Annotated in this window: 54 protein-coding genes, 3 tRNA genes and 1 pseudogene (1 of these 58 running past the window's edge); 26 read left to right on the top strand and 32 right to left on the bottom strand. The window is 65.5% G+C overall.

Annotated elements, in window-relative coordinates; translation table 11 throughout:
- Window positions 1–216 (bottom strand): annotated as a pseudogene (locus ACZYZF_RS06305) (hypothetical protein); the annotation flags it as partial.
- Window positions 217–686: 470 nt separating this feature from the next.
- Entirely contained in the window at window positions 687–1529 is an 843-nt protein-coding gene (locus ACZYZF_RS06300; RefSeq protein ID WP_463834903.1) for a PhzF family phenazine biosynthesis protein, read from the bottom strand.
- A 92-nt stretch (window positions 1530–1621) separates the two neighbouring features.
- On the opposite strand from ACZYZF_RS06300, the gene thiD reads away from it, so the two are divergent.
- Window positions 1622–2428, top strand: coding sequence for a bifunctional hydroxymethylpyrimidine kinase/phosphomethylpyrimidine kinase (thiD, locus tag ACZYZF_RS06295; RefSeq protein WP_463834902.1), 807 nt, complete (start codon window positions 1622–1624; stop codon window positions 2426–2428).
- 6 nt (window positions 2429–2434) lie between these two features.
- On the opposite strand, the gene ACZYZF_RS06290 is transcribed toward thiD, so the two are convergent.
- Window positions 2435–3316 carry a TIGR03620 family F420-dependent LLM class oxidoreductase gene (locus ACZYZF_RS06290; RefSeq protein ID WP_463834901.1) on the bottom strand — a complete coding sequence of 294 codons (882 nt, stop codon included), beginning with the start codon at window positions 3314–3316 and terminating at the stop codon, window positions 2435–2437.
- Window positions 3317–3439: 123 nt separating this feature from the next.
- Between ACZYZF_RS06290 and ACZYZF_RS06285 the strand changes: the two genes are divergently transcribed.
- Together ACZYZF_RS06285 and ACZYZF_RS06280 are read left to right on the top strand one after the other, a co-directional pair.
- On the top strand, window positions 3440–4039 hold the full coding sequence (locus tag ACZYZF_RS06285; RefSeq protein WP_463743041.1) for a helix-turn-helix domain-containing protein: 600 nt from the start codon (window positions 3440–3442) through the stop codon (window positions 4037–4039).
- A gap of 1 nt (window position 4040) precedes the next feature.
- Entirely contained in the window at window positions 4041–4712 is a 672-nt protein-coding gene (locus tag ACZYZF_RS06280) for an FMN-binding negative transcriptional regulator (RefSeq protein WP_463834900.1), read from the top strand.
- Here the strand turns inward: ACZYZF_RS06280 and ACZYZF_RS06275 are convergent.
- Together ACZYZF_RS06275 and ACZYZF_RS06270 are read right to left on the bottom strand one after the other, a co-directional pair.
- Complete coding sequence (locus ACZYZF_RS06275; protein ID WP_463834899.1) at window positions 4687–4971, bottom strand: hypothetical protein; 285 nt, start codon at window positions 4969–4971, stop codon at window positions 4687–4689. The two genes, ACZYZF_RS06280 and ACZYZF_RS06275, sit on opposite strands and share 26 nt — an antisense overlap.
- A 168-nt stretch (window positions 4972–5139) precedes the next feature.
- Window positions 5140–5619 (bottom strand): VOC family protein, encoded by a 480-nt coding sequence (locus ACZYZF_RS06270; protein WP_463834898.1) that lies wholly within the window; start codon window positions 5617–5619, stop codon window positions 5140–5142.
- A gap of 83 nt (window positions 5620–5702) precedes the next feature.
- Between ACZYZF_RS06270 and ACZYZF_RS06265 the strand changes: the two genes are divergently transcribed.
- Entirely contained in the window at window positions 5703–6482 is a 780-nt protein-coding gene (locus ACZYZF_RS06265) for an SDR family NAD(P)-dependent oxidoreductase (protein WP_463834897.1), read from the top strand.
- A gap of 87 nt (window positions 6483–6569) precedes the next feature.
- Window positions 6570–7199, top strand: a complete 630-nt coding sequence (locus ACZYZF_RS06260; protein ID WP_463743046.1) for a hypothetical protein — start codon at window positions 6570–6572, stop codon at window positions 7197–7199.
- 6 nt (window positions 7200–7205) lie between these two features.
- On the opposite strand, the gene ACZYZF_RS06255 is transcribed toward ACZYZF_RS06260, so the two are convergent.
- The 5 genes from ACZYZF_RS06255 to ACZYZF_RS06235 form a co-directional block, all read right to left on the bottom strand.
- Window positions 7206–8183, bottom strand: a complete 978-nt coding sequence (locus ACZYZF_RS06255) for a glycoside hydrolase family 6 protein (RefSeq protein WP_463834896.1) — start codon at window positions 8181–8183, stop codon at window positions 7206–7208.
- A gap of 63 nt (window positions 8184–8246) precedes the next feature.
- Complete coding sequence (locus tag ACZYZF_RS06250) at window positions 8247–9509, bottom strand: sulfotransferase family protein (RefSeq protein ID WP_463834894.1); 1263 nt, start codon at window positions 9507–9509, stop codon at window positions 8247–8249.
- The gene (locus ACZYZF_RS06245; protein WP_463834893.1) at window positions 9506–10615 is read right to left on the bottom strand and encodes a DUF1214 domain-containing protein; all 1110 of its coding nucleotides are present in this window, start codon (window positions 10613–10615) and stop codon (window positions 9506–9508) included. The genes ACZYZF_RS06250 and ACZYZF_RS06245 overlap by 4 nt, the downstream gene beginning before the upstream one ends.
- A 48-nt stretch (window positions 10616–10663) precedes the next feature.
- Window positions 10664–11227, bottom strand: a complete 564-nt coding sequence (locus ACZYZF_RS06240) for a TetR/AcrR family transcriptional regulator (RefSeq protein ID WP_463835153.1) — start codon at window positions 11225–11227, stop codon at window positions 10664–10666.
- 117 nt (window positions 11228–11344) lie between these two features.
- Window positions 11345–12637: a lipase family protein gene (locus ACZYZF_RS06235; protein WP_463743050.1), complete on the bottom strand. Its 1293-nt coding sequence runs from the start codon at window positions 12635–12637 to the stop codon at window positions 11345–11347.
- A 227-nt stretch (window positions 12638–12864) separates the two neighbouring features.
- Here ACZYZF_RS06235 and ACZYZF_RS06230 point away from each other — a divergent pair, with 227 nt between their 5' ends.
- From ACZYZF_RS06230 to ACZYZF_RS06220, 3 genes are read left to right on the top strand one after another with little or no spacing between them, the layout of a single operon-like run.
- Window positions 12865–13470, top strand: coding sequence for a DsbA family protein (locus ACZYZF_RS06230; protein WP_463834892.1), 606 nt, complete (start codon window positions 12865–12867; stop codon window positions 13468–13470).
- 45 nt (window positions 13471–13515) lie between these two features.
- Window positions 13516–13746, top strand: coding sequence for a type II toxin-antitoxin system Phd/YefM family antitoxin (locus tag ACZYZF_RS06225; RefSeq protein WP_463834891.1), 231 nt, complete (start codon window positions 13516–13518; stop codon window positions 13744–13746).
- Window positions 13743–14126, top strand: coding sequence for a type II toxin-antitoxin system VapC family toxin (locus ACZYZF_RS06220; protein WP_463834890.1), 384 nt, complete (start codon window positions 13743–13745; stop codon window positions 14124–14126). Before ACZYZF_RS06225 ends, ACZYZF_RS06220 begins: the two co-directional genes overlap by 4 nt.
- A gap of 33 nt (window positions 14127–14159) precedes the next feature.
- Here ACZYZF_RS06220 and ACZYZF_RS06215 read toward each other — a convergent pair whose 3' ends face one another.
- On the bottom strand, window positions 14160–14537 hold the full coding sequence (locus ACZYZF_RS06215; protein WP_463743053.1) for an ArsR/SmtB family transcription factor: 378 nt from the start codon (window positions 14535–14537) through the stop codon (window positions 14160–14162).
- 67 nt (window positions 14538–14604) lie between these two features.
- On the opposite strand from ACZYZF_RS06215, the gene ACZYZF_RS06210 reads away from it, so the two are divergent.
- Window positions 14605–15024, top strand: a complete 420-nt coding sequence (locus ACZYZF_RS06210; protein WP_463743054.1) for a DUF5313 domain-containing protein — start codon at window positions 14605–14607, stop codon at window positions 15022–15024.
- A 10-nt stretch (window positions 15025–15034) separates the two neighbouring features.
- Here the strand turns inward: ACZYZF_RS06210 and ACZYZF_RS06205 are convergent, their stop codons facing one another.
- The 4 genes from ACZYZF_RS06205 to ACZYZF_RS06190 all read right to left on the bottom strand — a co-directional run bounded on the left by ACZYZF_RS06205 (window position 15035) and on the right by ACZYZF_RS06190 (window position 18006).
- Window positions 15035–15973 carry a M56 family metallopeptidase gene (locus tag ACZYZF_RS06205; RefSeq protein ID WP_463743055.1) on the bottom strand — a complete coding sequence of 313 codons (939 nt, stop codon included), beginning with the start codon at window positions 15971–15973 and terminating at the stop codon, window positions 15035–15037.
- A complete protein-coding gene (locus ACZYZF_RS06200; protein ID WP_463744117.1) occupies window positions 15970–16344 on the bottom strand; it encodes a BlaI/MecI/CopY family transcriptional regulator in 375 nt (124 codons plus the stop codon). The genes ACZYZF_RS06205 and ACZYZF_RS06200 overlap by 4 nt, the downstream gene beginning before the upstream one ends.
- A gap of 85 nt (window positions 16345–16429) precedes the next feature.
- Window positions 16430–17269, bottom strand: a complete 840-nt coding sequence (locus ACZYZF_RS06195) for a cytochrome c biogenesis CcdA family protein (protein WP_463834888.1) — start codon at window positions 17267–17269, stop codon at window positions 16430–16432.
- Complete coding sequence (locus tag ACZYZF_RS06190; RefSeq protein ID WP_463834887.1) at window positions 17266–18006, bottom strand: DsbA family protein; 741 nt, start codon at window positions 18004–18006, stop codon at window positions 17266–17268. The genes ACZYZF_RS06195 and ACZYZF_RS06190 overlap by 4 nt, the downstream gene beginning before the upstream one ends.
- Before the next feature lie 137 nt (window positions 18007–18143).
- Here ACZYZF_RS06190 and ACZYZF_RS06185 point away from each other — a divergent pair, with 137 nt between their 5' ends.
- Window positions 18144–19028, top strand: coding sequence for a L,D-transpeptidase (locus ACZYZF_RS06185; protein WP_463834885.1), 885 nt, complete (start codon window positions 18144–18146; stop codon window positions 19026–19028).
- On the opposite strand, the gene ACZYZF_RS06180 is transcribed toward ACZYZF_RS06185, so the two are convergent.
- Window positions 19020–20624, bottom strand: coding sequence for an FAD-binding protein (locus ACZYZF_RS06180; protein WP_463834884.1), 1605 nt, complete (start codon window positions 20622–20624; stop codon window positions 19020–19022). The two genes, ACZYZF_RS06185 and ACZYZF_RS06180, sit on opposite strands and share 9 nt — an antisense overlap.
- Window positions 20625–20717: 93 nt before the next feature.
- Here ACZYZF_RS06180 and ACZYZF_RS06175 point away from each other — a divergent pair, with 93 nt between their 5' ends.
- From ACZYZF_RS06175 to ACZYZF_RS06145, 7 genes are all read left to right on the top strand, one after another.
- Window positions 20718–21317, top strand: coding sequence for a TetR/AcrR family transcriptional regulator (locus ACZYZF_RS06175; protein ID WP_463834883.1), 600 nt, complete (start codon window positions 20718–20720; stop codon window positions 21315–21317).
- A 41-nt stretch (window positions 21318–21358) separates the two neighbouring features.
- The gene (locus ACZYZF_RS06170; protein ID WP_463834882.1) at window positions 21359–21868 is read left to right on the top strand and encodes an RNA polymerase sigma factor; all 510 of its coding nucleotides are present in this window, start codon (window positions 21359–21361) and stop codon (window positions 21866–21868) included.
- Between the two features lie 56 nt (window positions 21869–21924).
- Window positions 21925–22476 (top strand): methylated-DNA--[protein]-cysteine S-methyltransferase, encoded by a 552-nt coding sequence (locus ACZYZF_RS06165; protein WP_463835152.1) that lies wholly within the window; start codon window positions 21925–21927, stop codon window positions 22474–22476.
- Complete coding sequence (locus ACZYZF_RS06160; RefSeq protein WP_463834881.1) at window positions 22473–23201, top strand: 2OG-Fe(II) oxygenase; 729 nt, start codon at window positions 22473–22475, stop codon at window positions 23199–23201. Before ACZYZF_RS06165 ends, ACZYZF_RS06160 begins: the two co-directional genes overlap by 4 nt.
- A complete protein-coding gene (locus ACZYZF_RS06155; protein WP_463834880.1) occupies window positions 23198–23479 on the top strand; it encodes an Ada metal-binding domain-containing protein in 282 nt (93 codons plus the stop codon). Before ACZYZF_RS06160 ends, ACZYZF_RS06155 begins: the two co-directional genes overlap by 4 nt.
- Window positions 23480–23632: 153 nt before the next feature.
- Complete coding sequence (locus ACZYZF_RS06150; protein WP_463834879.1) at window positions 23633–25066, top strand: glyceraldehyde-3-phosphate dehydrogenase; 1434 nt, start codon at window positions 23633–23635, stop codon at window positions 25064–25066.
- A 96-nt stretch (window positions 25067–25162) separates the two neighbouring features.
- Window positions 25163–25972, top strand: coding sequence for a DUF1906 domain-containing protein (locus ACZYZF_RS06145; RefSeq protein ID WP_463743065.1), 810 nt, complete (start codon window positions 25163–25165; stop codon window positions 25970–25972).
- A 70-nt stretch (window positions 25973–26042) separates the two neighbouring features.
- On the opposite strand, the gene ACZYZF_RS06140 is transcribed toward ACZYZF_RS06145, so the two are convergent.
- The 3 genes from ACZYZF_RS06140 to ACZYZF_RS06130 form a co-directional block, all read right to left on the bottom strand.
- Window positions 26043–26276, bottom strand: coding sequence for a sigma factor-like helix-turn-helix DNA-binding protein (locus ACZYZF_RS06140; RefSeq protein ID WP_463834878.1), 234 nt, complete (start codon window positions 26274–26276; stop codon window positions 26043–26045).
- A gap of 43 nt (window positions 26277–26319) precedes the next feature.
- Window positions 26320–27090: a GntR family transcriptional regulator gene (locus ACZYZF_RS06135; protein ID WP_463834876.1), complete on the bottom strand. Its 771-nt coding sequence runs from the start codon at window positions 27088–27090 to the stop codon at window positions 26320–26322.
- Window positions 27091–27225: 135 nt separating this feature from the next.
- Window positions 27226–27753: a hypothetical protein gene (locus ACZYZF_RS06130; RefSeq protein ID WP_463743068.1), complete on the bottom strand. Its 528-nt coding sequence runs from the start codon at window positions 27751–27753 to the stop codon at window positions 27226–27228.
- An 87-nt stretch (window positions 27754–27840) separates the two neighbouring features.
- On the opposite strand from ACZYZF_RS06130, the gene ACZYZF_RS06125 reads away from it, so the two are divergent.
- A complete protein-coding gene (locus ACZYZF_RS06125) occupies window positions 27841–28536 on the top strand; it encodes a response regulator transcription factor (protein ID WP_463743069.1) in 696 nt (231 codons plus the stop codon).
- Window positions 28529–29701, top strand: a complete 1173-nt coding sequence (locus ACZYZF_RS06120; RefSeq protein WP_463835150.1) for a sensor histidine kinase — start codon at window positions 28529–28531, stop codon at window positions 29699–29701. The genes ACZYZF_RS06125 and ACZYZF_RS06120 overlap by 8 nt, the downstream gene beginning before the upstream one ends.
- On the opposite strand, the gene ACZYZF_RS06115 is transcribed toward ACZYZF_RS06120, so the two are convergent.
- The 6 genes from ACZYZF_RS06115 to ACZYZF_RS06090 form a co-directional block, all read right to left on the bottom strand.
- Window positions 29660–29733: transfer RNA gene (locus ACZYZF_RS06115), tRNA-Arg, on the bottom strand. The two genes, ACZYZF_RS06120 and ACZYZF_RS06115, sit on opposite strands and share 42 nt — an antisense overlap.
- A gap of 11 nt (window positions 29734–29744) precedes the next feature.
- Window positions 29745–29818 (bottom strand) — tRNA-Arg (locus ACZYZF_RS06110).
- 46 nt (window positions 29819–29864) lie between these two features.
- Complete coding sequence (locus tag ACZYZF_RS06105; protein WP_463743070.1) at window positions 29865–30359, bottom strand: HNH endonuclease; 495 nt, start codon at window positions 30357–30359, stop codon at window positions 29865–29867.
- Between the two features lie 38 nt (window positions 30360–30397).
- Window positions 30398–30485, bottom strand: a tRNA-Leu gene (locus ACZYZF_RS06100).
- A 192-nt stretch (window positions 30486–30677) separates the two neighbouring features.
- Window positions 30678–30869 (bottom strand): hypothetical protein, encoded by a 192-nt coding sequence (locus ACZYZF_RS06095; protein ID WP_463834875.1) that lies wholly within the window; start codon window positions 30867–30869, stop codon window positions 30678–30680.
- Between the two features lie 74 nt (window positions 30870–30943).
- Complete coding sequence (locus ACZYZF_RS06090) at window positions 30944–31111, bottom strand: hypothetical protein (RefSeq protein WP_463834874.1); 168 nt, start codon at window positions 31109–31111, stop codon at window positions 30944–30946.
- A gap of 157 nt (window positions 31112–31268) precedes the next feature.
- Here ACZYZF_RS06090 and ACZYZF_RS06085 point away from each other — a divergent pair, with 157 nt between their 5' ends.
- The gene (locus ACZYZF_RS06085; protein ID WP_463834873.1) at window positions 31269–33320 is read left to right on the top strand and encodes an MFS transporter; all 2052 of its coding nucleotides are present in this window, start codon (window positions 31269–31271) and stop codon (window positions 33318–33320) included.
- A 23-nt stretch (window positions 33321–33343) separates the two neighbouring features.
- Here ACZYZF_RS06085 and ACZYZF_RS06080 read toward each other — a convergent pair whose 3' ends face one another.
- The 5 genes from ACZYZF_RS06080 to ACZYZF_RS06060 are packed head-to-tail and all read right to left on the bottom strand — an operon-like array spanning window position 33344 to window position 37539.
- On the bottom strand, window positions 33344–34132 hold the full coding sequence (locus ACZYZF_RS06080; protein WP_463834871.1) for an ABC transporter permease: 789 nt from the start codon (window positions 34130–34132) through the stop codon (window positions 33344–33346).
- 5 nt (window positions 34133–34137) lie between these two features.
- Entirely contained in the window at window positions 34138–35304 is a 1167-nt protein-coding gene (locus ACZYZF_RS06075) for an ABC transporter substrate-binding protein (protein ID WP_463834870.1), read from the bottom strand.
- Window positions 35301–36017 (bottom strand): ABC transporter ATP-binding protein, encoded by a 717-nt coding sequence (locus ACZYZF_RS06070; protein ID WP_463834869.1) that lies wholly within the window; start codon window positions 36015–36017, stop codon window positions 35301–35303. Before ACZYZF_RS06070 ends, ACZYZF_RS06075 begins: the two co-directional genes overlap by 4 nt.
- Window positions 35993–37015 carry an acyl-CoA dehydrogenase family protein gene (locus tag ACZYZF_RS06065; protein WP_463834868.1) on the bottom strand — a complete coding sequence of 341 codons (1023 nt, stop codon included), beginning with the start codon at window positions 37013–37015 and terminating at the stop codon, window positions 35993–35995. The genes ACZYZF_RS06070 and ACZYZF_RS06065 overlap by 25 nt, the downstream gene beginning before the upstream one ends.
- Window positions 37012–37539, bottom strand: a complete 528-nt coding sequence (locus ACZYZF_RS06060) for a DUF4242 domain-containing protein (protein WP_463834866.1) — start codon at window positions 37537–37539, stop codon at window positions 37012–37014. The genes ACZYZF_RS06065 and ACZYZF_RS06060 overlap by 4 nt, the downstream gene beginning before the upstream one ends.
- Before the next feature lie 96 nt (window positions 37540–37635).
- On the opposite strand from ACZYZF_RS06060, the gene ACZYZF_RS06055 reads away from it, so the two are divergent.
- The 5 genes from ACZYZF_RS06055 to ACZYZF_RS06035 all read left to right on the top strand — a co-directional run bounded on the left by ACZYZF_RS06055 (window position 37636) and on the right by ACZYZF_RS06035 (window position 44276).
- Complete coding sequence (locus ACZYZF_RS06055) at window positions 37636–38235, top strand: TetR/AcrR family transcriptional regulator (RefSeq protein ID WP_463834865.1); 600 nt, start codon at window positions 37636–37638, stop codon at window positions 38233–38235.
- Window positions 38236–38279: 44 nt separating this feature from the next.
- Window positions 38280–39797 (top strand): FAD-dependent oxidoreductase, encoded by a 1518-nt coding sequence (locus ACZYZF_RS06050; RefSeq protein ID WP_463834864.1) that lies wholly within the window; start codon window positions 38280–38282, stop codon window positions 39795–39797.
- An 8-nt stretch (window positions 39798–39805) separates the two neighbouring features.
- On the top strand, window positions 39806–40852 hold the full coding sequence (locus ACZYZF_RS06045; protein ID WP_463834862.1) for a M42 family metallopeptidase: 1047 nt from the start codon (window positions 39806–39808) through the stop codon (window positions 40850–40852).
- Between the two features lie 43 nt (window positions 40853–40895).
- On the top strand, window positions 40896–42137 hold the full coding sequence (locus tag ACZYZF_RS06040; protein ID WP_463834861.1) for a PucR family transcriptional regulator: 1242 nt from the start codon (window positions 40896–40898) through the stop codon (window positions 42135–42137).
- Window positions 42138–42269: 132 nt separating this feature from the next.
- Window positions 42270–44276, top strand: a complete 2007-nt coding sequence (locus ACZYZF_RS06035; protein WP_463834859.1) for a fatty acid desaturase — start codon at window positions 42270–42272, stop codon at window positions 44274–44276.
- A 57-nt stretch (window positions 44277–44333) separates the two neighbouring features.
- Here ACZYZF_RS06035 and ACZYZF_RS06030 read toward each other — a convergent pair whose 3' ends face one another.
- Together ACZYZF_RS06030 and ACZYZF_RS06025 are read right to left on the bottom strand one after the other, a co-directional pair.
- Window positions 44334–45896: a DUF1254 domain-containing protein gene (locus ACZYZF_RS06030; RefSeq protein ID WP_463834858.1), complete on the bottom strand. Its 1563-nt coding sequence runs from the start codon at window positions 45894–45896 to the stop codon at window positions 44334–44336.
- 67 nt (window positions 45897–45963) lie between these two features.
- On the bottom strand, window positions 45964–47301 hold the full coding sequence (locus ACZYZF_RS06025; RefSeq protein WP_463834857.1) for a DUF1254 domain-containing protein: 1338 nt from the start codon (window positions 47299–47301) through the stop codon (window positions 45964–45966).
- Window positions 47302–47662: 361 nt separating this feature from the next.
- Between ACZYZF_RS06025 and ACZYZF_RS06020 the strand changes: the two genes are divergently transcribed.
- Window positions 47663–47998, top strand: the 5' portion of a protein-coding gene (locus ACZYZF_RS06020; RefSeq protein WP_463834855.1) for a MarR family winged helix-turn-helix transcriptional regulator. It continues 156 nt past the right edge of the window; the window shows 336 of its 492 coding nt (coding positions 1–336); it begins with the start codon at window positions 47663–47665; the stop codon falls past the right edge of the window.

Genomic DNA, 47998 nt, shown 5'->3' with positions numbered 1-47998 from the left:
CACCGCCCCGCCATTCTCATCCGGGTTGTCACCCGCCCCATGGTTCGGGTTCGTGCAGATCGTGCCCTCACACGGCACGTCCGAGCCATCACCATTCGGGTTGGGCATCACCGCCCCGCCATTCTCATCCGGGTTGTCACCCGCCCCATGGTTCGGGTTCGTGCAGATCGTGCCCTCACACGGCACCATCGAGCCGTCCCCATTCGGATTGGGCATCATCGGCTGCGTGGACGGGCCAGGCCGAGCCGGTGCCGGCGCTGTACCCGGAGATTTGACCGGACCATGGTGGCTGGAAGTGGATTCGGCCGGGACAGGGCTGGTAGTCGGGGCCTGGTCCGTGGACCCGCTGCTGCACGCGGCGGCGCCAAAGACCGCCAGTGCAGCCGCGGCGGCGGCCATACATTGCACGAGCTTCATGAGTGCGACGGTATCAGCTAACTACCCATAATGCTTCCGGTTGTCGGAACACTTCAGAGCCGCGAATTGAAACAACTGCGGCACAACATAATTCATGTCTCGACCAGACGAAGCTACATTGCGACGTGCCATATGCAGCAATCGGCGAGATCCCGACAGGGATCCGGCCTCTGCACCGCAACGCAACAAGCGGTCACCTGCCACGCTGTCGAAAACCTGTTGAATTGTCAATCACTTTCGTGCCCGAATGACCAGCGATCACGAACCGGTCAGAGGATGGCGACACCTTCGATGCAGGTGGTGGTGACACCACCGACCCAGACCGACCCATCGGATTCAGCCACCACGCTGATCTCGCCGGCCCGGCCGAGCCGCGCCCCCTGAGAGACCCGGTATTCCGCGGGAGCTGCGCCGGTACTCGTCAGCCATTGCCCCACCGAGGCATTCATGCTGCCGCACACCGGATCCTCGGGAACTCCCACACCCGGTGCAAACGTCCGCATCTCGTAGTCATGGGCCGACCCGGGTGGATACGCACCGACGACACCGACCATGGCCGTGGGAATCCGAGCCAAGTCGGGTTCCAGTTCGAGCACCTGCTGGGCGCTGCCCAACACGAGCACCGCCCACCCGGGACCGTTGTCCACCCACTGGTGTGCGACGACGTCGGTGCGCTCCAGCCCGAAAGCGTCGACGATCTGACCCAGATAGTCGTCCTCGAGCAGCCCGGATCGCAGTGTCGGTGGCGCCTGGAAGTACAGTTCCGCATCGTGCTGCCGGATATCCACGAGTCCAGCGCCGCATTCCTGCACGACATATCCCTCACTCCGAGGGAGCCCGCCGTGTCCCAGCCAGGCGTGTGCGGAACCCAGCGTGGGGTGCCCGGCAAACGGTAGCTCGCCACCCGGGGTGAAAATGCGCAGACGGTAGTCGGCCTCCGGCCGCGTCGGAGGCAGCACGAACGTTGTCTCCGACAGGTTGGTCCAGCGTGCAAGTCGTTGCATCGCAACGTCATCCAGGCCTTCGCTATCGAGGACGACGGCGACGGGGTTGCCCAGGTACGGGGTTCGCGAGAACACGTCGACCTGAGCGAACGCACGATGACGGGGCATAGTCCTCCCACCTCTGAAGAGCGCAGCAACGTACGCCAGTATCCGCCGAGGACACGTCGGACGCTCGTAGCCCCAGGCGTACGCTCACCCACGTGGTCGCCCTCTCGTATGTCATCGCCGGATCCGAAGCCACCGGCGGCGCCGGCCTGCAAGCTGACCTGCGCACTTTTCAGGAGTTCGGCACCTACGGCCTGGGCACGGTGACCTGCATTGTGTCGTTCGACCCCAAGTCGAACTGGGGCCACCGATTCGTGCCCGTCGACCCACAGGTCATCGCCGATCAGATCGAGGCGGCGACGTCGGCTTACGACCTCGATGTCGTCAAGATCGGCATGCTCGGCACCCCCGCGACCATCGACGTCGTCGCAGAGGCTCTCGCCCGGCAATCATGGCGGCACATCGTTGTCGACCCCGTCCTGATCTGCAAAGGGCAGGAGCCCGGCGCTGCGCTCGACACCGACACCGCTCTGCGCCGGCAGATCCTGCCGCTCGCGACCGTCGTCACCCCGAACCTGTTCGAGGCGCGCACTCTCGCCGGGATGGACGCGATCTCCTCGATCGACGATCTCGTCGAGGCGGCGCGGCGCATTGCCGATCTCGGACCGGCCCACGTCCTCGTGAAGGGCGGAGTCGAGTTTCCCGGTGACGACGCAGTCGACGTCCTCTTCGACGGCAAGGACGCCGAGATCCTGCGCGCGCCGAAGGTCGGACAGGCCCGAGTCGCCGGCGCCGGATGCACGCTGGCCGCGGCAATCACCGCCGCTCTGGCCAAGGGGTCCAGCGTCCCCGAGGCGGTACGCGTGGCCAAGGAGTTCACCACCGCCGGAATCGTCGATCGGATCAGCGGCAACGCACCGTTTGACACCGTCTGGCAGGGTGCGGGCAGCACGACCCGCTGACGTGAGTCACCTGGGTGCAATTCCCAAAGCCCCGGCGAGGGACTCGTAGATCCCGAACGCTCTCTCGTCATAGACCTGCAGCAGAACCTCAGGCATCTGCGGGTGCGGCGCCGAATGCTCACCCACCACTTGGATCTGCACGTGATTCGCCCCAGCCGCCAAATGCGCGCGCAGTCCGTTCGCGACCGCCGCTGCGTCACCGTGGACAGCGAGCTGGTCGATCAACCGGTCGCTGCCGTCTCCGGCCAGATCTTCCTCCGTGAACCCGAGCCGTCGTAAGTTGTTGGTGTAGTTCACCAATCCGAGGTACGGATGCTTGATCCGCGGACGGGCGAGAGCACGGGCCTGCTCAGGGTCGGACTCGAGAACCACCTTCTGTTCAGGCGCCAGGATCCCCTGAGGCCCCAGCGCCGCCCGCGCGCGACGGGTGTGCTCGGGCGTTGCGAGGTACGGCACCGAGCCCGCCGCCCGCCCGGTCGCCAGCGCCAGCATCTTGGGCCCCAGTGCAGCCAGCAACCTCTTCTCGCGAGGGATGTCGTGCTCGTCAAGGCCGTCGAGGAACCCGTTCAGCGCAGCCATCGGTGTGCTGTACTCGGGAACCTGCTCAGGGTGCCCCACCCCGAGGCCCAGCAGCAGACGGTCCGGATATGACCGCTGGATACGCCGGTACGCTGCCGCCAACGTGGTCGCCTCACCGCGGTAGATGTTGTAGATGCTGCTGGCCACCACGAGATGGTCAGTGGCGGCAAGCAGGTCGTCGACCCCCGACAGATCTGGCTCCGGGCCGCCCAGCCACAACGCCGTGTAGCCCAGGTCCTCGATCCGCTTTGCCATTTCGGGTGTAGTGGCATACGCCGGTTGCCACACGCCAAATTCACCGAGATTCACCGCATACCTCCAGTAAGAGCTGATACGTCAGAGCGTGCCCCGAGAAAAATGGACCAGCAAGTCCAAATTGATGCCTGCGACACAGTGCAGATACGATCACTGATAGTGCGCTATATTGCACCGATGGACGGGGCTGCGGCCAAGCTGGCCACCGCGATCGGCGCCAGGGTGAAACAGGAACGCGCGGCCCGGGGCTGGACGCTGGATCAGCTCGCAGCTGCCGCATCGGTCAGCCGGCGCATGGTCATCAGCGTCGAGCACGGTGAGGTCAATCCCAGCGTCGGGACACTCCTGCGACTCAGCGACGCGCTCGGCGTCGGGCTGCCCGCCCTCGTCGAACCGCCGGAGAACCGGCCCGTGAAAGTCACCCGCGCCGGTGACGGTGCGCAACTGTGGACCGGCGCGGCCGGTGGCCGCGGGGTTCTGGTGGCGGGTACCACCCCACCGGATGTCGTCGAGCTGTGGGACTGGTCGCTCGGACCCGGTGATCGCCACGCCAGTGAGGCTCACGCAGCCGGCACCGAAGAACTGATTCACGTCCTCGAGGGGGCGATCGACGTCGAGGTCGACGACCAGGTCATGGCGTTGGAGCGCGGGGACGCCGTGTCCTTCCCCGGCGACGTCGTGCATGCGTATGCCAACCCGCACGACGCCCCCGCGCGGTTCGCTCTGACGGTGTTCGAACCCGGCGTCGGCACCGCCCAACGACGGCAAGGAGATTGACATGCTGATCCACCCATGGGACGCCGCGCTCGACGAGACCGAATGGCAGAACTGGCTCGCCGGCACGGACCGATTCGGGATTCTTGCGGTCAACAACCTCAGCCCGGCTGCCGCGCCGCTGATGGTGCCGAGCCATTTCACCCATGCCGGCGCCGAACTGCTCATGCACCTCGCCCGGCCCAACCCGGTGTGGCCACATCTGGAGGCGGCCGCCGAGGTGCGCCTAACGGTGATCGGCGACTACGCCTACATCCCCACCTACTGGCGCGCGAAGGCCGGCGGCGCCGACGAGGACGGGGTGCCCACCAGCTATTACTCGTCGGTGCAGTTCGTCTGCCGCCCAACGATTGTCGATGACCCCGAAGGCAAGGCACGCATCCTGGCGGATCAACTCAGAGATTTCCAGCCTGAAGGGCGCCATGCCGACGTCGCCGCCGGCGAGGATCCGTACGGGCGGATGCTGCCCGGCATTCGCGGCATACGTCTGAAGGTGCTGCGTGTGGAAGCCAAGTTCAAATACGACGACGCCAATCCCGTCGAGCATCGCGAGCGCGTCATCGCCAACCTTGAAGAGCGCGGCCACGGCCTGGACACCGCTGCCGCGGCCCAGCAGCGCCGACGCCTGGCCGCCATCGGCGACTGGAAGCTCAGGCGGAAGGAAACCGGAAGATGAGGGCGTCGAGCAGGCGTCTGACCTCGTTGAGTCGCGTTCGCAGCACTGCCTGATGGTGGTGCGCTCCCGGCCGGCCGGCCGCGACGCGCACGTCGATCCGTTCCAATTGCGACTGGAGGTCAGCCATTTCAGCCTCGAGAAGTGGGATGAACGCCTGTGCCTGACGCACATCGGCGCCTGCCCTAGGAGCCAGGTTCACCACCGGCGCAGGCGCGGCCACCGGCCGAAGCCAGAGTGGGTCAACAGGGTCTGCGGTCATCGCCCCACAGTTGCAACACCTGTCGGCGATCCAGTTTCCCGGCAGTATCCGTCCGGTAAGGAGCCGTTCACACCGGCGTCGGGCGGTGTGTGAGTTCTACCGGAGCAGCGCACTCGCGATATCCGCGAAGTGCTGTCGTACCGCGGCCTCGCTGTCGATCCGAGACGGTTACGCTTCTGCAGTGATCTCTGTGCCGCGATGCATTTCATAGCTGCTGCGGGCGCCACCGGGAAACTCGACGAACTCCACTGCCGTGCCGTCGGGATCGTTGACGAAGAACATCCGGACCCGGTCGATGGGGAACGGCTCTTGAACGGGCTGGAAGCCCGCGTCGATCACGGCCCGATACGTCGCGTCGAGATCAGTGACCGACAACGCGATGTTCTGATTGCCGACGATGCCCCGTTTCCCCGATCCAGCCGGCGTCGACGTGCCCAGGCTCAGCAGCTCGAGCATGACGCCGCCCACCACTCCCCCGACGACACGGCCCTCCTGCCGGCGGGACGAGTGCAAGACGGCGTCGAACGGTTCACCGGAAATCAACTGGTCGAACACCACATCCATACCCAGCAGACCGCGGTAGAAGTCCAGGGCCCGGTCCATGTCAGTCACGCCGACAACCAGATGGCAGAAACGCAGATCACTCAACAATGGTGTTCCTCGACTTCCTCGTCAGCGCTTGATCATATGAGCTAGCGTGCCAAATCTGGTCGACTCCAGAAAGGCAACGCATGTCCTCCTACAGCCATCCGCACTCATTGGACGGCCACGTCGCGATCGTCACCGGTGCCGCGCGCGGTGTCGGCAAAGGCATCGCCACTGCCCTGCTCTCCCGCGGGGCCCGTGTCCTGGTCACCGATATTCTCGACGAGGTATTGGCAAACACCACAGCAGAATTCGTCGAGGCTGGGTTCGAGGCGGCATCGACGGTGGCCGATCTACGGGATCCCGGCAGCGCGCAGCACATCGTCGACGCGGCGCTCGACGCATTCGGCACGGTGGACGCGTTGGTCAACAACGCCGTGGCCAGCGCCGGCCCCATCCCGTTCGTCGACATCCCCGCCGAGGAGTACGAGCGGGTCCACGACACCGGGCCACGGGCGACGTTCCGGCTCATGCAGGCGGTCCACCCGGTCCTGCTCAAAGGCGGCGGCGGATCCATCGTCAATCTCGGCTCAGCCGCGGGCACTGTCGGCACCCACTCTTTCGGCGCGTACGCCGGCGCCAAGGAAGCAATACGCGGCATGTCCAAAGTTGCCGCCCTGGAATGGGGCGCCGACGGAATCCGCGTCAACGTGGTCTGTCCGCTCGCCGAGACGGACGGCCTGAAGGTGTTGCGCGACATGGCGCCCAAACAGTATGAGGCGGTCGTCCGGAGCACCTCGCTCAAACGAATCGGCCACCCCACCAATGACATCGGTGCCGTCGTCGCTTTCCTGATCGGCGACGATTCCACCTATCTCACCGGGCAGACCCTGCTCGTCGACGGCGGAGCCGGTTCCTTTCGCTAGTTGCCAATCCCGGCCAAATCACGGTGTGACCCTTGTAGCTTCGGAATTGGAGAGACAGACAGCACGAGCGAACAAGGAGGAAGACCAATGACCAATCGTTCAGGAAGTGCGTTCTCCCGACGCACGTTCATCCGCGGGGCGGCCGTCACGGTACCCATCATCGGAGCCGCGGTCGTCGCACCGGTTGCCCTGGCGGCACCTCAGGAATGCGGTGATCCATCGGGCAAAGTCGGCAATTGCGCGGCCCAGCTCCCCCAGGAATTCACCTCGACGAGTTTCAGCACGACAGCGATCGCCGGCGGCACGAACTACTCAATCCTGTTCAGCACGAACATCCGACGCGGTCCGCTGATCCCGTCCGGCACCACCGGCTATCGCATCAGAAGTGTCAGCGTGTCCGGCACCAAGCTCGACGGTGCCCCGTTCTACCTGACGCCGGGCATCGGTGAGGTCGGCCCACGGTTGCTCAACGCCCGGTCCGGGTCGTCCCTGGGCTTCGCCCTCGATGTGCCATGGGACGCGAACCAGCTCGTCCGTTCGTTCCTCTACACCTACGACGTCGAGTTCCTCACCGGGCTGACGGTCAATCAGACCTGTCGCTACACGACGACGATGACGCTGCGCGACAACGGCATGACCCTCGGCGGTGTCGGATCGGTCGACTTCACCACACCGATGCTCGCTGAGTGCGAGGCGGAGGCGCCCCCGCCCCAGTAAGCCGGTCTACCCGTGGGCCTTACGGACGAGGTCGATGGCGTACTGATTGACGAAGGTGCCCGCGGATGCCTCGCCCGTACCGCACGAACCGTCGGACTCACCGGGACGCTTGACCCACAGGAAGGCGTCGACGTTTCCGTTTCCGGTCGCCGTGGTCGGCGCCACGCCGAGGGCCCGGCCACTCGGATTGCACCAGTACATCTCGCCTTCGGCCGGCCCGGCGCCGTTGCGTGACGTGTCGATCACGTAAGGCTTGCCGCCGGTTTGCCCCGAAATGGCGTCGCCGTAACCGATTTCCTCTTCGGTCGTGAAGAAGTTGGCGGTGTTGAGGCTGAAACCCCGCGCCTTGGCCACGCCGACCCGGTTGAGCCGGTTGGCCATCTCGTCAGCAGCCGTCCACCGCGAGTGCCCCGCATCGACGTAGACCGCGGTGCCCGGATTGCGGGTCAGCGTGTCGACGGCGTAGCTCATCAAGTTGTAGCGTTCCTCGCGCTGATCACCCGACAGGCAGTCGGCCATGGCGAGTGCGTCGGGTTCGAGGATGACCGCGGCCGGCCCACCCCCGATGGCGGCCGCGATGCCGTCGATCCAGCCCTTGTAGGCACCGGCCGACCCGAACCCACCCGCGGCGTAGCTCCCGCAGTCGCGGTGCGGGATGCCGTAGAGCGCCAGGATCGGCATGGTGCCGGCCGCCTGGGCCGCGGCGATGTACTTCGCGTCCACCGCGGGGGTGGAGACGTTGTCCATCCAGTACGCCGTGGGGGTGTTGGCGATCGCCTGCAGTTCGGGGCTCGGGTTGCCCTGTGCGGCGCGCATGGCCTTCGACGAGGGATTGACGTAGAACGAATGCCCCTCGAGCGGGTTGCCGTCGCTGGCCAGGCGCACCGTCGGCGCCGGAGCAGTGGCAAGGCCCGCGGCGACCACCGAGGCGACTGTCAGAAAGGGAGCGATAGACCGCGCGACTGCGCCAACGGCTGAGGACATCACCTCAGGGAAAGTAATGGCGCGACGCGATAAGCGCCAGTCGCTCCCCGTCGGGATGGCCCGTCAAGCCTCGATCCGATGCGTGCCGGACGGGTCGAACAGCTGGGTGTAGAAGTGCATCCGCTCGCGCAACTCGGCGGCGTTGATGCCGAAATCCTCCGGCAGATAGCGGTGTGTGCCCTTGCCGTGACGCGGCTGGGCGCGATGATGTTCGGCGAGCATTCCGGCGATGTCCGGCGGTTCCACCTGCATCGCGGCGTAGATGCGACGCACCGTCTCCTCCGGGTTGGCCACCAGGTCCGCGTACTGGACGTCGAGCCAGGTGACGGTGGACGCCGTGGCCCTCGCGTCGATGGCGCGTCGCAGCCACAGCTCGGTCTGCTCGGATTGGAACCGGCCCACGTCCACCCCGTCGACGTGGTCGCTGTAGGTGGACCGGTAGGTCGCGAACAGGCTGGCGCCCGACGCCACGGTCTCCACGATGTCGCGGTGAAGCTGCACGATGCAGGCGCCCGGGTACGTCGCGATGACGTGGCTGAGCTCGGCGGTATGTGCCGGCGCTTTCAGCACCCAGCGTCGGCCATCTTCGGCGTCGAGGATCTGCAGCATCCGCCGATGCTGCGCATACTCGCCCGCGAAGCTTTCACCGGCGAGCCAGGACACGTAGCTGTCGAGGCGGGTGGTGGCGGCAAAGCCCCAATTGCGCAGGCTGGTGCCCATCCCGAGCACACATTCCTCCGGCAAGTTCGGGCCGGAGTCATGCACGGCCGCCATCGTCGGGTTGAGGACGTGCAGCATGTACTGACCCGCGGCGGCGGCTTCGAGGCGGCGGTCACGTTCCTCGCTGTCGAGGTCGCCGGGTAGCCGCCACGGCGCGCCCAGTTCGGCGGGCAACGGGGCGCGCAATCGGGGATCGCGGTCGAGCAGCCGAAACAGGAATGTGGTGCCGGTACGCCAGCCGCCCGTGATGATGACCGGAGGCAACAGCGGACGGTTCTCGGTCGCGGGGTGCTCCCCCAGATACCGCGTCATCGCGATCCTGGCCGACAGCCGCCCGGACGCCGTCCGCTGGGCGGTCAATGCGCCGAGTGCGTTGAGCCGACCGTCCACCTCGGCCGATGCCAGATACTTCTCCAAACCCGGACGCCACTCGTCGGGGTCGCCCAGAACCCCGGCACCGGCACCGCGGGTCGCCCGGTCGATCACCGTGTCGACCGCACCCACCCCGAGCTGATAGCGGTCCGGGCGGGCAGCCTGATCCTGCTCAGCCGCCGCGTAGACCTTCAGTGCATCCGGTGTGCGGATCGGCGCGGTCCAACCGGTCATGCGCGCTCCGTCAGGTCGGCCACGCGCACGACTCGTGTCGTGGGCAGTGCGGGCTGCTGTTCAGGCTGCAGGAACCGCATGACGATGATGCCGAAGGCGCGGCCCTCGCTGTCGATCCAGTCTCCGGCGGCCGGACCCGGATCGGTGGCCGAGACGACGAATCGGTAGCGTCCGCCGTCGAGGTTCGCGGTGGCACCGGTGTAGGAGACCCGCCGGTGCCGGTAGTCCAGTGAGTTGAGAAATCTGCTGTACGCCAAGATGTTCCAGTACCGGCACGACACCAGATCGCCTTCAATGAGGAGCGCTTCGTCGGGATCCAGCTGCCAGCCGCCGCGCAGATAGTGGATGGCCGGTTCGGTGAACACCGCTCCCCCGGCCATCTCCGTCCAGTGGCGTAACTGGTTCGGTGACTCGCGATCGGCGGCCACCGCGCCGTTCCAGATCCGCGGCAACACCGCGATGGTCGCAGACGATTTCAGCAGGTGCTTGCCGAAGCGCTGCGGATCGATCGGCGCCGGGACCGGTGGCGATTCGACCGCCTCGATGGCACACCACCCGATGCGATCTCTCTGCGCGTCATCGTGAAAGTGACGTACCCAGATCACGATCGCGCGATCGGGCAGGTCCAGCCAATCGTTCGCCTGCCGGTCACCGCCGACCGCCACCTGGTAATCGCCGTTGGCGTCGAACGTGATTGCATCACTGTCGATCCGGGAGTTCGCGTGAGCAACAGCCCCGCCGGGACCGGAATAAGCGGTGATCGACACATACGCGGCGTCGCCACGATTGCCACGGATCCGGTAGCGGCTGCCGGGGCGGACGTCGGCGACCCAATACTGGAAGTCGGGGTTGTCCATCAGGAATTTCTGACGCCAACCGTTGAATGCGACGAACTCGGGTTTGTCCCGATCGACTTCCACACGCCCCAGTTGATTTGACACTGCCCGCAGCAACGCGCGGAACCCGTCGGCGCGTTCGGATTCCGGCAGGCCGGCGGTATCGGCCGCCAGTTGCTCACCGGCCGTACGTAATCCGTCGACGAATGCAGTCCACGCAGCAACTTCGGGGCGCGTCCGGTCTGCCTCGCCTTCATTGGGCGCGGTCACGATGCATCCCCTTCCCAATCGTGCTCACTGTGCTCACAGACCCCGACATCAGGTAACCCCATCGACCGGCCAGCCCGCCAGGACTCCGCGAATCAAACGGTCGAGCTGATCGGCGGTGTCCACCAGCGGTTGTCCGATGACGAAGGTCATCATCACTCCGTTGACGAACGAGAAGAGGGTCTTGGCCTGCTCGTCGACGACGTTGGGCGCCATCGGATTCTCGTCCGCGGCATGCCATTCCGTCACGACGGCGCGTGCGAGTCCGTAGAATCCCTCGACGGACTCGCTGAGCGTTGCGGCCAGTTCCTCGTCGCGGCCGGCCTGTAGCGCCAACTCGTAGCGGGCTTTGGCGCGGGTGAGCCAGGGCTCGGTGGCCGAATACATGACGAGGGTGGCAAATCCGAGCGTGCCGGCGAACTCTGTCGGGTCGGCATCCGTCAGCTCGGTGAGCAGGGATAGGTCGGCGAGGTCGAGTTCGTTGAGGCGCCCGGCAATCGCGTACATCAGAGCATTTCGGGTCCGGAAATAGAACGACGTCGTGCCGTCGGGAACCTCGGCCTTCCTGTCGACCTTGGGGTGACTGACGCCACGCGAACCGTCCTGGCCGAGCAGTTCGATGGCAGCGTCGGCCAATTCGCGGCGACGCTGGGCGGCGTTGTACTTCCTGCGTTCAGCGATACCCGCAGTCTATCGAGCGAGTGTTCGAAGGCTGCCGATATCGCCCGACGGTCAGAACTGCCCGCAGTTGGGTGTGGTCGGTTCACCGTTGAAACGCGCGGCGATCCACTGCATGGCCGGTTCCCCGTCCACGAGCATGGGAAGCGCATGGTTGATCACCAGCTTGTTCAGGAACGGCGGTTCCTCATTGGTGCGGAATTCGACGTCGGCACCCTGCGCGCACCAGTCCCGGCCCAGCTGGTTGGCTGCCGTCCACGGCACCAGCGGGTCATAACGGTTGCTGTTGATCAGCGCTGGCGCATTCGGCTTGTACCGGCCGAGCTTCTGCAGATCGAACAGGCTGCTGAACGGTTCTTCGTGGACGAGCTTGTTGATGTCCTCGTTGAAGTAGGGCTGCAGATGCCGGAACGCGAAGTCGACGATCGTCTGCCCCACGCACTGGCGGGACACCGACTCGAGCATGTCCTTGCCGCGCTGGGTGAGCTTCGACCGGATGGCATCGGCGGCTTCGGGGTAGGCGGCGATGACGCCGTTGAGTGCATACCCGACAACGCCCACGAGTGCGCTTCCGTCGGCGTAGGGCAGCAGTTCCTTGAGGTCGGCCGGCGGCGCACCGGCATAGGTGCCGACGATGTTCAGTTCGGGTGCATAGCCGGATGCCAGTTCCGCCGCCGAAGCGGTTGCGCCACCGCCCTGCGAATAGCCCCAGAATGCCACGGGGCCATGGGGATCCAGCGAGGTGTCGGGCAGTTTCATGGCTGCCCGGCCGGCGTCGAGGACGGCCTGACCTTCCGCCAGGCGGTTGACGTAGGTGTGCATCGAGTCTGTGCCGAGGCCTTGATAATCGGTCATCACGATGGCAAAGCCACGGGCCACCAAGGTCGCGATGAACGCTTCCTCGTAGTTGACCATGATGTCCCAGCCACCCGAGTAGTGGATGCCCTGGTTGAACTGCCGCGACGGCGCGCACTGGTTGCCCTGCCCTTGGGTACCCGGCGCATAGACGATCAGCGGACGCGGCCCCTTTCCGGGCCAGTCGTTGTACGGCTCGAAATAGGTGCCGGTGACGGCAATCGGGTTCCCACGAGAATCGGTGCTGCGGTACATGATCCGCGTTCCGGTCGCCATGATGGCGCCCAGCTGACCCGACGGCTCGAGTACCAGCCGGCTCGGTTCGGTGCGGATCACATCGCCGGGTACACCGGCCGGCAGCGGGTTCGGCGGGAGATAGAAATCTGCATACTGCGGCTCGTCGCCGGTGTCGGCGAAGGCCAACGTCGTGGATGCGATGAGCGACCCGATGATCAGCATGAGGACGACCACAATCCCCCCGGCATTGCGCATTACCGGACAGTAACAAGAAACTGTCTCGTTCTGCCACTTTTCCTCTAAGTAACTAGAGGAAAAAGATTAACCTGCAGCGTGAGGCCGGTGCCCACCCCTGTCCGGAGGCGCTCGCGTCTCCGTCAGACAAGATGGAACTCATGAACGTGAACCCGAATGGAGCCGGTGCTGCGAATCGGTCGGCACACAGAACGATTCACTTCGCACTGCTGGTCGGCCTACTCACGATGGCACTGATGTGGGGGCCCGGCGCCGGCCGCGCGCAGGCAGCTCCGGCATCGTCGGCCGGGGATGCTCTCTCCATCGGCGACCCCGCGGCGCCCGGTCAGATCGACCTCTATCTGGATCCGCTGTGCCCCTACAGCGGGAAGATGGTGCAAGACCAAGGCGCCGAGATCGGCCGACGCATCGAGGACGGCAAGCTCCACATCACTCTGCGATTCGTGAATTTTCTCGAAAAGTACTCGGCCAGTGGCACTTACGACAGTCGCGCGATCTATGCGGCATTCATCGTCGCCGACCATTCGCAATCGAGCGCCATCACGTGGCAGTTCATCGAGCAGATCTACGCCGCCGATCAGCAGCCGAAGGAAAAGGGCCCGACGGACCTCAGCAACGACCAACTCGCCGGCCTGGCCGACCGCGCCGGCGCACCGCCGTCGGCCCAGGACATGATCAAGCTCGGACTTCCCGTCCCGTTCGACGGACATGCCATCGCCGCCAACAACCTGCCGCTGCTGCGGCAGCTCCCCGACTCCGGAGTGCCGATGGTGGTCATCGACGGCGAATCGGTCGACGGAAACTCCGATTGGCTGGATCGGCTTCCCCGCTGAGTTCGCACCTAGTCCAACTAGACTAAGTCCAGTAGGCTGGACTTCATGTCGACGGTCAACATCCACGATGCGAAGACACACCTGTCGCAACTGCTCACGCGCGTCGAGAACGGCGAGAGGATCACGATCGCGAGGGCCGGCAAACCGGTGGCAGACCTGGTCCCACATACGCGCATCGACATCGCATTCGGTGGATTGGCCGGCCAATTCGGTTACGACACAGAGCACTTCGATGACGTCGACACCGACCTCAACACCTTGTTCGGCATCGAATGAGGGGCGTGTTGCTGGACACCCACGTCCTGCTCTGGCTACTCGAAGACAACCCGCGACTGGGGGCCGCGGCGCGCGATCGCATCGCGCAAAGCCCTGCGGTGTTCGTCTCCGCGGCCAGCACCTGGGAGCTGAGCATCAAGGCGGCGATCGGCAAGCTCACCCTGCCAGACGTACTCGACGATGCAATCGTCCGATCCGGCCTGCAGGACCTTCCCATCACGCGGCGCCACACTCTCGCCTCGGACATCACCGCGCTGCCGCACAAGGATCCCTTCGACGCGATCCTGCTCGCCCAGGCAACCGTGGAAGGGCTCACGCTGCTCACCGCCGACGCGAAACTACTCGCGGCCGTACCCGACGCGGTCGACGCCAGGAAGTGAGAGTTCGGGTCGTCTTCCGCGCCGACTTTCGCCCTATCGCGACGTCCCGATCGGCGGCAGCGAGCCGATGGCGTCGATCTGATCGCGCTGGGCAGCGAGGGTGTCAGCGAGGAACGTCCGAGCGATGAGTAGCAGTTCAGCGATCTTCGGATGAGCCAGCGTGTAATACACGGCGTTGCCGACCCGATGCCCGCTGACCACGTGGTGGCGTTTGAGGACTGCGAGGTGCTGGGACAGCAGAGTCGGCTCGATATCGCTCGCGGCCAGGATCTCGCTGACCGGAGTCGGACCTTCGCGCATCGACAGGATCTCCAGCACGCGGATCCGCGCCGGATGCGCGAGCGCCTTGAAGAGGTTCGCCTTGATCTCGTACAACGGCCGCTCGGGACCCTCTAGGACGCTGTCCGTCACCGCTGCCCCAATGATTGATGGATTGACGAAATTCGCAATCCATAATAGCGGGCGTTACCCTTCTGCAATGCCCACCGGCCAAGCCCCCCGCACAAAACCGGGCCCGCTGCAGTACATCGGGTATTGCTACGGCAAGCGGTTGCCCGATTCGATGCGCGACTGGGTGGCCAACGATCTGGCGGGTCCAGGGGCCACGGTCCGGATGATGGTGCGCGTCGCGATCCCGGCGGTCCTGGTGCTGGCGCCGATCTGGTTCATCCCGATGTCGCTCTACCTGCACGCCAGCATGACGGTGCCGATCTTCATTCCGTTCGTGTATTTCTCCCATGCCCTGAACAAGGTGTGGCGGCGTCACATGCTGGTCAAGCACGGCCTGAACCCGGCCCTCATCGACGAGCTGTCGCGTAAGAAGAACGCGCACATCCACCAGGCCTACGCCGAACGCTACGGACCCCGATCCGGCCCGAGCAGCAGCGGCCACATCTGACCGACCACGGTTACGGCTGGAGCGTGCACAACGTGAACGCGAAGGCCGGTGTGGCGGCTGTCGCGAGGACGAGAAACACCATCGCCAGGGACTGTGGGCGCCACCAGATCGCTCGCTGAGGTTGCAGCAGCCGGGTGACGCGGTCGGCCACCGCAGTCCCTGCCGCCGCCAGCACGCCATCGGGGACGCGGTGCCGGGTACTCAACGCGACGAGGCTGGCCAGCAGCGGCTCACGGCCGTGTCTGCGCGCGGCCGCGTCGTCGGCGCACATCTCCAGTAACGCCGGCACGGACCGGGCCGCCGCCCGCATCAGGGGCAGCCGCGGCAGCGCCGCGGCGAGGGTGTTGAGCGTCGCGATGACGTGGTGATGCCGGCCCCGCAGGTGTGCCCGCTCATGGGCCAGAACGGCTGCGAGCGCCGGTGGCTTCAGCAGCTGCAAAGCCGCCGTCGTGACGACGATGGCACTCTGCGGACCGCCGGATACGCAGTAGGCCGTCGGTTGGTCAGCCGTGATGGCCACGACGCCGTCGTGGCCGGTGGGCCTGCCGATGATCCGAACCGCTTCGACGTGTCGGCGGTTGGCACGCCGCGTTCTGTACATCGTGACGATCACACGGCGCGTGGTATTGGTCGCCACCGCGGCAGTGACCGCAAGCAGGGCGACGACCAATACCGTAGCCACAGTGGGCGGTAACGTCACCGCGCTGGCGATCCCCAGTGTTTCGACGCAGAACGTCGGTGCGCTACGAGTGATCAGGCTGTGGGCGGCACCCGCGATCAGGATCACCAACGCCGCCACCCAGGCGAATGATGCGGTTGCGACGACCACCAGCCAGCCCGCAACCGAGAGCCTGGGATGAATGCGGGCCGAGATCGGGCCGGCGAACAGCACCGGCGCCAGCCAGCTCAAAGCCATCGCGTAGCCGAGGAGAAACGTGACCGCGTTCATCGTGGCTGCTCCTCGGTGAACTTCTTGAGCGCCTGCCGGAGCTTCGTCGAGTCGTCGTCGACGATCTGCTCGAGGAAGAAGTTGAGAATCAGCTCGCTGTCGCCCCCGGATTCGAACACCGTGCGCATCAGCTGCGCGGAGTGCTCCTCACGGGTCATCACCGGCCGATAGCTGTACGCCAGACCGATCTTCTCCCGCTCCAGCCAGCCTTTTCGGAACAGGTTGTCCATGGTCGACATGACCGTGGTGTAGGCGATCTGGCGCTTGGCGACGAGCTCGTGATGCACGTTGCGCACCGTCGAGGGCTCGGCACGTGACCAGAGCACTTCCATCACCACAGCTTCGAGATCGCCAAAACCGTTTATTCCCATATCCATTACCGCCCGCGTGGGTGCGCCGTCACCATTTCGTGGTCTCGCGCGTCAAACCTATGTAGCGCGATAGTAGCTTCTCTGCTCATCGTGCCGTGCTCCCGCTCGCGGCACGCCGACGCCACAGCCGGACCGACCTCCACAGGATGAGTACCACCACGGCGCCTAGGATCAACCTGAGATCGCTGACCCCCGACGACAGCCGGCCCAGCCAGACCTGCAGGTCGAACTGTGCGTCGACGGAAAGCAGGCCGCCGAGATTCGCGGTGCCGTCGGTGAACAGGAACACCCCGCCGAGAACGATGAAGATCACCCCGGTGAGCAGCGAGGTGGTGTGGGTCTCCAGCGGACCCAGACGCACCGGCCGCCCACGCAGCCAGGTCCGCTCGGAGAGGTTGAAGCGCTCCCACAACCAGGCGAGCAGGAACAACGGCGCCGCCATCCCGAGGGCGTAGACCGCCATCAACAGTGCCCCGTAGGCCGGGTCCGCCCCCATCGCCGACATGGTCAGGACCGCGCCCAGCAGCGGGCCCGCGCAAAAGCCGGCCAGTCCGTACACAGCCCCCAACGCCAGCACCGAGACGGTGCCGGAGATGTTGATCCGGGCCGTCATCCGTTGCACGCCCGTCAAGCCGAACCCCTTGCCCGACAACGTCATCAGACCGAATCCGATCAGTACCACGCCGCCGACCATGGTGACTTCGCCGCGATAGCGGGTGACGACGCTGCCCAGCGCCCCGATGCCGGCGCCCAACGGCACCAGCACCGCACAGAGACCCACCCAGAAGGCGAGAGTGCGCCGGATCAGCAGGCCTGACCGGTCGAAGGCGTAGGCGAAGAACGACGGCAGGAGCAGGGCCGAGCAGGGGCTGAGCAACGAGGCCAACCCACCGAGAAAGGCGCCGAGCAGACCGATGCCACTCACGGTTCGGCCAACGCTCCGTCGATGGCACGCACGAAGTCTTCCGTGGGCTGCGCGCCGAGCATGGGCACGTCGTTGATCAGGAAGGCCGGAGTACTGGGGACGCCGATGCCGTTGCCCTGTGCCAGATCGGCATTGATGGCCGCGTCGAAGCTGTTTCCGCGCATCCCTTCGGTGAATCTGTCGATATCGGGGACACCGGCCTGTCTGGCGAAGGCGATCAGATCATCGTCCGTCAAGTCCGCCTTGGACCGCTCGGGTGCGGCCGCATAGACGGCGCGGTTGAATTCCCAGAACTTGCCTTGCTCGGCCGCCGCCCGCCCGGCGCGTGCAGCCGACATCGACTGCGGGCCGAAGATCGGGTAGTCGCGCCACTCGATGCGGAGTTGGCCACCATCGACGTAGCGCTCGATGAGTTCCGGCTCGGTGTCGCGACTGAATTTGGCGCAGAACGGGCATCGATAGTCGGAGAACACCACCAACGCCACGGGCGCGTCGGGATCCCCCAAGGCCAGCGGATCACCCGCCTGGCGACGCTCCACCGGAGTGTGACTCCCAGCAGTGCCACCGGCCGCTGCGTCGGTTGCCTGCGACGTCACCGACGGCCCCGCGGCAGGCGCCGCGGAGACGGCGTCCGTGTCGGGACGTATCAGCAGGTAGGCGATCAGAATGGCGCCGATGACAACCAGGCCTCCGATGAAGATGAGGTCTTTCTTGACGCTTTCTCGCCGTCCACTCACTGCGCACCTCCATGCTAGCCTTCCCTACGTAGCTACGCCGTAGCTACGTATTCTGTTCTAGCACACCGTGCCGCCGGGAAGCGGCCGACGAGATTGGAGGCGCCGGGATGTCGGTAGGTTCACCGCGGAGGCGGCCGATGCCAATCCTGTCGATGGTCTTCTTCCTCGCCATCAGCGCGGCCGTCTGGCTGGCCCAGCCGACGTCGATGTTCACCAAACTCACCGCCGGCGAGCAGACGCAGGTCAGCTTCACCGCGACGTCGGGCGCAGGACTGGTCGACGGGGGGACCTACGGCGTCGGCACGGTCATCGTGGCCAACTTCGCCGGACCGGTCGCCGACCGTGCGGCCGCGGAACGGCGCCTGGCGGTCAAAACCGCTCCGTCCGTTGACGGTTCCTGGTACTGGATGGACAACCGGCACGCACACTGGCGGCCACAGAGCTACTACCGCCCCGGCACCGAGGTCGTCGTGGCTGCGGACGACCAGGGAGCCGGCCGGGTTTCCTTCGTCATCGGAGAGTCGCACGTATCCGTCGCCGACGACACCACCAAGCAGATCCGCGTTTACCGCAATGACGAGCTGGTCCGCACGATCCCGACGTCCATGGGTATGGGTGGATCGGAAACCGTTGCCGGAAAGAATATTTCGTTCTGGACCCAGCCCGGCGTCTATACGGTGATGGACAAGGCCAACACCGTGGTCATGGATTCCTCCACCTACGGGCTTCCCGTCGATTCACGGCTGGGCTACAAGGTGACCGTCAACAATGCGGTACGGCTCACCAACAGCGGGATCTACGTCCATCAACTCGACAGCACGATCTGGGCGCAAGGCAAGACCAACACGTCGCACGGATGCCTGAATGTCAACGCCGACAACGGGCGGTGGTTCTACGAATTCTCCCAGCCCGGCGATGTGTTCGAGGTCCGCAACACCGGCGGTGAGCCACTACCCATCTGGCAGAACGGTGATTGGGGTGTGCCGTGGGACAAGTGGCTCGGCGGCAGCGCGCTACGGTGACGGCGTGGGTTCCAGCGCGACGGCGTGCTCCGCGGCACGACGACCCGAGAACACACAGTCGGCGATCGACAAGCCACTGACGTAGGAATTGACACACAGCCCGATGGCGGTGCGTCCCGCCGCATAGAGACCTGGAATCGATTGACCGGCAGGCGTTGTCACCGCACCGGTGAGTCCATCGACGATCAGGCCGCCGAGCGTGAACATCGGGCACGGGTTGAGCAGGCTGCGTCTGATCGAAATCGAGATCAGTGAGAACGGTCCCTGCTCAACAGGTTTGACGAACTCGTCGGGCTTCCCCATCGGATCCGGCAGTCCGGCCGAGGCTGCGGCGTTGTGGGACGCGACGGTGGCCAGCAACCCCGCCGGATCGACACCGGCCTTGGCGGCCACCTCTTCCAGCGTGTCCGCCACCACCCGGTCCGTGCGCAACATGGCTTCCATCTGCAGGCGTTGGAACCAGATGGCCTGCTCGGGAAGCTGAGCCCGGGCCTGCTTGAGCAGCCGGTGGTCGGCCAGGATCCAGCCGCGGCCGCCGTGGTCCTGGACCATGGCGTGGCCGACCGCGGCGCCGTAGCGGGTCTCGTCGATGAATCGTTGTCCGTGTTCATCGACGACCAATGCGCCCAGGAATGCGCTGGGCGGGGTGATGAAGCGCCACGCCGATACGTTGTCGAGGCGTTCGACCGCAGCACCGACGTCGGCCGCGAGGGCGATACCGCTGCCGTCATCTCCGGTGGTGCCCAACTGAAGCCCGTCGCGGTATGCGGGTGCATGCTCGGCGATCAGCTCCCGGTTGGCGATGTATCCGCCCGCACTGAGAATGACCGCCTTGCGCGCATGGATATCGACGGTGCGGGCATACCGACTCTCCAAGCGGTTCAACCGCTTTTCCATCGCGGCGCGCAGCGGCGGGTAGTAGATGCCCGGCTTGACCGCCAGCTCGGCGTACGCGCGATAGCGGCGCCGAACCCACGCCGGCGCATCAGCGAGCGTGCTCGTCCGCACGCCGACCACCCGGCCACCGGGGTCGGTCAACAGCGCGACGGCGCGGGTGTGGAACTGTGTGCGCACGCCGAGGCGCGCCGCGGATTCGGCGAGGGGCTCATAGATCTTCTTGCCCGACGCGCCGGGCCCTTTCGCCCGGTGACCGCGCTGCGCCGGCGGAGTGATCGCGCGGAAGCGCCCGGAGTTCTCGCTGCCCGAGTAGTAGAGGTAGTACTTGTTGTTCGGGTAGGACGTCTTGTACGGGCACACCGAGGCCTCGAACGGCACGCCGTGTTCGGTGAGCCAGTCGATCATCGCGGGGCTGGTGTCGACGAAGCGTCGCAGCGTCTCGGGATGCACCGCTTCGCCGATCTCGGCCTGCAGGTAGGCGTACATCGCGTCGGCGTCGTCGACGACTCCGGCCTGCCGCTGCACCCAGGTGCCACCACCCGCGTAGATGATTCCGCCCGACACCTGCGTCGCGCCGCCGCCGTTGAATCGGTCGATGGCCAGGACATCGGCGCCCCTGGCGCGCGCCTCCAGAGCTGCGCAGACGCCCGCGGCTCCGTATCCGACCACGACGACATCGGCTGTGTGCGCCTCTGGCATAGCTCTCCCCGAAAATCGTCGACCGCCGAACTAGACTTCTAGTTTGTACTCAAAGTACAAACTCGGCGCAACCGGTCCTCGTAGACTGCGCTCGTGGCTGCACAGAACGGACGGACCGTGCCCCCCGCGGTTGCCGAAAAGCTGTACACCGCGACCGACCTCATCGCCGCCCGCGGGCTGCAGAACACCAAGATCGAGGACATCGCGACGGCTTCGGGCGTCCCGAAAGCAACGCTGTACTACTACTTCAAGGGCAAAGACGACATCCTGGCCTTCCTCTTGCGGGACTCTTTGGATGCGCTCGCCCGCGATGTCGCCGCGGCTGCAGACGCCCCCGGATCGGGTCGGGACCGGCTCGCCGCCGTGGTCGGGGTCCAGGTCGCCCACACCATGAAGAGCCCCGGCACCAGCCGGGCCCTGGTCGGCGACCTCGGGCGCGCCATCCGACTACCCGAACTGACGTCGTCCGTCCAAGACGCGTTCTATCAGCCCATCACCCGAGTCCTGCGCGCCGGCGCCGCCGATGGCTCACTGAGAGACCTCGCCGACCCCGAAGGCACCGCGATCAGCATCTTCGGGGCCATCATGATGACGGCCATGCTGCACAACGTCATCCACTCGGCGAAGACCCAACATGACGTCGCCGACGAGGTCATGGACTTCATCCTCAACGGACTCGCGCCGCCGGTTTGAACGGGACCTCACGAAAACGGCCGTCGGAGCGTCTACCTGTCGTGAAAGCCAAACAGCCCTTCGAGGCAGTGGTCGAGGGCCACGGCCCCACGGTACTGCGGGTGTGTAGGGCCATCGTCGGACCAGTCGACGCCGACGACGCGTGGTCGGAAACCTTTCTGGCCGCGATGAAGGCCTATCCGGACCTTCCGGCTGACGCGAACATCGAAGCCTGGCTGGTGACGGTCGCCCACCGCAAGGCGATCGACATCACCCGGGCCCGGTCGCGGCACGCGATCCCCACCGATTCCGTGCCCGAGACACCCACCGCACCGCCGCACGACCGTGACGACGACCTGGCCGACGCGCTCGAACGCCTGCCCGCCAAGCAGAAGCAAGCAGTGGCCTACCACTACCTGGCCGGCCTGCCCTATGCCGATGTCGCCGCGATCCTCGGCGGTAGCACCGATGCCGCCAGGCGCGCTGCCGCCGACGGCATCGCGACCCTGCGACGTACCTATCGCGGCGAGCCCGCCGCCATCAGTACCTCCCGGAGAGGAGAAACCCGATGAACACCGACCACGACCTCATCCACGAGCTGGCGCAGATGGCCGACGGCACCGACCAGATGGCGACCCTGCGGACCCGGCTGGCCATCGCCGCCGATCACGACGGCATTCTCGACGTCGCCTACCGAACCGTCGACAGCCCGGTGGGCCCGCTGCTGGTGGCCGCCACCGAGCAGGGCCTGGTGCGCGTGGCCTATGCCCGCGAAGACCACGATGTGGTCCTGCAACAGCTCGCCGACAAGATCAGCCCACGCATCCTGCGCACGCCAACACGCCTGGACACCGTGGTCCGGGAACTCGACGAGTACTTCGCCGGCAATCGCCGCACCTTCGACATCGCGCTGGACTGGCGGCTGTCCGCGGGATTCCGCAGCACCGTGCTGCATCACCTCCCCGACATCGACTACGGCCACACCGCCAGCTACGCCGCCGTCGCCCAACTCGCCGGCAACCCCAAGGCCGTACGCGCCGTGGGGACTGCCTGCGCCACCAACCCGATGCCGGTCGTGGTCCCCTGCCACCGCGTGGTGCGCAGTGACGGCGCCATGGGCGGCTACCTCGGCGGCGTCGAGGCCAAACGGTTCCTGCTGGACCTGGAGGCCGCGGCATGAGCACCGCCGGATCGGATGGTCCGTGGCCGGGCCGGGTCGCCGCAGCCGACTGGGCCGCGATCCGTTCGGACCTCGACGCGGTCGGCTGTGCCCTCACCGGTCCGCTGCTCACCGCGGCCGAGGCCGACCGGATCGCCGCGCTCAACCCCGACGAGCACCTGTTCCGCTCCACGATCGACATGAGCAGATACCGCTTCGGGGAAGGTGAGTACCGCTACTTCGCGAACCCCAATCCCGACCCCATCGGGGCGCTCAAGCACGCGCTCTACCCTCGGCTGCTGCCGATCGCACGGGACTGGTGGGCCAAACTTCGCCGGGACGCGCCCTGGCCTGACAGCCTCGACGACTGGCTGGGCATGTGCCATGCGGCCGGGCAGACCAAGTCCACCGCGATCCTGCTCAGGTACGAGGCCGGTGACTGGAACGCCCTACATCGAGACCTCTACGGGGAACTCGTCTTTCCGCTGCAGGTGGTCATCAATCTGACCAGCCCCGGTGTCGACCACACCGGCGGTGAGTTCCTGCTCTACGAACAGCGTCCGCGCGCCCAATCACGCGGCACCGCCACCGTCATTCCTCAGGGTCACGGACTGGTGTTCACCACCAGGGACCGACCCGTGCCGTCGGCCCGCGGATGGTCGGCCGCACCGGTACGGCACGGGGTTTCGGTGGTCCGCAGTGGCACCAGATACACCCTGGGACTCGTTTTCCACGACGCCGCATGATGTCAAAAGCCAAGTGGTACACATTGATCGACGCGGATGGCCGTCCCTACCGCAGCGCAGCACCCGGAGCCCTGGGCGGGCACCGCGGCGGCAAGCTCTACGGCCGCCTCGACTGCCCGTCCGCTCTGCGGACCCTCGCCGTCGGCGGCTACGTCCGCAACAGGGTCTTCTTCGCCGACGAGGCGACCGCCGTCGCGGCCGGGTACCGCCCGTGCGGGGTCTGCCTGCCCGACGACTACCGGGCGTGGAAACGGGCGGAGCGTGCGGAAGCACCGTGAAGCTGACCTCTGCTCACAGCCATTTACCCCTGTGACCTGGGCCACTGCAAGTCTCACCGCCGAACCGTGCCGCATTGTGAGATCTGCCAATCGCTACGATCGAAGCGCTACTCATCCGAGGGGCCAGCCCATACGACCCACAGGACGCTTGATTTGAACTCGCCAGAACTCGCCCATTGGAATGCTCAGGAAGCACTCGCGGAGGCGATGATCCCGATCATCGGCACCCTGTACCGGGCGAAGGGCGTGACGGTCCTGCTGCACAGCCGGTCGCTGGTGAACAAGTCCGTCATCAAGATCCTGCGGACCCACCGATTCGCTCGACAGGTGGGCGGTGACGAGCTGTCGGTCGAAGAGACCTTCCCCTTCCTGCAGGCGTTGGCCGACCTGGACCTGGGCCCGTCGAAGATCGATCTCGGCCTGCTGATCATGGCGTACCGCGCCAGCGATGCCGGGCTGTCCGTACCCGAGTTCGCCGCAGAGGTGCTCAGCGACGTGACCGGGGAAAACAAGAGCGCGCCACAAGGCCCGCGGGACGTGGTGCTCTACGGGTTCGGCCGGATCGGCCGGCTCGTCGCGCGGCTGCTCATCGAGAAGGCCGGCTCCGGAAACGGCCTGAACCTGCGCGCTGTGGTGATCCGCAGTAACGGGGAGGGCGACCTGGCCAAGCGGGCGTCGCTACTGCGCCGCGACTCGGTGCACGGCCAGTTCAACGGCACGATCAAGATCGACACCGAGAACAACAGCCTCATCGCCAACGGCAACGTCATCAAGTTCATCCACAGCGATGACCCGTCGGCCGTCGATTACACCGAGTACGGCATCGACAACGCGATCCTGATCGACAACACCGGCAAATGGCGCGACCGCGACGGCCTCTCCAAGCACCTGCGCCCCGGTATCGCGAAGGTTCTGCTGACCGCGCCGGGCAAGGGCGATGTGCCGAACATCGTGCACGGCGTCAACCACCGCACCCTCGATCTCGAACAGCAGATCTTCTCGTGCGCCTCGTGCACCACCAACGCGATCGTTCCGCCGCTCAAGGCGATGGACGACGAGTACGGCATCGCCCGCTGTCACGTGGAGACCGTGCACTCGTTCACCAACGACCAGAACCTGCTGGACAACTATCACAACGCCGACCGTCGTGGCCGCTCCGCGCCGTTCAACCTGGTGCTCACCGAAACCGGTGCCGCCTCCGCGGTGGCGAAGGCAATGCCGGACCTGAAGGCCAAGATCAGCGGCAGCTCCATTCGCGTTCCCACGCCGGATGTTTCGGTGGCGATCCTCAACATGCAGCTGCACCGGCCGACCACCAAGGAAGAAACCCTGGAGTACCTGCGCCAGGCGTCACTGTCGGGACCGTTGAGCCGTAACCTCGACTACACCGCGGCGACCGACGCCGTGTCGAGCGATTTCATCGGCTCCCGGGCGGCGAGCATCATCGATGCGAACGCGACGATCGTCGACGAAGACAACGTGATCCTCTATGTCTGGTACGACAACGAATTCGGCTACTCGTCCCAGGTCGTGCGTACCGTTCAGTACCTGTCGGGCATCGAGTACCCCACGTATCCGCAGATGTGAGCTGACACCCGGAGCGCGGGTGCGTCCCTACCAGCAAGATCGGACGCACCGGCGAGGCTACACCGTTAACAACAGTCACATTGGTAACATCGCGCAATGCACGACTTGCCGGGGAACGACCGCCTTCGGCGATCAGGCCCGGTTACCCGGCGTGACGTGCTGCGCTACGCCGGCGCCGCATCCGCACTGGCGGGCCTGGGCGCGGTAGCCGCCGGTGTCGGCGCACCCACGGCGGCAGCCGCCGCTCCCACGCTGATCGACTTCGCGATGCGTCAGATTCCAGCGCAGCACATCCGAGCGGCCGGCCACTCCGGGGTGATCAATTACGTCTCGACGTCACGTCCGGGCTCGTCCATGGGCGCCAAACCGATCACCCTTCCCTATGCCAAGTCGCTGACCGCGGCCGGGCTGGTCATCGTCAGCAACTACCAATACGGCAAGCCGGGCGGGACAGCACCGTCGGACTTCACGCGCGGGCTCGCCGGCGGCGTCGCCGATGCCCGCACCGCCTGGCAGCTCCATACCGCGGCAGGTGGCGGCCAGAGTGCACCGATCTTCTTCAGCGTGGACGACGACATCGACCACAACACCTGGAACAACGTCGCGCTGCCGTGGTTTCGCGGAATCAACTCGGTGATCGGGGTGCAGCGCACCGGCATCTACGGGGGCATCAGACCGTGCCAGTGGGCCATTGCTGACGGCGTTGTCGGAAGGTCGAGCACGCCCGGCCGCGCGTGGGCGTGGCAAACCCGGTCCTGGTCTGGCGGTCAGGTCCACCCCGCCGCAGTGCTCTACCAGCGCATCGTCAGTACCGCGTCGAATCCCGGCCCCGTGGTCGGCGGGCTCGAAGTCGACGTCAACGATGCCCTGGCCCAAGATGTCGGCCAGTGGAACCTGCATCCGTGAGAGGTGACCCACCCCAATGGGTTGCGTTGCCGGCCAACGAATCACGGTTGGATGAGTAGGCAGATCACCGCTACTCGGGCTGCGGGTCGCTGCGCCGCTCAGCCATCGCCAACAGCGTCAGATGCAGTGCAGACAAAGCTGTGTGCAGCTCGTCCTTCACGACGGCGTCGCTGACATTCCGCTCGGCAGCAATGTGCCCGGTCGTCCGACCCCTGAAGTACGCCTCTCGAATCACCGCACGATGCGACGGCGACATCTGCTTCATCGCCGCGCCAACCACTGCGTCGTCAAACGCCGTTCCCATCCGGTCGGCTCGGGACGCGTCGTTGCGCCTCGGTCGTCCAGCCTCAGCGCCGGTCGTCATGACGGCCCACGGCCTTCATCACTTGTGTTTCGCCGCGCGGCGTCGCGAGCTCGGGTCCGGTATCCGAATGACGGCGGGCGTGCAGACCCGTCAGCATGTCCACGTCACCGGCCGTGGCCTGCGTCTCCAGGAGATAGTTGAGGATGTAGTCGTGAGATGTCGCCAGGTGCTCCCGGGTGAGCCGGGCGGCCAAGGCGGCATCACCCTCCTCGACTGCGGCAAGGATTGCGAGGTGTTCGGATGCCAGGTGTTCGGTCTGGCCCACGACCTCCAGGTGGACATACATATAGCGATCACCGAGACGTCTCAACTGCTCGACGAGCTCGATCATGCGCGGACGGCCCGCACGTCGATAGACCGCTGCGTGAAACTCGGTATTGGCAGCCAGCCACGTCGGCGTATCCGAGTGCTCTTCCATGATTTCGAGCTGCCTGCGCATCGTAAGCAGTTCGGCGCGACCGACATTCGAGACGGCGAGATGCGTGGCGACCGGCTCGATCGCCTCCCGCAACTCGTAGATTTCCTGCAATTCAGCCACCGACATTCCGGTCACCACCGCACTCGCGTTTGACGACGGCTGTACGAGCCCCTCGCCGGCGAGAATCTGGAGCGCATCGCGCACCGGAATACGACTCACCCCGAACTGCTCGGCGATGCTCTGCTGAGAGAGTCTCGTGCCCGGGCTGATGTCACCCTGCAGGATCTCCGTTCGCAGCCGTGAAGCCACCCGTCCGGCGGCATTTTGGTATGCCATCTGCTCTCCTTGTATACAGAACAGATTTCACATATACACCCGCGCCCTGGGTACGGGCTGTACGCGTGGGACCGCTGGCGACCACACCGGCGACTATCGCCACCGGCATGGTCGCTGACCTCAGCGTTTAGCTGGTCAGCCCGGCCAGCCGGTCCCCAGTGGCGGTAGCGCGGCCGCGAAGAAGTCGTGGCATGCCTCCGTCGCGGGCTTCAGCTCGGGAATACCGCCGGCGCTGACGTCGCCGCGCATCTTCGAGGTGTCGATGAGCGGATCACGGGCGGTAGCCGGGTCGGGGAAGTCCGGCACCCCGTTCTCGCGCACGCATTGCGCGAATTTGAGCGCGGCGTCCTGCTGCGCGGGAGTGCGCTGCGGGTGGGCGGGCCAACCCGGCGGCTGCAGATTCGCACATGCGCCGACTGCGGTCTGCCACGTAGCCTTCGAAACGGAGATGCCTCCGTAGGGAAAATGGCCTTCTGCGTTCGGATTTGGGAAATCCGCGACGCCGTTGGCCCGCATGCACTCGGAGTACTTTGTCGCCCGGTCCTGACCGTCAGGATCGGCGACAGCCTGGGCGGCGATGGCCAGACCAGCCGAGCCGATCAACGCGGCGATGGCAACGGTGATGAACGGGCGTCGGGTGTGTGCTGAGTTGTTGTTTGTCATGGCGCCAGTCAAGGCTCCGCGGTGTTGTCAGCACGTATGCGATTTTCGATATGCCGACGATATGGGATGGCTCGTAGTTTGGAGAGCATGCGTGTGCTGGTCGTCGAAGATGAGCCCTATCTGGCAACGGCGATCCGCGATGGCCTGCGCCTGGAGGCGATCGCCGCCGACATCGCCGGCGACGGGGACACCGCGCTGGAGTTGTTGAGCATCAACACCTATGACATCGCCGTCCTCGACCGCGACATCCCCGGACCCTCGGGCGACGAGATCGCCGAACGCATCGTTGCCTCGGGCAGCGGCACGCCGATCCTGATGTTGACCGCTGCGGACCGGCTCGACGACAAGGCGTCGGGGTTCGGACTCGGTGCTGACGACTATCTGACCAAGCCGTTCGAACTTCGAGAGCTCGTACTGCGTCTGCGAGCACTCGACCGCAGGCGCGCCCAGAACCGGCCACCCGTGCGGGAGATCGGCGGCCTGCGGGTGGATCCGTTCCGCCGTGAGGTCTACCGGGACGACCGATACGTCGCGCTCACCCGAAAACAGTTTGCGGTGCTCGAAGTTCTCGTCGCTGCAGAGGGCGGAGTCGTCAGTGCCGAAGCACTGCTGGAGCGGGCGTGGGATGAGAACGCCGACCCGTTCACCAATGCCGTGCGCATCACCGTTTCAGCATTGCGCAAACGTCTCGGCGAACCCTGGATCATCTCGACAGTGCCCGGTGTCGGCTACCGCATAGACACCGCAGACCGCTCCGAGCCTGAGGAACGAAACCATGGATAGAGCACCGGGATTGAGCCTTCGACTCAAACTCGCCCTCAGTTACTCGGGGTTCCTGATGCTCGCCGGCGCCTTGCTGCTCGCCGCCGTGTGGTTGTTCCTCCTGCGTTACGTCCCAGACCGGATGATGATCATCCCGGGCAGTACTGACATCGCCTTCCCCAACGACGTCTTTCCCATCCGGTCAAGGCTCCTGCACGTGTTCGCTCCGAGGGCGGCCGCCGTGATGGCGTTCCTGCTGGTGTTCGGCCTCGCAGGCGGGTGGCTGCTGGCCGGCTGGATGCTCGCACCTCTGACCCGTATCACCGCTGCGACCCGTTTGGCCTCGAAAGGGTCACTGTCGCACCGAATTAGGCTGCCTGGCCGCCGAGATGAGCTCCGTGAACTGGCCGACGCCTTCGACGCCATGCTCGAGCGGCTCGAATCGCACGTCGCCGAACAGCAGCGATTCGCCGCCAATGCCTCCCACGAACTGCGCACCCCACTGGCGATCACGAAAACCCTCCTCGACGTGGCCCGCCAGGATCGCACCGCTGTCACCGGCGAGCTGGTCGAACGCCTGCACGCCGTCAACACCCGAGCGATCGACCTCACCGAAGCACTGCTGCTACTCAGCCGAGCCGATCAACGATCCTTCTCCCGAGAACCTGTCGACCTGTCCCTCCTCGCCGAAGATGCCACCGAAACGCTTCTGCCCCTGGCAGAAAGGCACGGCGTCACCATCGAGACGTCCGGCGACACGGCCCTCACCATCGGCTCCTCCGCGCTCCTGCAGCAGATGACGACGAACCTGCTGCACAACGCGATCGTCCATAACCTGCCGGAGCACGGCAGCGCATGGGTCACAGCCGGCGTCCGCGCCGACGATGTGGTCCTCTCTGTCGAGAACACCGGTGAAAAACTCACCCCACAACTGGTTTCGACCCTTGTCGAGCCGTTTCAGCGCGGCTCCGAACGCATCCGCACCCACCACGACGGTGTCGGCCTCGGCTTGGCAATCGTCAACAGCATCATCCAAGCCCACGGCGGAACCCTCACCCTCACCCCCCGCCCCGCCGGCGGGCTGTGCATCACGGTGCAACTACCCGCGAGGCACCGACAGGCGGTGGTGGTGACCGACGGTGCGCACCCGCGGCTGGACTCGAACCAGCAACCTCCTGCTTCGTAAACAGGCGCTCTCTCCAGTTGAGCTACGCGGGCATCGTGTGCCGCGCCCCTGGACGGATTCGAACCGTCAACCTTCGCCGTCGGAGGACGACACTCTGTCCGCTTGAGCTACAGGGGCATGGACCGGGGTGGGGTGGGGTGGCGGACGGGATTCGAACCGCCGGTCAGGCCATCGCCGGCACGCGGTAGCGGTCCCGCTCGCGCGGTTCGTAGGGCTCCCAGAACAGCCGCATTCCCGCCTCTTCGGGGGTGCGATTCCCCTTGCGTCCGTTGCACGGTGCGCATGCGGCGACCAGATTCAGCCACGTGTTCGGGCCGCCGCGCGACTCGGGAACGACGTGGTCGAGCGTGTCGCCGTATCCACCGCAGTAGGCGCAGGTGTAGCCGTCACGGTCCAGTATCCCCAGACGCGCGACCCGGCGGCCGGGCCGGTACGGCACGTGGACGTACTCACGCAGCGCCACCGATACCGGGAGCTCGATGACTGTCGACGGGCTGTGTATGTGTACGGCTGGGCTGTGGCGCTCGATCACGTAGACCGAACCCCGCAGCAGCAGCCGTACCGCCTCCCGCCAGGTCACCTGGGTCAGCACGCGGTAGTCGGCGTTGTACACCGTCACGGCCTGCCGACGGTTTGACTGTTGACGAAAGTGCTTCATGACCGCGTGCCTCCTCTCTGATTTTCGTCGCGGGCCGATGGTGCGCTCGGCAGGAGTTGAACCTGCATGCCCGTGTAGGGCACCCGGGTCTGAGCCAGGCGCGTCTTCCAGTTCCGCCACGAGCGCGGATGCCAAACTGTGCAGTTTTCAAAGGCTCGACACGACAGGGTATTTCGTCCCGCAATTTCGTTCTACGCACGTTCGTTCGTGTGTGTTGCCGCCAACAGCATGCGGTGTCGAACTTGCGAATGTCTAGGGTATTTTTCTTTGCAACCCGTTGCACGCCAACACTTTTGGGTGCGTCGAACTACAGGGACGTCAGGCGACGTTCCTGTCAGCGACAACGGCGAAGTTGAGAGATTTGTGAGATTGCTCTTCGGGCAAGGCGCCGCGCTCAACCGACTGCCGCGCAACGGCTTTAGCGCCAAAGCTGCCCACGTACGACAAACTCGCCGTGGATGCCTCGTGCATCCCGGCGAGCAGCACACAGCCGTCGCAGAACCTGATCACGCCGTCACGGTAACACCGCATTGCGACAGGTCCCAGCGATTTTCAGGCGGATCGGGCGTGAGCATTTCGAATACTCACGTGCGCTCAATGATCCGCGCGGTCGCGGTGGCGGTGGCGGTTGCGACGATGATCGAGCCTTCCTCGGGGTGGGCCTCGACAAGTTCGAAGCCGAGTGTGCGGGCTGCGGGTGGCATCGGCGCCCGCCCGGTCACACCGTCCCAGAACGCTCCCGTTCGTTCCATGTCACCCCCGTTCAGCGCCCCTGTTGGCGATGGTAGCCGCGGCGCCGCGATCGCCAGCCAATTTGTTAGGCAGTCTATATATCAGGTAAGGTACCGACCCGCTTCGGCGTGGCACCACGGCCACGCACCGCACGCAGCAGCGAAGGAGGTCCGCCGCATGACTCAGCAGATGGTCGAACGCCCGTCCGCCCCGACGGGAGGTGGCCTGCTGGTTGCGGTGCTCGCGGCCGCCGGCGTCAGCGTCTCGATGATGCAGACCCTCGTGGTCCCCCTTGTTCCGCAATTGCCGGAGTTGCTGAACACCTCCGCAGCCAATGCGTCCTGGGCGGTCACCGCCACGCTCCTGACCGGCGCCGTGGCGACTCCGACGTTCGGCCGCCTCGGAGACATGTTCGGCCCCCGGCGGATTCTCATCGCCTGCGCGGTCCTCCTCACCGCCGGGTCGGTGCTCGCCGCGCTCACCAGTTCCCTGCCACTCCTCGTGATAGGACGCGGGCTGCAGGGCTTCGGCGCTCCGGTAATCCCGCTGGGAATCAGCGTGCTTCGAGCATCCCTACCAGCCGACCGCGTCGGTTCAGCGATGGCGATGGTGAGCGCCTCGCTCGGGGTGGGTGGCGCGCTGGGCCTGCCACTGTCCGCGGTGATCGCCGAGCATTCAAGCTGGCACGTATTGTTCTGGTGCGCAGCAGGTCTCGGCCTGGCCTCGGGCGTCCTGTTTGCGACGATGGTCCCCGATATCGTGCCCTCGTCCTCCATGGGCAAGTTCGACGCACCGGGTGCGGCCGGTCTGGCCATTGCCCTGCTGCTGTTGCTGCTACCGATCTCCAAGGGCTCGACGTGGGGATGGACCAGTCCCCTCACGCTCGGCCTGCTGGCCAGCTCCATCGCGGCTTTCGTGGCATTCGGCTGGTGGCAGTACCGCGCGCCGACGCCGCTGGTCGACATGCGTACGACGCTCAAAAAACCCGTACTGCTGACCAACCTGTCGTCGGTGGCCATTGGGTTCGGGATGTTCGGCACCAGCCTGATCGGCCCCCAGATACTGCAGATGCCCACGACGATCGGGCATGGTCTGGGTCAGTCCATGGTGATGGCGGGGCTGTGGATGGCACCGGGTGGCCTGGCAATGATGGCCACGTCACCGATCGCCGGCAAGGTGATCGCCGCGCGCGGACCGCGATTTTCGCTCATCCTCGGTGCCGTCATCATCGCGACGGGCTACCTGGGCGGAACACAGCTACTCGGTTCACCGGCGGGCGTTCTGCTGTTCGGCGTGGTGTGCAGCACCGGCGTCGGCTTCGCATTCGCCGCCCTGCCCACCCTCATCAACTCTGCCGTTCCGGTGTCGGAAACCGCTGCCGCCAACGGGATCAACTCGCTGGCCCGCTCACTGGGCACGTCTACCTCCAGCGCGGTCACAGGTGCGGTGTTGGCCCAGATGACCATCGCCGTCGCCGGTCACACATTCCCGACACTCGCAGCGTTCCAGACCGCCATGCTGATCGCCGGAGGTGCGGCCATCGTCTCGGCGCTGCTCGCCCTGATGATCCCCGCCTCTGTCCCGACGCCGCCGGTGTCCGACGTCGAACCGGTTGTCATGCCCGTCCCGGTGCGACGGCGGGCCCAACGACTCGAAAACGTCCTGACAGCGATGGGCCGGCAGGCAGCCGTCGCCTTGCAGATTCCGTCGACGCCATACCGACTGGACCGCGGCGACTACGTCGTCGCCTCCTACCTCGGCGGCGGACCGCCGCTCACCTTGAAGGAGTTGGCGCGTTCGGTCGACAGTGCGGATGAGACCGTCGAAGAGCGGGTGTCGACCCTCATCCGCGACGGTTTCGTCGGCCGATCGCCGACCACCGACCTGGCAGCACCACCGCGCTTCATGCTCACCCCGCAGGGCCGCACCACCTTTGAACGTCAACGCGCGCTCAACATCTCGCGGTTGGAATCCATCCTGTCGCGCTGGGACGACGGCGACGCCGCGGCACTCATCGGCTACCTCGGTCGCCTGTCCGACGGAATCGACGACGTAGTGCAGCAACAGAACCGGGCGATGGCCCCTGCCGTACCGACCGTAACGAGCACACCGCCATCACCCAACGCGCCGACCGCACCGTTGCACACACCACGGCCACCTCGGCCGCTCCAACCAGCGGGACCGCAGTCATCCCGAGAACGGTGGAACATTCCCCCGGGGCGGCCGTGACCGGCGTTGGTATGCCGCGTGGCTCAGGTGCGACGCGCCGGGTTCAGCAGCCGGCGTGCGACGGTGTCCAGCGCGTACCCCAGTAGACCGATGACGACGATGACCGCCACCACCTGGTCGTAGGCCAACTGGTCGCGGGCATTGAGAATTTGATAGCCGAGACCTGAGCGCACCCCGAGCATCTCGGCGGGCACGAGCACGATCCACGCGACGCCCAGTGCCAGCCGGATCCCGGTCTGCACGTCGGTGCGGATCGCCGGCAGGATCACTGCGCTCAGCAGTTCGGACCGCGTGGCGTGAAATGAGCGGGCGACGTTGAGCAGCCCTGGGTCCACCGCGCGCACACCCGCTGCGGTGTTCAGCAGCACCGGCCACACAGCGGCGACCGCGATGAGGAAGATCACCGGCTGATTCCCGATACCGAACAGTGCCAACGCAATCGGCGTCCAGGATAGCGGCGAGATCATCCGCACGATGGCGATGATCGGCCCACCGGCGCGTTCGGCGACAGCGGACAACCCGATCAACAGGCCCAGCGGTATCCCGATGACAGCGGCGACGGCGAGCCCGATCACCAACCGCCACAAGCTGACACCGAGATCGCTCAGCAGCACACCGCGCTCGATGAGCCCGGCGAGCGCGGGCATCACCCGCTGCGGTGCGGTCTGCCGCAGCAACGACTCAGGTCCGCTGAGCACGGAGGTCGCGAGCCACCACAGCGCGACGGTGATCGCAATGGCAACGGCTGGCGGCGCGAACCGCCTCAACGAATTCGAAACACCAACCGATGCACGGATTTTGTCGGTACTCACGATGGTCATAGCGGTTGCACCTGTTCGGTTCGGGTGAGGTCGACGGCCAGACCGAATGCGCTGGGTCCGCCATGAGAGGTGAGGGATCGACGGATGAACCGCTCCTCCACGAGGTCGGTGTGCACGACGGCCGGGTCGAGCCGGTCCAGAAACCGGCGGTCGCCGTCGACGACGGTGTCGTGCATCGCCTCGACGAGGCGGCGGGTGAAGCTCGGGTACGGGAACGGCTGGAAACCCAGACGTTGTGGCTGCCAGTCCGGATGTGCGAACGAATAGGGAGGTTTGGGATAGGTCAACGCCAGCGCGATCGCCGGAGTCGGTTGCGGAAGGTACTTGCCAATTGTCAATGCGGTCGCCGCGGCGGCACGGTCGGCATCGATGCGCAGTTGCGCTCCCACCACCGCATCGGTGACGGCCTGCACGGCCTGTGGCCGGGTCGCGATGACGTCCTCACGGGTCACCAGCGCACAGCAGGCGTGATCGCGCCATACGTCGCCGAGGAAAGTGTGGATGTGGCCGATCTTCTTGATCTGCGCCATCGCGTTGAACGGGTCGGCCACGACATATCCGCCCAGCGTGCCGTTCGCCAGTGCGGGCACCATGTCCGAGGGGCTCATCACGATCAGTTCCACCGTCCGGTCGGCACGGGAAGCACTGCGCCGCAACACCGGTCGCAATCCATGTGCCCGGAGCAGCTGCTGCAGCACGATGTTGTGGATCGACCACCAGAACGGAATGGCCACCTGGGTACCGGCCAGGTCGCTCAGATCCCGGATGTGCGGTGCCACCGTAAGTGCCGAGCCGTTGGTGTGGTTCCAGCCCAGCACCCGAACCCCGGCGCCCAGCGTGTAGCGCAGCTGGACGGCCATCGGCATCAGGAGGTGCGCGATGTCGACCTGGCGGGTGATGAACGCTTCGGCCAGAGCCGCCCAGCTGCGGAACAGCACCGGGCGCGCCGAGGTCACCACCCCGGCGGGGTACAGGCCGGCGCTGTGAGCAACCAGGAGAGGCGCCGCATCGGTGATGGGCAGATAGCCGACCCGCAGCGCGCCCTCGGCGTCCTGCGGACTGTTGACCGCACTGCGCGCCAACCCGCCGATGCCGAGCAGGCCACCGGCCGCGGTCAACCCGGCCGCTCCGGCCAACAGGGAGCGCCGCGTCACCAACGTCACAGCACCTCCACCGCGGACTCGGTGTGGTACTGGTCGAGAATCTCTCTGCGCGTGGGGGTTTCGTCATTGCCGACCGCCCAGTCAGCGCGGACCCGTCCCCCGTCGAGCAGCACGATGCGTTGCGCCAGGGACAGTGCCTCGTCGACATCGTGAGTGACGAGCACAACGGTGACGTCGAGTTCCCGTGCCAGTTCGCGCAACCATCCGGCCAGGTCGGCCCGGGTGGCCGGGTCCAGCGCGCTGAACGGCTCGTCGAGCAGCAGCAGTTCCGGCCGGGTGGCGACGGCCCGCAGGATCGCAACCCGTTGCGCCTGTCCGCCCGACAACTCGTCGGGGTAGCGCGCGGCCAGGTGATCCAGCCCGAACCTCGCGACGAGCTTCGCGGCATCGTCGGTGTCGAACCCTTTCCGTTGCGCGCTGAACCGGCGGGCGAAGGCCACATTGCCGGCGACGGTCAGCCACGGCATGAGCAGTGGCTGTTGGAAGACCACCCCGGTCCGCGGCCGGGTACCGTCTCCCGACCAGGTCAGGGTGCCGCTGCTCAGGGCGTCCAGCCCGGCGCAGATCCGCAGCAGTGTGGACTTGCCGCTGCCGCTACGACCCAGGACGGCGAAGAACTCCCCGGTCCGGATCTGCAGATCGATATCGGTCAGTGCCGCTGTCGCGCCGAAATGTCTGACGCCGTTTGCTATTCGTAGCGCGTGAGTTCCCACCGCAGTTGTCCTTCCGAGGGTGATTGCACGGGCAGGAAGGCGGCTTCCCGGAACCGCCGGTTGGCGGCGCTGCCCAGGGTGTAGGCCGCGCCGCCGGTCAGCGAGAGCTCCAGGCGGGTGACATCGACAGCCGCGGCGGCCGCGTCGAGTCGTAGCCGGATGAGTTGAGCCACTGTCGCTGCACCCGGGTCCGCAGCCCAGCGGTGCAGCCGCGCCGTGACATCGGTGGCGCGGGTGACCACATCGTCGAGTTCGGTGCCGAACCTGGCCAGTGGGCCCGTATGTGCCTGCGTGGCGGCGATCAGCGCCGCACGAGTGACGCCGGCGCAGAACGCTGTCTGCAACAGCAGGAACGCCGGCCTGATCCCGCCGACGAAGACCGCCAGATCGGTGGCGACGACCTGGTGTCGAGGCACCCAGACCCGGTCCAGGTGCAGGGAGGTCGACGCGGTAGCCCCGAGTGCCGTCAGCGGCGGAGCCGGGTTGACGGTCACACCGTCGGCATCAGCGTCCACCGTGACGACCAGGGTCCGGTCATCGACACGGACCGGCAACACGATCAGCGCACCATGGAACACATTGGAGGCCCAGCGAATCGGGCCACTGATCACCAGGTCGGCACCATCAGCTACGCCCGTGATCGGCACCTGCCCCAGGCCTGCGACCTGTTTGAGACCGGCTGCCATCGCCGTGACACCGATCCGCTGGGCCGTGGCGAGGGCACTGATCTGCTCGCCGAATTCGCCTTCAGGCGCCACCTGCAGGTACCGGATGCTCATGTGGTGTGCCCAGGCCGAGAAGCCAACGACAAGGCTCTGGGCCGACACTTCATCGACGACACGGACCATCTCGGGCAGCTCGAGGTCGAGTAAACCGGCCCGGCCGAGTTCGGCCAGATCGGTGCGGACATCGCTGCGCTGCTCATCGAGATCGGCGGCACGGGCGGCGACGGTGTGCGCAACGCGCGCCAGGGCGGATTCCGCGAGCGCCGCAGTCACAGGAGAGGTCCGTCCAGTCCGTGTAGCCGATCGATCGGGGTGCTGACCGCTTCGCGGGCCCGGCGCACGGCGGCCTCGTCGGGGGCGTCATAGAAACACAGGCATTTGTCCATGTCCTCGCGGACATACGTGCGAAGGAACTGAACTTCGGGTACGTCGGCGTACTTGGGCGCATTCGCCTTCTTGCGCGCCAGGTAGGACTCCATGTCCAGCTCGGCCGGCAGATCCCACTCGACCAGGTAGCCGGCCTGCGGGCGGGCGGCCTTCAGCACCGAGAGGTCGGCACCGACCAGTCGGACCTGATGCGGACCCGCCACGGTGGCGGACAACTGCGTGGCGTCCAGAGTGGCCGCTTCGGCGGAGAATTCGGCGATCGCGAAAACCCGCCCGCGATTCCCGGTGACCTGAGCCTCGATCAGTTCACCACCGCCACTTCCGATCTCGGTGTCGAGCGATTTGAGCAGCTGTCCGACCGCGGCAGCGTCGGTGGCATCGGGAGTGATTTCGTACAGGTACAGAGTCACGTCGGTTGGTCCTCGGCGTCGCAGGGGTGGAACGGCACCGACAGTCGCATAGACAGACAGGTCTGTCTATGCGGTCCTCCGCGTTAGGCTGACGTCATGAGCACGCCCCAGACCGTCACCGCGTCGCCTGCCGCGCCGACGACCGGCACCGTCCCGCCGGCGCAACGATTGCTCAGTACCGCGGCTGAACTGTTCGCCAACCAGGGCATTCGTGCCGTCGGCATCGACCAGATCCTGCATGAGGCACGGGTCGCCAAGGCGAGTCTCTACAGCAGCTACGGCTCCAAAGACGCCTTGGTGATCGCCTACCTCACCAATTTGGATCACGCTGACCGCAATCGCTGGGAGCAGGCTGCCGCCGACGTCGACGATCCGGTGCGGCGCATCCTGGTGTTCTTCGACCTCGCCTCGGGCGCGGCGACCCGGCGCAACTACCGCGGATGCCTATACGCCAACGCCGCCACCGAATACCCCGGGGTTGACCTCGAACCCGTACAGGCACATCGTGAGTGGCTCCGGGCCACACTGGCCACCCAGCTGGAGCGGGCCGGCATCAACTCCCCGACAGTCCTGGCCCGGCAAATCCAGTTGCTCTACGACGGCGCGCTGCTGGGCTCCAAGCTGGACCGCTCGACCCAGCCGATCGCAGCAGCCCGCGCCTTGACCGAGGAATTGATCACGCGGTCACGGACCTGAGTTCGAGAATGTTTGACGCCCGTCTCTGACGGGAAGGGAAGGGCATGCCCTCACTTTGGCTCGACGGCCGCGTCGAATCCACCGGCACAACGCAGGTGCCCCAGGACGTCCACTACGACGTCGTTGTTGTGGGGGCCGGTCTGACCGGCCTGGCTACCGCTGTGTTGCTCGCCAGAGCAGGCAAGCGGGTCGTTGTGGTGGAAGCGCGCCATGTGGGAGCGGGAACCACCGGCAACACCACGGGCAAAGTCAGCCTTCTGCAAGGCACGAAGCTGTCGCGGATCGCCGCCAAGCACGGGACCGACTTGCTCAACGCCTACGTCGCCGGAAACACCGAGGGTCGAGATTGGCTGCTCCGGTACTGCGAGAACCACGGCCTGAGTGTCCAGATCGAAGACGCATACAGCTATGCACAGTCCGCCGCCGGAATCCCCGACGCCGAGGCTGAACTGGCCGCCGGGCAGGCCGCCGGAATCGATGTCCGGTGGGCGCCCGAGGCTGATGTTCCCTTTCCCTATCACGGCGGGGTCCGTTTACCGGATCAGGCACAGATCGATCCGATCCCCCTGCTGAGCAGTCTTGTGACGGAATTGGAAAGGCACGGGGGCACATTGCTCACCGGGGCGCGGGTGGAATCCGTCTCGGGACACCAGCCCCTCCGAGTCCACCTTCGCCTGACGGCCGACGGCTCTGGGCCAGAAGATGACACGTCGCGCGCGCTGCAGCTCCGCGCATCTCAATGCATCCTTGCCACCGGCATCCCGATCCTGGACCGGGGCGGGTATTTCGCGCGGCTCAAACCACACCGTTCCTACTGTTTGGCCTTTGACGTGCCCGGAGACGTCACGCATCCGATGTTCATTTCTGTTGATTCCCCCACCCGGTCGGTGCGCTACGCCCCCAACTCGGTCAACGAGAAGCTCATCGTCGGCGGCGCGGGACACACAGTTGGACGAGGCCATTCGTCGGCTCGATCGGTAGCCGAACTGTCCCGCTGGGCGATTGAGCATTACCCAGGCGCCACGGAGACCCATTTCTGGTCGGCCCAGGACTACACACCGATCGACGAGCTCCCCTATGTCGGCCCGATCCTGCCCGGCACCGAGACGGTGTTTGTTGCAACCGGTTTCGACAAGTGGGGCCTGACCAATGGTGTTGCCGCCGCCCTCGTGCTTTCATCGCGAATCCTCGGCGGCCGAAAGGATTGGGCGCGAGCATTTTCCAGTTGGAGCCGGCACGAATTGAGAGGCCTCTTCACTGCCGTGGAATCCAACGCCGAAGTCGGTTTCAACCTGGCCAAGGGATGGCTGGCGCCGAGCACTGTCGGCCATGCCCACCCCGAAGAGGGCAACGGCGTGGTCGCGGGTCCGCCATGGCGACTAGAGGCCATCAGCAAGCGAGACGGAGTGGAACACACGGTGTCACCGGTGTGCCCGCATCTCGGCGGAGTCGTGACGTGGAACGATGCCGACCACGCGTGGGAGTGCCCGCTTCACGGTTCGCGCTTCGCCGCCGACGGTGAACTGATCGAGGGGCCGGCCACGCGCGGACTGTCACGGTGAATCTCGAAATGGATCGAGACTTGTTGCAGCAGTTGCTGATCGCCTACGGCCCCTGCGGTCAGGAGGACGCTGTTCGCGATCTGTGCCGACGCGAACTGGAAAGAGCGATCGACGACGTATGGGTGGACCCGGCCGGCAATCTGGTGGGCGTCGTCCGCGGGGGCGACGCTCCACCAATCCGGATGCTGGCACACCTCGACGAATTGTCGATGATCGTCAAACGCGTCGAGCCGGACGGATCCCTGCACGTGACGCAACTCGGGACCATGTATCCAGGCAACTTCGGGCTTGGGCCGGTGGCAATACTCGGAGATCGTGAAACACTCTGCGGTGTACTTACTCTCGGCTCAGAACACACGACAAAGGAGAGTCGACGGATCTGGGAGACCAAACCGGACAAAGGCGACCAGGCAATGGATTGGCTGCACGTCTACGTCTTCACCGGTCGTGAGCCCGACGAATTGACGGCCGCCGGCGTGCACCCCGGAACGCGGGTATGTGTACACCGCAGCAAGCGGGATCTGATCGAGTTCGGCGACTATCTCGGCAGCTACTTCATGGACGATCGGGCCGCCGTTGCAGCGCTTTTGCAGGCAGTGCGCCAACTGGCCCAACAAGGCCGCACCTTGGCAGGAGACGTGTACGTGGTGTTCACCACCAACGAAGAGCTCGGCGGCGTCGGTGGCTCGTACGCGAGCCGGAGTCTGCCCGGAGATCTCACAATCGCACTCGAGGTCGGGCCGACCGAAGCCGAGTACGCCACAACCTGCTCAGGTGGCCCGATTGTCGCGTACAGCGACGCCGAGTGCGTCTACGACAAAACGATCGCCGACTCATTGATGACGGTCGCCGCAGAGTGCGGCTACTCCCCTCAGGCAGCGGTACTGGGTGCATTCGAGTCCGACGCCTCGCATTCGAAGGCCACCGGCGCGTCGGCACGAGCCGGTCTGCTGTGCATCCCCACGTTGAGCACCCATGGGTACGAGGTCGTCCGGCGGGGCGCCATCCAAGAGGTTGCCGAAGTTCTTGTCGGTTTTCTGCAGCGCTGGCCCTGAGCGATCGCGATCGGGCCGTTGCGGCCGCCATTAGGGTGCAGATATGGACGCGCCAGAGCCAGGCGACGACTCGGTCGCCGGAAGGCGCATCGCTGCGTCCCTGCTGGCGAATGTGTCCAGCCTGGCCGAGGACATGCACAGCTACATCGTCGAGCGGATACCGGAGGTCGGCGGAGATGCCGAGCTTCGCGGTCTGACCCTGGGATCGTGCTCGTCGAATCTCGAAGCGGTTCTTTCGATGTTCCGGCACGGGATTGACGTAGCGGCTGTCGAGGCGCCGGTAACTGCGCTCGAACACGCGCGAGCCATGGCAGCACGAGGACACAGCGTCGACGCGATGCTGCGGTTCTACCGGCTGGGCCATGCGTACTTCACCGAGAAGCTCTCCGGTTTGCTGACCGACAGGATCGACGATCCTGCCATCGCGCTGAGAACGTTCATCGATCTCGAGCGGTTCGGATTTCAATACATCGACCGCATCTCCAGTCTGGTGGCCGCCGAGTACGTCGCCGAGCTCGACCGACGCCAGAACCAGGCCAGAGCCGAGCGCGACGACGTGGTGCGGGCACTGCTTGCCGGAGAACGAGTCGACAACGCTCGAGCCGAACGCATACTCAGCCACCGGCTCACCGGCCGGCAGATCGGTTTCGTGTGCTGGGTCGACGACCGTGGCGTCGACCTCGAGGGACTCGCCAGGCAAGTCGGTCGGTCACTCGGATCGGCTCACTCACTCGTCGTGGCGGACGGCCCGCTCGGAGTGTGGGGCTGGGTATCGATCGCCGGAAGCGCAAGAGCGTCGCTGACGGGCACCGTGACGGAATTACCCGGCGGGTGGGAAAACGTTCACGTCGCGATGGGCTCGCCCCATCCGGGGCCCGCCGGGTTTCGCACCTCGCACCTCGAGGCGCTACGGACTCGCCGGGTCGTCGAACTTTCTGGGCGCACGGCGCCGTCGATCACCGAGTTCAGCGATGTTGCGTTGGTGGACACCATCGCGCGCGACCTGGACGCCGCGAAGGCCTTCGTTGCCTCGCAGCTCGGCGATCTCGCGCGGGACGACGCGAAAGAACGCAGCGAGCGCGCCACCCTCCTGGCCGTTCTCGATGCGCAAGGGAGTCTGACGACCGCTGCACAGGCCCTGGGAATTCACAAGAACACGGTCCTGCAAAGGGTGCGTCGCGCGGAGGAGCGCATGGGCCGGCCCGCAACGACCAAGGTCGCCGAACTACACGCCGCCCTCCTCGTGTGCGACGTGCTGGGGGCCTCGGTGTTGCGCGAGTCGTAACCACGCTGACCAGGTCGGGGGCGCAGCGGAATGTGCTGACAGCACATCGGGGAGGGCTGGGAGGTCCTTGTTGACCGGTACCGGCCGTTTGTAGGTTTCGAGGCATCTCATCCCGAAGTGCGAAGGACTCCGATGTTGACTACGGCTCAGCACTCCCAACCCCCGGCAGCCTCGCAGCACGCCTTGCCTGATCCGGGCGAGCAGGTACCTACGCTGTCCTGGCCGATCGTCGGCATCTTCACCTTCGCGCTTACGCTCTTCGGCGCATCGACGTTTGCTGCCCTCACCCACGCGTTGCCTGCGGTCGCCACCATCGCCGCGAGCGCTGCGGCCATCTTCGTCCTGTTCACCGTGCTCCACGATGCCTCGCACTACTCGATCAGCTCCCGTCGCTGGGTCAACGTCGCGTTCGGCCGCGTCGCAATGTTCTTCGTCTCGCCGCTGATCTCGTTCAAGTCATTCGCGTTCATCCATATCGAGCACCACCGCAACACGAACGAAGATGGATCCGATCCCGATCACTTCGTCAGTGCCGCACCCTGGTGGCAGCTGCCGATCCGCTTCCCGGCCATGGATGTGCCGTATATCAGTTTCTTGGTACGGAACGTGCGCAGGCGCCCGCGCGCCGAAGTCTTCGAAACCGTTGCCCTGATGGCCATCTCGGTGACGGCGATCGTGTCGGCTGCCTTCACCGGACATCTGTGGACGCTCGCGGTGGTCTACCTGATTCCGGAGCGGGTGGCGATGTTCGTGCTGGCGTGGTGGTTCGACTGGCTACCCCACCACGATCTGGAAGACACCCAACGCGAGAACCGGTACCGCGCAACCCGTAACCGCGTCGGCTCAGAGTGGATCCTGACCCCCCTACTGCTGTCGCAGAATTACCACCTGGTCCACCACTTGCACCCCTCCATCCCGTTCTATCGTTACGTGGCGACCTGGCGACGCAATGAGGCCGCCTACCTCGAGCGCGACGCGGCATTGATCACCGCTTTCGGGCAACAACTCGACGCCACGCAATACCACGAGTGGAAACGCCTCAACGGCAAACTGGCGGCGCTGCTGCCCGTTCGGATGCCGCCATCCTCCGCTACAGGCCATGCCAACACCCATGCGATCCCCGTCAAAAGCGTCGAGCCTCTCACTCCGGGCAGCGTCAAAGTCACATTCGACGTTCCCGATCACCTCAGTGGCCAATTCCAATTCCAGGCAGGCCAACACCTGACCATTCGACACCGCGTCGGCGGGCAGGAGGTGCGACGAAACTACTCGATCTGCACCTCGGCCACATCCGGTGAACTGGCGATCGGAGTACGGCACATCGAAGGCGGGGTGTTCTCCACCTTCGCGGTCGAAACACTGCGGGCCGGTGACGTGTTGGAGCTGATGACGCCCACGGGTAGCTTCGGCGCGCCGCTTGATCCACTGGCTCAGCGCGACTACGTCGCCGTCGCAGCCGGCAGCGGCATCACACCCATCTTGTCAATCATCCGCACCACCATGGAGATCGAGACCGAGAGCCGCTTCACCCTCTTCTACGGCAACCGAACCGCAGAGTCGACCATGTTCGCCACCGAACTCGATGAGCTCGAAGCGCGATATGCAGACCGGTTACGCATCTTCCACATCCGCTCAGCCGAGGCCCACCACCCCGCCGCGCTTCGTGGCCGCATCGACCTGGCACTGGTGCAGCGGCTGCTCGGCAGTGGTCTCACCACGATCGACGGCTGGTACCTCTGCGGCCCAAGCGATCTCGTCACAGCCATGCGTGATGACCTCACGTTTGTTGACGTGCCGACCGAGCGGATACACCTCGAACTGTTCGGCGGTACGAAGCAACCCCTGGACGTCGCCGACTATCCCCAGTCCGAGGTCACCGTCACGCTGTCCGGCTCTGACCACACCGTGCAACTCGCTCCCGGCGAAACCGTTCTCGAATCCGCGCTGAAAAACAACATCGACGCACCGTATGCCTGTCTCGGCGGCGCATGCGGCACGTGCAAAGCCAAGATCACCTCGGGCGCAGTATCGATGGAGCAGAACTTTGCACTCAACACTGCCGAGGTCGAGGCCGACTTCATCCTGACCTGCCAATCACATCCCACCACTGCATCTGTCGCAGTCGACTACGACAGCTGAACCCCTGGCCATCTCCGTGTATGCCCCGCGGAAGACCATGGTTGCCCGCCTACTGTGTCAACCGACCGTTTCGAAGTCGGGCAGCTTAAAGGACTTGTCGTTGAGCGCCTTGGTCCCGCCGTAGAACCTGACCGCGGGCAGCGGCCGCTTTCCTGCGGTCGGGATCCAGTTGCTTTCCAGACCGTCGGGAGGTTCGGGTCCGACATAGATGGTGACGCCGCCGTCGGCGTTCTTGGCCATCGCGTCGAGATCGTAGGACGACAGCGTGGTTCGATTTGTGTCGCTGTAAATGAAGGCGTTTGTGGCCCGGTCATACACGGTCACCGCCCAGAATTGCGTGACCGGCATCTGGGCTGGGACATCGAGCTTGTAGAGTTTGCCCGCTTCCAGGAGCTTGCCGTCCTTGTCGGCCAGGGCCATCAGATACTGGGTCGCCGGGCTGTCACTGAGCGCCTTGGGCATGTAGGTGCACCAGAAGTATTCCGCGGCACGGCCGATGAGGTCGATGTGGTCGTCATAGACGAACGTGAACGTTCTGTTGGCATCCGCCTGCAGCAGTGACGCGTAGTGCCGATCCGGCCAGTAGAGCTTGTCGGTGGGGAAGTTGTCGAACCAGTGCTGCAGATAGAACCAAACATCAATGGCCGCTTGGTTCATCGCCCGCTTGGCGGTCTCGTCGGGAGTGAACGGCTTACCCTGCTCGATGCCCAGTGACGCCAGCATGCCCGTCATCACCTTGTCTTGGGGCTTGGCCGGTTCCGCGCTGACGATGGCGTGTAGATCGACGAAATGGCGCTCGTCGTAGAACGGAAGCGTGGGATAGCGGTCATCGATGGGGTCGACGAATCGCTGGTTGGGTGGGTTGTCAGCTTCGGAGAGGTAGTACATCCGCAGCCTTTGGGCATAGCGGTACGCGTCTTCCACGGTTTTTCCCGGCGCCGGCACGGATCGGAAAGCCAAGGCGATGCGGAAGTTCGGTGATGGCACATGCAGGTACCCATCCGGTATCGCGTCTCGGTACCCCGGCGGGGTGAACAGCAGCTTGCCGCCTTTTCCTTTGTCCAGACCGGACGGGCCGACGTCGGCGATGGTGAGCTGCCACGCATCGACGACCTGGCCGTACACACTTCCGTCGGCGGTCGCCGCGGGGACTTCCAGCACCACCGGTCCCTTGCGCAGGTCGGTGAACGCTGAAATGTAGGGCGTGGTGCTGTTGGCGGTGATCGCTTCGAGTTTGGGGGTGGCGGTACCCGAGTAGGCGATGATGTCATTGTCCTTGAGGCCGAGATCATCGACAGCCGCGCGCCGAAAGCTGTAGATCGCGACTGCGGGCAGACACCACAATGCCGCTTCGAATGCGCGCTGATACTTGAGCTGGTAGTCGAAATCCGTGATCGAGCACGTCGCACCCTGTTGCGGTTGCCCGCCCTGCGGCTCCATCGAGGCATCTCCCATCCCACCGTGGGGCCCGCTCGTCGGTTCACTGGGACGAGTGCGATCGCAGCCCGACAGCAACGCCGCCGCCACCGCACCCGAGGCCCCCAGACCGGCTAACGCCCCGATCGCAGTCCTGCGACTCACCTGTCGCTGTGCCGGATCCTCACCGTCCGCTTGGACCATCAACCCACCGTAACCCTCTACGGATGCGACATGACCCCTCGCAGAGGATCGCAGAATGACGTGCGGGTCAGTTCTGGCGAATTGCCTGTGGCAGTTGCCAGGTGCCGTCGAGGACCGCGTCGGTGGGTTGGTAGAGCCGCAAAATCAGATAGAAGTCCCCGCTGGGAGCCGGAAGCCAATTGGCACGGGTCGCCGGGTCGGGTTGCTCATGTTGAACCGCGATGGTGACCGATCCATCGGCAGCGGCAAGCAGGTCGGGGGTGTCGGTTCCCACTTTGTAGCGGTGGATCGGATTTTCGACCAGCATCTTGTCGTCGGCGTTGTACATCGTCAGCGACCAGAAGGCGTCGACGGGAGGTAACGTGGCCAGGGTGACGGTGTATTTGTTTGCGCCGTTGAGGGTTTGGCCGTCCGCATCGGTATAGCGGATGGGATACATCGCCTCACGTTCCCCGTTGCCGCCAAGATAGGGCCCGGCCACCATGGCCCGCAAGGGGTAGTTGAATCCGAAGCTGTCCAGGCCGGTGACCCAGTTCCAGCCGTTGCGCACCGTCGCAGTGCTGGCGAACGACGAAATCGCCACTGACGGGCCATCGGCCAGTGCCCGCAGCACACCAGTCCGTGCCTCTGCGGAGAGCTTGCCTTCATCGAATCCCTTTGCCGTCAGCCCGATCCGGGCGAATTGGGCAAACAACGCCTCATCGGCCGGCTTAACCGCATTGGAGGCAAGCGTGATGCCGAGGTGCTTGAAGAAGCCCAGGCCGTCGCCCTTGATCGGCGGTAGTGCCGGCAGTTCCGCGGCGGCCCTGTGCCCGCTGACCGGCTCCAACGTGAACTGGTCCTGTAACGCGTGAACGGGTCCTTCGGGCTCACCTTGAGCCATGCGCAGCCGCCCCCACAACCACACCTTCGACGTCGACACATCCAGCCTGGTTGCATCTGCGGGCAACGAACCAGCCCATCCCGGAGGCACCAGTACGTAGCGGCCAGCACGCGTGCCGGTGGTGCGCCGTCCGATGTAGTGCTCCAATTCCTGCCACATGTTGAAGACATTGATGACGTAGTAGCGGTCGGCGGTATCAGGCACCGACAACACATAGGGCTCATCGAGCACGACGACCGCGCTCAGATACAGCGTGTCGTTGTTGGCGGTCGGCATGTCTTTGGCCGACGGCGTGGCAAGCTCACGCGCCCACCCGATCGTGTTGATCGGTGCGCGATAGCTAGTGACTGAAACCCCTTCGGATACATCGGAATAGGACCGAACAACACGCTCCATGCGGACCAGCGGGTAGCCCCAGCAGTACGCCGAGATCCCCAGCTGGTAGCCGTCGGCCTCAAGGCCGGACGCGATCACCTCCGGGCTGGCCGGCGTAGACAACAAGGCGTCGTCGGAAGTATCCACCGATCCCTCTCCCATCCCATCGTGCTTCCTGCTGGTTGCCGGTTCGCGTGGGCGGCCGCGTCCGCAGCCAGACAGCAACGGAACCGTCATCGCACCCTAGGTTCCTAGACCGGCGAGCACCCCGATCGCCGCCTGCGGCTAAACCCCCGTGTGGGCCGTCCTCCACTATCAAACTGAGTATTGGACATACGGCACCCTAACTCCGGTACGAGGGCAGCGGCCTGCAATTGCCGCTCTAATGCTGACGAGCCGTCTTGTGCCACTGCGCCTTTCCGGCTATGGGCCAAAGGCGGACGGCAACATTGCCGATATCGGGGTTGAGTTTTGCTTAGATAGGCGACATGCTTGTCCATGATGCGCGATGAGTGATTCCGGCGAGTACCCGCTAACGCCGGCGCAGCAGCGGGCCTGGCTGAATTTTATGCGGGTCTATCACCGGCTCGAATATGAGGTGAACCGTCACCTGCGCACCGAGTGCGGTCTTTCACTCTACGACTACACGGTGCTCAGTACGCTCTCGCGCGCACCGGATCGCCGCCTGCAGCTGACCACACTGGCCACGGTAATCGGGTGGGAACGCAGCCGGGTTTCTCACCACCTTATGCGGATGGCACGCCGCGGCCTGGTCGAGCGCACGACCTGCGACACCGACGGCCGTGGCACTGTCGTCGTCCTGACCGACGAGGGCTGGGACCGG

The sequence above is a fragment of the Mycobacterium sp. IDUB_24 genome (assembly GCF_055419385.1).
Note: the sequence above shows the minus strand (reverse complement) of the source record. Positions and strands in the feature narration are given on the sequence as shown.

What these genes read in the sequence shown, in the direction of transcription:
- ACZYZF_RS06300 (WP_463834903.1), bottom strand. Translation starts at nt 1,529, where the DNA reads ATGCCCCGTCATCGTGCGTTCGCTCAGGTCGACGTGTTCTCGCGAACC.
- ACZYZF_RS06285 (WP_463743041.1), top strand. Translation starts at nt 3,440, where the DNA reads ATGGACGGGGCTGCGGCCAAGCTGGCCACCGCGATCGGCGCCAGGGTG.
- ACZYZF_RS06280 (WP_463834900.1), top strand. Translation starts at nt 4,041, where the DNA reads ATGCTGATCCACCCATGGGACGCCGCGCTCGACGAGACCGAATGGCAG.
- ACZYZF_RS06275 (WP_463834899.1), bottom strand. Translation starts at nt 4,971, where the DNA reads ATGACCGCAGACCCTGTTGACCCACTCTGGCTTCGGCCGGTGGCCGCG.
- ACZYZF_RS06265 (WP_463834897.1), top strand. Translation starts at nt 5,703, where the DNA reads ATGTCCTCCTACAGCCATCCGCACTCATTGGACGGCCACGTCGCGATC.
- ACZYZF_RS06260 (WP_463743046.1), top strand. Translation starts at nt 6,570, where the DNA reads ATGACCAATCGTTCAGGAAGTGCGTTCTCCCGACGCACGTTCATCCGC.
- ACZYZF_RS06255 (WP_463834896.1), bottom strand. Translation starts at nt 8,183, where the DNA reads ATGTCCTCAGCCGTTGGCGCAGTCGCGCGGTCTATCGCTCCCTTTCTG.
- ACZYZF_RS06250 (WP_463834894.1), bottom strand. Translation starts at nt 9,509, where the DNA reads ATGACCGGTTGGACCGCGCCGATCCGCACACCGGATGCACTGAAGGTC.
- ACZYZF_RS06235 (WP_463743050.1), bottom strand. Translation starts at nt 12,637, where the DNA reads ATGCGCAATGCCGGGGGGATTGTGGTCGTCCTCATGCTGATCATCGGG.
- ACZYZF_RS06230 (WP_463834892.1), top strand. Translation starts at nt 12,865, where the DNA reads ATGGCACTGATGTGGGGGCCCGGCGCCGGCCGCGCGCAGGCAGCTCCG.
- ACZYZF_RS06225 (WP_463834891.1), top strand. Translation starts at nt 13,516, where the DNA reads ATGTCGACGGTCAACATCCACGATGCGAAGACACACCTGTCGCAACTG.
- ACZYZF_RS06220 (WP_463834890.1), top strand. Translation starts at nt 13,743, where the DNA reads ATGAGGGGCGTGTTGCTGGACACCCACGTCCTGCTCTGGCTACTCGAA.
- ACZYZF_RS06210 (WP_463743054.1), top strand. Translation starts at nt 14,605, where the DNA reads ATGCCCACCGGCCAAGCCCCCCGCACAAAACCGGGCCCGCTGCAGTAC.
- ACZYZF_RS06205 (WP_463743055.1), bottom strand. Translation starts at nt 15,973, where the DNA reads ATGAACGCGGTCACGTTTCTCCTCGGCTACGCGATGGCTTTGAGCTGG.
- ACZYZF_RS06200 (WP_463744117.1), bottom strand. Translation starts at nt 16,344, where the DNA reads ATGGGAATAAACGGTTTTGGCGATCTCGAAGCTGTGGTGATGGAAGTG.
- ACZYZF_RS06185 (WP_463834885.1), top strand. Translation starts at nt 18,144, where the DNA reads ATGCCAATCCTGTCGATGGTCTTCTTCCTCGCCATCAGCGCGGCCGTC.
- ACZYZF_RS06180 (WP_463834884.1), bottom strand. Translation starts at nt 20,624, where the DNA reads ATGCCAGAGGCGCACACAGCCGATGTCGTCGTGGTCGGATACGGAGCC.
- ACZYZF_RS06165 (WP_463835152.1), top strand. Translation starts at nt 21,925, where the DNA reads ATGGCGACCCTGCGGACCCGGCTGGCCATCGCCGCCGATCACGACGGC.
- ACZYZF_RS06160 (WP_463834881.1), top strand. Translation starts at nt 22,473, where the DNA reads ATGAGCACCGCCGGATCGGATGGTCCGTGGCCGGGCCGGGTCGCCGCA.
- ACZYZF_RS06155 (WP_463834880.1), top strand. Translation starts at nt 23,198, where the DNA reads ATGATGTCAAAAGCCAAGTGGTACACATTGATCGACGCGGATGGCCGT.
- ACZYZF_RS06145 (WP_463743065.1), top strand. Translation starts at nt 25,163, where the DNA reads ATGCACGACTTGCCGGGGAACGACCGCCTTCGGCGATCAGGCCCGGTT.
- ACZYZF_RS06140 (WP_463834878.1), bottom strand. Translation starts at nt 26,276, where the DNA reads ATGGGAACGGCGTTTGACGACGCAGTGGTTGGCGCGGCGATGAAGCAG.
- ACZYZF_RS06135 (WP_463834876.1), bottom strand. Translation starts at nt 27,090, where the DNA reads ATGGCATACCAAAATGCCGCCGGACGGGTGGCTTCACGGCTGCGAACG.
- ACZYZF_RS06130 (WP_463743068.1), bottom strand. Translation starts at nt 27,753, where the DNA reads ATGACAAACAACAACTCAGCACACACCCGACGCCCGTTCATCACCGTT.
- ACZYZF_RS06125 (WP_463743069.1), top strand. Translation starts at nt 27,841, where the DNA reads ATGCGTGTGCTGGTCGTCGAAGATGAGCCCTATCTGGCAACGGCGATC.
- ACZYZF_RS06120 (WP_463835150.1), top strand. Translation starts at nt 28,529, where the DNA reads ATGGATAGAGCACCGGGATTGAGCCTTCGACTCAAACTCGCCCTCAGT.
- ACZYZF_RS06105 (WP_463743070.1), bottom strand. Translation starts at nt 30,359, where the DNA reads ATGAAGCACTTTCGTCAACAGTCAAACCGTCGGCAGGCCGTGACGGTG.
- ACZYZF_RS06090 (WP_463834874.1), bottom strand. Translation starts at nt 31,111, where the DNA reads ATGGAACGAACGGGAGCGTTCTGGGACGGTGTGACCGGGCGGGCGCCG.
- ACZYZF_RS06085 (WP_463834873.1), top strand. Translation starts at nt 31,269, where the DNA reads ATGACTCAGCAGATGGTCGAACGCCCGTCCGCCCCGACGGGAGGTGGC.
- ACZYZF_RS06055 (WP_463834865.1), top strand. Translation starts at nt 37,636, where the DNA reads ATGAGCACGCCCCAGACCGTCACCGCGTCGCCTGCCGCGCCGACGACC.
- ACZYZF_RS06050 (WP_463834864.1), top strand. Translation starts at nt 38,280, where the DNA reads ATGCCCTCACTTTGGCTCGACGGCCGCGTCGAATCCACCGGCACAACG.
- ACZYZF_RS06045 (WP_463834862.1), top strand. Translation starts at nt 39,806, where the DNA reads ATGGATCGAGACTTGTTGCAGCAGTTGCTGATCGCCTACGGCCCCTGC.
- ACZYZF_RS06040 (WP_463834861.1), top strand. Translation starts at nt 40,896, where the DNA reads ATGGACGCGCCAGAGCCAGGCGACGACTCGGTCGCCGGAAGGCGCATC.
- ACZYZF_RS06035 (WP_463834859.1), top strand. Translation starts at nt 42,270, where the DNA reads ATGTTGACTACGGCTCAGCACTCCCAACCCCCGGCAGCCTCGCAGCAC.
- ACZYZF_RS06030 (WP_463834858.1), bottom strand. Translation starts at nt 45,896, where the DNA reads ATGGTCCAAGCGGACGGTGAGGATCCGGCACAGCGACAGGTGAGTCGC.